Source organism: Streptomyces sp. NPDC058751 (genome assembly GCF_042746485.1).
GTDB lineage: Bacteria > Actinomycetota > Actinomycetes > Streptomycetales > Streptomycetaceae > Streptomyces.
In genome coordinates, this window is record NZ_JBHYPZ010000046.1 from 11,429 (window position 1) to 67,704 (window position 56,276).

The 56,276-nt window shown below is 71.5% G+C and carries 51 protein-coding genes, 2 tRNA genes and 1 riboswitch (1 of these 54 cut by a window edge); of the genes, 28 read left to right on the plus strand and 25 right to left on the minus strand.

Going from position 1 to position 56,276, the window contains the following annotated elements; genetic code table 11:
* Positions 1-115: 115 nt before the first annotated feature.
* Positions 116-637, minus strand: a complete 522-nt coding sequence (locus ACFW6B_RS33025; RefSeq protein WP_386601950.1) for an NUDIX hydrolase — start codon at positions 635-637, stop codon at positions 116-118.
* Positions 634-2,064: a zinc-dependent metalloprotease gene (locus tag ACFW6B_RS33030; protein ID WP_386601952.1), complete on the minus strand. Its 1,431-nt coding sequence runs from the start codon at positions 2,062-2,064 to the stop codon at positions 634-636. The genes ACFW6B_RS33025 and ACFW6B_RS33030 overlap by 4 nt, the downstream gene beginning before the upstream one ends.
* A gap of 189 nt (positions 2,065-2,253) precedes the next feature.
* Here ACFW6B_RS33030 and ACFW6B_RS33035 point away from each other — a divergent pair, with 189 nt between their 5' ends.
* The 4 genes from ACFW6B_RS33035 (at position 2,254) to ACFW6B_RS33050 (ending at position 5,940) form a co-directional block, all read left to right on the plus strand.
* The gene (locus ACFW6B_RS33035) at positions 2,254-3,369 is read left to right on the plus strand and encodes an SDR family oxidoreductase (protein WP_386601954.1); all 1,116 of its coding nucleotides are present in this window, start codon (positions 2,254-2,256) and stop codon (positions 3,367-3,369) included.
* A gap of 452 nt (positions 3,370-3,821) precedes the next feature.
* A complete protein-coding gene (locus tag ACFW6B_RS33040) occupies positions 3,822-4,283 on the plus strand; it encodes a molybdenum cofactor biosynthesis protein MoaE (RefSeq protein ID WP_386601956.1) in 462 nt (153 codons plus the stop codon).
* Positions 4,284-4,444: 161 nt separating this feature from the next.
* Positions 4,445-4,630: a hypothetical protein gene (locus ACFW6B_RS33045; protein ID WP_386601958.1), complete on the plus strand. Its 186-nt coding sequence runs from the start codon at positions 4,445-4,447 to the stop codon at positions 4,628-4,630.
* A 212-nt stretch (positions 4,631-4,842) separates the two neighbouring features.
* Positions 4,843-5,940 carry a PDZ domain-containing protein gene (locus ACFW6B_RS33050; RefSeq protein WP_386601960.1) on the plus strand — a complete coding sequence of 366 codons (1,098 nt, stop codon included), beginning with the start codon at positions 4,843-4,845 and terminating at the stop codon, positions 5,938-5,940.
* Between the two features lie 72 nt (positions 5,941-6,012).
* On the opposite strand, the gene ACFW6B_RS33055 is transcribed toward ACFW6B_RS33050, so the two are convergent.
* Positions 6,013-6,555, minus strand: coding sequence for a PPA1309 family protein (locus ACFW6B_RS33055; RefSeq protein WP_386601962.1), 543 nt, complete (start codon positions 6,553-6,555; stop codon positions 6,013-6,015).
* A 163-nt stretch (positions 6,556-6,718) separates the two neighbouring features.
* Between ACFW6B_RS33055 and ACFW6B_RS33060 the strand changes: the two genes are divergently transcribed.
* The 4 genes from ACFW6B_RS33060 to ACFW6B_RS33075 all read left to right on the plus strand — a co-directional run bounded on the left by ACFW6B_RS33060 (position 6,719) and on the right by ACFW6B_RS33075 (position 12,160).
* Positions 6,719-9,724, plus strand: a complete 3,006-nt coding sequence (locus tag ACFW6B_RS33060) for a UPF0182 family protein (RefSeq protein WP_386602077.1) — start codon at positions 6,719-6,721, stop codon at positions 9,722-9,724.
* Positions 9,725-9,767: 43 nt separating this feature from the next.
* Positions 9,768-9,841: transfer RNA gene (locus ACFW6B_RS33065), tRNA-Met, on the plus strand.
* Positions 9,842-10,068: 227 nt separating this feature from the next.
* A complete protein-coding gene (locus tag ACFW6B_RS33070) occupies positions 10,069-11,919 on the plus strand; it encodes a sel1 repeat family protein (protein WP_386601964.1) in 1,851 nt (616 codons plus the stop codon).
* A gap of 167 nt (positions 11,920-12,086) precedes the next feature.
* A tRNA-Met gene (locus tag ACFW6B_RS33075) sits at positions 12,087-12,160 on the plus strand.
* A gap of 210 nt (positions 12,161-12,370) precedes the next feature.
* On the opposite strand, the gene ACFW6B_RS33080 is transcribed toward ACFW6B_RS33075, so the two are convergent.
* From ACFW6B_RS33080 to hisN, 3 genes are all read right to left on the minus strand, one after another.
* Positions 12,371-12,793: a Fur family transcriptional regulator gene (locus tag ACFW6B_RS33080; protein WP_386601966.1), complete on the minus strand. Its 423-nt coding sequence runs from the start codon at positions 12,791-12,793 to the stop codon at positions 12,371-12,373.
* Positions 12,794-12,978: 185 nt separating this feature from the next.
* Positions 12,979-13,374 carry a cyclic nucleotide-binding/CBS domain-containing protein gene (locus ACFW6B_RS33085; RefSeq protein ID WP_386601968.1) on the minus strand — a complete coding sequence of 132 codons (396 nt, stop codon included), beginning with the start codon at positions 13,372-13,374 and terminating at the stop codon, positions 12,979-12,981.
* Positions 13,375-13,655: 281 nt separating this feature from the next.
* Complete coding sequence (gene hisN / locus ACFW6B_RS33090) at positions 13,656-14,456, minus strand: histidinol-phosphatase (RefSeq protein WP_386601970.1); 801 nt, start codon at positions 14,454-14,456, stop codon at positions 13,656-13,658.
* Between the two features lie 227 nt (positions 14,457-14,683).
* Between hisN and ACFW6B_RS33095 the strand changes: the two genes are divergently transcribed.
* The gene (locus ACFW6B_RS33095) at positions 14,684-15,289 is read left to right on the plus strand and encodes a TetR/AcrR family transcriptional regulator (protein WP_386602079.1); all 606 of its coding nucleotides are present in this window, start codon (positions 14,684-14,686) and stop codon (positions 15,287-15,289) included.
* Positions 15,290-15,372: 83 nt separating this feature from the next.
* Here the strand turns inward: ACFW6B_RS33095 and ACFW6B_RS33100 are convergent, their stop codons facing one another.
* The 4 genes from ACFW6B_RS33100 to ACFW6B_RS33115 all read right to left on the minus strand — a co-directional run bounded on the left by ACFW6B_RS33100 (position 15,373) and on the right by ACFW6B_RS33115 (position 19,157).
* On the minus strand, positions 15,373-15,696 hold the full coding sequence (locus tag ACFW6B_RS33100) for a DMT family transporter (RefSeq protein WP_386601972.1): 324 nt from the start codon (positions 15,694-15,696) through the stop codon (positions 15,373-15,375).
* A gap of 117 nt (positions 15,697-15,813) precedes the next feature.
* Positions 15,814-16,827, minus strand: a complete 1,014-nt coding sequence (gene rsgA, locus ACFW6B_RS33105; protein WP_386601974.1) for a ribosome small subunit-dependent GTPase A — start codon at positions 16,825-16,827, stop codon at positions 15,814-15,816.
* Between the two features lie 16 nt (positions 16,828-16,843).
* Entirely contained in the window at positions 16,844-18,184 is a 1,341-nt protein-coding gene (aroA, locus tag ACFW6B_RS33110) for a 3-phosphoshikimate 1-carboxyvinyltransferase (RefSeq protein WP_386601976.1), read from the minus strand.
* A gap of 241 nt (positions 18,185-18,425) precedes the next feature.
* Positions 18,426-19,157, minus strand: a complete 732-nt coding sequence (locus ACFW6B_RS33115; protein WP_386601978.1) for a M50 family metallopeptidase — start codon at positions 19,155-19,157, stop codon at positions 18,426-18,428.
* Between the two features lie 50 nt (positions 19,158-19,207).
* Here ACFW6B_RS33115 and ACFW6B_RS33120 point away from each other — a divergent pair, with 50 nt between their 5' ends.
* From ACFW6B_RS33120 to ACFW6B_RS33165, 10 genes are all read left to right on the plus strand, one after another.
* On the plus strand, positions 19,208-20,023 hold the full coding sequence (locus tag ACFW6B_RS33120; RefSeq protein WP_386601980.1) for an SOS response-associated peptidase: 816 nt from the start codon (positions 19,208-19,210) through the stop codon (positions 20,021-20,023).
* 10 nt (positions 20,024-20,033) lie between these two features.
* A complete protein-coding gene (locus ACFW6B_RS33125; protein ID WP_386602081.1) occupies positions 20,034-20,714 on the plus strand; it encodes an alpha/beta family hydrolase in 681 nt (226 codons plus the stop codon).
* A gap of 255 nt (positions 20,715-20,969) precedes the next feature.
* On the plus strand, positions 20,970-21,662 hold the full coding sequence (sigR, locus tag ACFW6B_RS33130; RefSeq protein WP_386601982.1) for an RNA polymerase sigma factor SigR: 693 nt from the start codon (positions 20,970-20,972) through the stop codon (positions 21,660-21,662).
* Positions 21,659-21,961, plus strand: a complete 303-nt coding sequence (gene rsrA / locus ACFW6B_RS33135) for a mycothiol system anti-sigma-R factor (RefSeq protein ID WP_386601984.1) — start codon at positions 21,659-21,661, stop codon at positions 21,959-21,961. Before sigR ends, rsrA begins: the two co-directional genes overlap by 4 nt.
* A gap of 186 nt (positions 21,962-22,147) precedes the next feature.
* Complete coding sequence (locus tag ACFW6B_RS33140) at positions 22,148-23,503, plus strand: HD-GYP domain-containing protein (RefSeq protein ID WP_386601986.1); 1,356 nt, start codon at positions 22,148-22,150, stop codon at positions 23,501-23,503.
* Positions 23,500-24,798 (plus strand): HD-GYP domain-containing protein, encoded by a 1,299-nt coding sequence (locus tag ACFW6B_RS33145; protein ID WP_386601988.1) that lies wholly within the window; start codon positions 23,500-23,502, stop codon positions 24,796-24,798. The genes ACFW6B_RS33140 and ACFW6B_RS33145 overlap by 4 nt, the downstream gene beginning before the upstream one ends.
* 153 nt (positions 24,799-24,951) lie before the next feature.
* Positions 24,952-25,932 carry a tetratricopeptide repeat protein gene (locus tag ACFW6B_RS33150; protein WP_386601990.1) on the plus strand — a complete coding sequence of 327 codons (981 nt, stop codon included), beginning with the start codon at positions 24,952-24,954 and terminating at the stop codon, positions 25,930-25,932.
* 59 nt (positions 25,933-25,991) lie between these two features.
* Complete coding sequence (def, locus tag ACFW6B_RS33155; protein ID WP_386601992.1) at positions 25,992-26,642, plus strand: peptide deformylase; 651 nt, start codon at positions 25,992-25,994, stop codon at positions 26,640-26,642.
* Positions 26,643-26,981: 339 nt separating this feature from the next.
* Entirely contained in the window at positions 26,982-28,061 is a 1,080-nt protein-coding gene (cyc1, locus tag ACFW6B_RS33160; RefSeq protein ID WP_386601994.1) for an epi-isozizaene synthase, read from the plus strand.
* Positions 28,058-29,464 (plus strand): cytochrome P450, encoded by a 1,407-nt coding sequence (locus ACFW6B_RS33165; RefSeq protein ID WP_386601996.1) that lies wholly within the window; start codon positions 28,058-28,060, stop codon positions 29,462-29,464. Before cyc1 ends, ACFW6B_RS33165 begins: the two co-directional genes overlap by 4 nt.
* A 67-nt stretch (positions 29,465-29,531) precedes the next feature.
* On the opposite strand, the gene ACFW6B_RS33170 is transcribed toward ACFW6B_RS33165, so the two are convergent.
* The 7 genes from ACFW6B_RS33170 to ACFW6B_RS33200 all read right to left on the minus strand — a co-directional run bounded on the left by ACFW6B_RS33170 (position 29,532) and on the right by ACFW6B_RS33200 (position 37,379).
* Positions 29,532-30,041, minus strand: a complete 510-nt coding sequence (locus tag ACFW6B_RS33170) for a hypothetical protein (protein ID WP_386601998.1) — start codon at positions 30,039-30,041, stop codon at positions 29,532-29,534.
* 180 nt (positions 30,042-30,221) lie between these two features.
* Complete coding sequence (locus ACFW6B_RS33175; RefSeq protein ID WP_386602000.1) at positions 30,222-31,241, minus strand: ribonucleotide-diphosphate reductase subunit beta; 1,020 nt, start codon at positions 31,239-31,241, stop codon at positions 30,222-30,224.
* Positions 31,241-33,622 carry a ribonucleoside-diphosphate reductase subunit alpha gene (locus tag ACFW6B_RS33180; RefSeq protein WP_386602002.1) on the minus strand — a complete coding sequence of 794 codons (2,382 nt, stop codon included), beginning with the start codon at positions 33,620-33,622 and terminating at the stop codon, positions 31,241-31,243. The genes ACFW6B_RS33175 and ACFW6B_RS33180 overlap by 1 nt, the downstream gene beginning before the upstream one ends.
* Positions 33,623-33,753: 131 nt before the next feature.
* Positions 33,754-33,903, minus strand: a riboswitch (cobalamin riboswitch).
* A gap of 52 nt (positions 33,904-33,955) precedes the next feature.
* Positions 33,956-34,474, minus strand: a complete 519-nt coding sequence (locus ACFW6B_RS33185) for a GNAT family N-acetyltransferase (RefSeq protein WP_386602004.1) — start codon at positions 34,472-34,474, stop codon at positions 33,956-33,958.
* Between the two features lie 108 nt (positions 34,475-34,582).
* Entirely contained in the window at positions 34,583-36,193 is a 1,611-nt protein-coding gene (gene mctP, locus ACFW6B_RS33190; RefSeq protein ID WP_386602006.1) for a monocarboxylate uptake permease MctP, read from the minus strand.
* Positions 36,190-36,453, minus strand: coding sequence for a DUF3311 domain-containing protein (locus tag ACFW6B_RS33195; protein WP_386602008.1), 264 nt, complete (start codon positions 36,451-36,453; stop codon positions 36,190-36,192). Before ACFW6B_RS33195 ends, mctP begins: the two co-directional genes overlap by 4 nt.
* Before the next feature lie 161 nt (positions 36,454-36,614).
* On the minus strand, positions 36,615-37,379 hold the full coding sequence (locus ACFW6B_RS33200; protein WP_351552819.1) for a GntR family transcriptional regulator: 765 nt from the start codon (positions 37,377-37,379) through the stop codon (positions 36,615-36,617).
* A gap of 437 nt (positions 37,380-37,816) precedes the next feature.
* Here ACFW6B_RS33200 and ACFW6B_RS33205 point away from each other — a divergent pair, with 437 nt between their 5' ends.
* The 4 genes from ACFW6B_RS33205 to ACFW6B_RS33220 all read left to right on the plus strand — a co-directional run bounded on the left by ACFW6B_RS33205 (position 37,817) and on the right by ACFW6B_RS33220 (position 42,902).
* The gene (locus tag ACFW6B_RS33205) at positions 37,817-39,100 is read left to right on the plus strand and encodes an extracellular solute-binding protein (RefSeq protein ID WP_386602010.1); all 1,284 of its coding nucleotides are present in this window, start codon (positions 37,817-37,819) and stop codon (positions 39,098-39,100) included.
* Positions 39,101-39,244: 144 nt separating this feature from the next.
* Positions 39,245-40,231, plus strand: coding sequence for a carbohydrate ABC transporter permease (locus ACFW6B_RS33210; RefSeq protein ID WP_386602012.1), 987 nt, complete (start codon positions 39,245-39,247; stop codon positions 40,229-40,231).
* Positions 40,228-41,103: a carbohydrate ABC transporter permease gene (locus tag ACFW6B_RS33215; RefSeq protein WP_386602014.1), complete on the plus strand. Its 876-nt coding sequence runs from the start codon at positions 40,228-40,230 to the stop codon at positions 41,101-41,103. The genes ACFW6B_RS33210 and ACFW6B_RS33215 overlap by 4 nt, the downstream gene beginning before the upstream one ends.
* An 8-nt stretch (positions 41,104-41,111) precedes the next feature.
* The gene (locus ACFW6B_RS33220; protein WP_386602016.1) at positions 41,112-42,902 is read left to right on the plus strand and encodes a glycoside hydrolase family 3 protein; all 1,791 of its coding nucleotides are present in this window, start codon (positions 41,112-41,114) and stop codon (positions 42,900-42,902) included.
* A gap of 501 nt (positions 42,903-43,403) precedes the next feature.
* Here ACFW6B_RS33220 and nagB read toward each other — a convergent pair.
* Entirely contained in the window at positions 43,404-44,189 is a 786-nt protein-coding gene (gene nagB / locus ACFW6B_RS33225) for a glucosamine-6-phosphate deaminase (RefSeq protein WP_386602018.1), read from the minus strand.
* Between the two features lie 543 nt (positions 44,190-44,732).
* Here nagB and ACFW6B_RS33230 point away from each other — a divergent pair.
* Positions 44,733-46,208, plus strand: a complete 1,476-nt coding sequence (locus tag ACFW6B_RS33230; RefSeq protein ID WP_151472840.1) for a PAS domain-containing sensor histidine kinase — start codon at positions 44,733-44,735, stop codon at positions 46,206-46,208.
* Between the two features lie 247 nt (positions 46,209-46,455).
* On the opposite strand, the gene ACFW6B_RS33235 is transcribed toward ACFW6B_RS33230, so the two are convergent.
* Together ACFW6B_RS33235 and ACFW6B_RS33240 are read right to left on the minus strand one after the other, a co-directional pair.
* Positions 46,456-46,713, minus strand: coding sequence for a WhiB family transcriptional regulator (locus tag ACFW6B_RS33235; protein WP_006380970.1), 258 nt, complete (start codon positions 46,711-46,713; stop codon positions 46,456-46,458).
* A 318-nt stretch (positions 46,714-47,031) separates the two neighbouring features.
* Positions 47,032-48,000 carry a diacylglycerol/lipid kinase family protein gene (locus tag ACFW6B_RS33240; RefSeq protein ID WP_386602021.1) on the minus strand — a complete coding sequence of 323 codons (969 nt, stop codon included), beginning with the start codon at positions 47,998-48,000 and terminating at the stop codon, positions 47,032-47,034.
* A 171-nt stretch (positions 48,001-48,171) separates the two neighbouring features.
* Here ACFW6B_RS33240 and ACFW6B_RS33245 point away from each other — a divergent pair, with 171 nt between their 5' ends.
* Positions 48,172-48,615 carry a hypothetical protein gene (locus ACFW6B_RS33245; RefSeq protein ID WP_386602023.1) on the plus strand — a complete coding sequence of 148 codons (444 nt, stop codon included), beginning with the start codon at positions 48,172-48,174 and terminating at the stop codon, positions 48,613-48,615.
* Between the two features lie 6 nt (positions 48,616-48,621).
* On the opposite strand, the gene ACFW6B_RS33250 is transcribed toward ACFW6B_RS33245, so the two are convergent.
* The 3 genes from ACFW6B_RS33250 to ACFW6B_RS33260 form a co-directional block, all read right to left on the minus strand.
* Positions 48,622-49,770, minus strand: a complete 1,149-nt coding sequence (locus tag ACFW6B_RS33250; protein WP_386602025.1) for an RNA polymerase sigma factor SigF — start codon at positions 49,768-49,770, stop codon at positions 48,622-48,624.
* A complete protein-coding gene (locus tag ACFW6B_RS33255) occupies positions 49,767-50,180 on the minus strand; it encodes an anti-sigma regulatory factor (protein WP_386602027.1) in 414 nt (137 codons plus the stop codon). The genes ACFW6B_RS33250 and ACFW6B_RS33255 overlap by 4 nt, the downstream gene beginning before the upstream one ends.
* Positions 50,181-50,464: 284 nt before the next feature.
* Positions 50,465-50,725, minus strand: a complete 261-nt coding sequence (locus tag ACFW6B_RS33260; RefSeq protein ID WP_386602029.1) for a UBP-type zinc finger domain-containing protein — start codon at positions 50,723-50,725, stop codon at positions 50,465-50,467.
* 93 nt (positions 50,726-50,818) lie between these two features.
* Between ACFW6B_RS33260 and ACFW6B_RS33265 the strand changes: the two genes are divergently transcribed.
* Positions 50,819-52,414: a Na+/H+ antiporter gene (locus ACFW6B_RS33265; protein WP_386602031.1), complete on the plus strand. Its 1,596-nt coding sequence runs from the start codon at positions 50,819-50,821 to the stop codon at positions 52,412-52,414.
* Here the strand turns inward: ACFW6B_RS33265 and ACFW6B_RS33270 are convergent.
* Complete coding sequence (locus ACFW6B_RS33270) at positions 52,396-53,286, minus strand: 1-aminocyclopropane-1-carboxylate deaminase/D-cysteine desulfhydrase (protein ID WP_386602083.1); 891 nt, start codon at positions 53,284-53,286, stop codon at positions 52,396-52,398. The genes ACFW6B_RS33265 and ACFW6B_RS33270 overlap by 19 nt on opposite strands.
* 499 nt (positions 53,287-53,785) lie before the next feature.
* Entirely contained in the window at positions 53,786-54,376 is a 591-nt protein-coding gene (locus ACFW6B_RS33275; protein WP_386602033.1) for an N-acetylmuramoyl-L-alanine amidase, read from the minus strand.
* Between the two features lie 260 nt (positions 54,377-54,636).
* Between ACFW6B_RS33275 and ACFW6B_RS33280 the strand changes: the two genes are divergently transcribed.
* Together ACFW6B_RS33280 and ACFW6B_RS33285 are read left to right on the plus strand one after the other, a co-directional pair.
* On the plus strand, positions 54,637-56,043 hold the full coding sequence (locus ACFW6B_RS33280; protein WP_386602036.1) for a family 2B encapsulin nanocompartment shell protein: 1,407 nt from the start codon (positions 54,637-54,639) through the stop codon (positions 56,041-56,043).
* Positions 56,044-56,072: 29 nt separating this feature from the next.
* On the plus strand, positions 56,073-56,276 hold the beginning of the coding sequence (locus ACFW6B_RS33285; RefSeq protein WP_386602085.1) for a family 2 encapsulin nanocompartment cargo protein polyprenyl transferase. It continues 912 nt past the right edge of the window; 204 of the gene's 1,116 nt are visible here — the first part of the coding sequence; it begins with the start codon at positions 56,073-56,075; the stop codon falls past the right edge of the window.

The following is a 56,276-nucleotide window of genomic DNA, read 5'->3' on the forward strand; positions in this document are numbered from 1 at the left end:
AGCCACGGGAGCGACCCGGAAGGGGGGGGGGCCCGGGGGGCCCGGGGGGGGGGGGGGGGTGGGGGGCGCCCGCGGGGGGGGCCCCCCCCTCACCCGTCGGGTGCCCCCGCGCCGGTCACAGCCGGGCGCGGGCCCCCTCCAGGAGCCGTACGACCGAGTCGTCGGCCGCCGCCGCGACCTCGTCGTACGCGAACCACCGCAGGTCCAGGGACTCCTCGCTGATGGTCTCGACGGCGTCGGCCGGGGCGAGGGCGGCGTACTGGACGTCCAGGTGCCAGTGGCACGGCGCCGGGATGGGGTGCCGGTCCAGCGTCACCGGTCCGCCCGGCAGCAGGGTCAGGCCCGTGATGCCCGACTCCTCCTCCGCCTCGCGCAGGGCGGCCGCGGCCAGGGTCGCGTCACCCGGCTCGCAGTGCCCGCCCATCTGCAGCCACATCCGGAGCTTGCGGTGCAGCGTCAGCAGCACACGGCCGCGTGACGGATCGATCACCAGGGCGCTCGCCGTGAGGTGCCCGGCGTGGCAGGACTTCCACATCCCGTCCGGATGCCCGGACAGGTGGTCCAGATAGACCTGGCGCAGCTCTTCGTGGCCCTCGTGGCCCTTCAGCACGAGGACCGCGTCGTCGTGCAGACTCACTCGGCGCCGTCGCCCTCGCCGGCGTCCCCGGAGTCGTCCTTCTTCTTCAGGTCGGGCTTCTCGGCGCTGCCGCTCGCGGCCTCGCCGAGCATCTTGTCGAGCTCGGAGAAGTCCATGTGCTCGCGGTGCACGAAGCCGTCCGGGTCGTCCAGGTCGGACGCGTTCGGCAGCATGTCCGGGTGGGCCCACAGGCCGTCCCTGCCGTCCACACCGCGCGCGTCGGTGAGCGAGGCCCACAGCCGCGAGGCGTCGCGAAGCCGGCGCGGGCGCAGCTCCAGACCGATCAGCGTGGCGAACGTCTGCTCGGCGGGACCGCCCGTGGCGCGGCGGCGGCGCAGCGTCTCGCGCAGCGCGTCGGCCGACGCGAGCCGCGGCTTGGCCGCCGAGTGCACGACCGCGTCCACCCATCCCTCGACCAGCGCGAGCGCCGTCTCCAGACGGGCCAGCGCGGCCTTCTGCTCCGGCGTGTCCTCCGGCTGGAACATGCCCTGCTGGAGCGCCTGCTGCAGCTCCTCGGGGTTCTGCGGGTCGAACTGGCCGACCACGTCCTCCAGCTTCGCGGTGTCGACCTTGATCCCGCGCGCGTATCCCTCGACAGCGCCGAACAGGTGCGAGCGCAGCCACGGCACGTGGGCGAAGAGACGCTGGTGGGCGGCCTCGCGCAGGGCGAGGTAGAGCCGCACCTCCTCCTGGGGGACGCTCAGGTCCTTGCCGAACGACTGGATGTTCAGCGGCAGCAGCGCGGCCTTGCCGACCGGGCCGAGCGGCAGACCGATGTCGGTCGAGCCGACGACCTCGCCCGCGAGCACGCCCACGGCCTGGCCGATCTGCGTGCCGAACATGGCGCCGCCCATGGAGCGCATCATGCCGATCAGCGGGCCCGCCATGGCCTGCATCTCCTCCGGCAGCACATCGCCCATGGCCGCGCCGACGCGCTCGGCGACCGGGTCGACGAGTTCCTTCCACACCGGCAGGGTCGCCTCGACCCACTCCGCCCGGCTCCAGGCCAGCGCGGAGGCCGCGCCGGAGGGCAGGGACGTCGCGTCGTCCAGCCACAGGTCGGCCAGCCGGACGGCCTCCTCGACCGCCAGCCGCTCGGAGTGTCCGACGCTCGCGTCCTTCTTGCCGTCGGAGGTGCCCTGCGCGACCGTCTGCCGGGCGATCTGCTTGGCCATGTCCCAGTTCACCGGGCCGCCCTCGTACGAGAGCATCTGCCCCAGCTGCTGGAACGCGGCGCCCAGGTCGTTGGGGTTCATCGAACCGAACATGGCTGCGAGCGGATTGTCGGCTCCGGGGCCACCGGCTCCGGGCAGCCCGAAACCGAACGGTCCCTGACCACCACCGCCCTGCTGGTCCTTCTTCTTGCCCTCGTCGCCGCTCTCCGGCTCCTCCGGCGGAAGGCCGAATCCGAATGGGGTGTCACTCACGGGATTCCTCGGCTGGTAAGGCCGCCGGTTCGTCCGACGGCGGCTGCCCACAACACCACCCAGCGTAGACACCAGAACCCGATCGGGCCTCGGTGCTTCGCCGACTCGTCGCCTGCGGCAGGATGGATGCCACCTGGTAGGGGCGCGTCACACGCGCCCATTACTGAAGACAACCGCTGGAGACGCCCGGTGAGTTCCCCAGATCCGCAGGTTCGCGCAGCGCGAAACCACTCAACCAGCCCAGCCTCGCGCGGCCCCGTCGTCGCGGTCACCGGCGCGGCGGCCGGTGTGGGAGCGCTGCTCACCGAGCGGCTGGCCGCCAGCGAGGAGATCAAGCGGGTCGTCGCCATCGACGAGCGGCGCGGCGAGTGCGCCGACGCCCAGTGGCACATCCTGGACGTCCGGGACCCCGCGATCGCCGAGAAGCTGCGCGGCGCCGACGTCGTGGTCCATTTGGCGCTCGACCTCGACCTGGAGACGGACGCAGCGGCCAGGACCGCCTACAACGTCCGGGGGACGCAGACCGTGCTGACCGCCGCCGCGGCGGCCGGGGTCCGCCGGGTCGTGCTGTGCACGTCGGCGATGGTCTACGGAGCCCTGCCCGACAACGAGCTGCCCCTGTCCGAGGACGCCGAGCTGCGGGCGACCGCCGAGGCGACGGGCGTCGGCGACCTGCTGGAGATCGAGCGGCTCGCGCGCCGCGCGCCGCGGGCCCACCCCGGGCTGAACGTGACCGTCGTACGACCCGCGGTACTCGTCGGCGGCGGTACGGACACCGCGCTGACCAGGTACTTCGAGTCCCCCCGGCTGCTCGTGGTGGCGGGGTCGAGGCCCGCCTGGCAGTTCTGTCACGTCGAGGACCTGTGCGCCGCGCTGGAGTACGCGGTCGTCGAGAAGGTCGAGGGCGAGCTGGCCGTCGGGTGCGACGGATGGCTGGAGCAGGAGGAGGTGGAGGAGCTGAGCGGGATCCGGCGGATGGAGCTGCCGTCCGCGGTCGCGCTGGGCGCCGCCGCCCGGCTCCACCGGATCGGGCTCACTCCCTCGCCCGCCGGTGACCTCGCCTACACGATGTACCCCTGGGTGGTGAGCGGGAGCCGTCTGCACGATGCCGGGTGGCGGCCGCGCTGGACCAACGAGGAGGTCCTGGCGGAGCTGCTGGAGGAGGTCGCGGGGCGGCACACGGTGGCCGGCCGGCGGCTGGGGCGCAAGGACGCGACCGCGGCGGGCGCCGCGGGCGCCACGGTGGCCCTGCTGGGCGCGGCGGCGGTCGTCCGCCGGGCGCGGAAGGCCCGGCGCAGGTTCTGACACCGGGGGCGCGCCGTTGCGGCAACGGGGTGAACGGCGGCGGTGCGCCGGCCCTCGGCGGGTCGCCCGGGCCGTGCCGGGCCGGGTCGAGCAGGCCCGGCCGGGCTCCGCGGGACCACGCCGGGCCGTGCCGGGGCAGGCCGGACCGCGCCGTGTCCGACCGGGACCGTGCCGGACCCACCACGCCGAACCGCGCGGCACGGGACCGCGCGGCGCAGGGCTGTCCGGCACCGGGGCATGCGGTACCGGACCGCGCCGCGCCAGGTCGTGTCGTACCTGCCCGTGCCGGGCCGGGTCCCTTCATGCCGGACCGGGCTTCGCCGAGCCGGGTCGTCGTGCGGGCCGGGACCGTGGGGCCGGAGGGCTTCCGGCGGAGGGTTTCGGGCGGTACGCGCGCGTGCCGGGTGAGAGCCGCGTTCCACGGTGTCGGCGGGGTGCGGCACGATGGGGGCATGGCACCTACCTATGACCACCCCGGCGAGCGGGCCGCCCAGGACCCGATCCGGCTGCTCGCGATCCGCGACGAGCCGCTCTCCCTGGACGAGGTCTTCAAGGCCGTGGGGGACGACGCCGCCGGCGGGACCGCGTTGTTCGTGGGGACCGTGCGGAACCATGACGGGGGCGCCGACGTCGACGAGCTCGCCTACTCGTCCCATCCCAGCGCCGAGGCGGAGATGCGCCGCGTCGCGGAGAAGGTGGCCGCCGCCTATCCGGTGCGGGCGCTGGCCGCCGTTCACCGGGTGGGCGACCTGCGCGTCGGCGACCTGGCCGTGGTCGTCGCCGTGTCGTGCCCGCACCGGGGCGAGGCCTTCGAGGCCTGCCGCATGCTCATCGACGACCTCAAGCACGAGGTGCCGATCTGGAAGCACCAGAGGTTCTCCGACGGCTCGCAGGAATGGGTCGGCGCCTGCTGAGACCGGCCGGATTCCCCGGCGCCCGGGCACTCGTCGGCGCACGGCCGACACGCCGGCGTCGTCCGGTTGCGTAACCAGGGCCCTGCCGTGAGCGTTGATGCTGCGGATGGTTAATCTGCTGATCACTCAGTTGCGGTCGTTCGTGGGGTTGGGAGGTCGACATGGCGGCGCTTGCCTGGTTGCTGATTCCGCTGATGGCCGCGATCGGTGCCGGTCTGTGGGGCAGTTGGGCCGGCCGGAATCGCAAGGCGGCGGGGGACGGGGTCGAGCTCGCCGGCTACATGCGTTTCCGTGAGGCCATGGAGCGGACCGGCGTCCCGGAGAAGACCCACTCCGACGCGGCCTGAGGTCCGCGAGGCCCGCGCCCGCGCGGCGAGGCCGGGGCCCGGCGGACAGCGTCCCGCTCCGGGCGTCCTCGGAGCGGGGACCCGGAACCGTACGGAACGCTCCGGAGCACCGTCCGGAACGCGGCGTTCGTGCCTTTCGGGCGCGTTCCGGACCGGCCACGTACGGACGGCCCCGACGGTGCGCTTACACCACCGTCCCGTACTGTCGTTCCATGCCACGCCGCACCGCGACGATGCTCGCCTCCACTCTGATCCTGATCGCGCTCCTGTGCGCGGGAGTGTTCATCAAAGTGCCGTACTCGGAGATGTCACCGGGTCCCACGGTGAACACGCTGGGTGACCACGACGGTGAGCCGGTGCTGCAGATCTCGGGCCGCAAGACGTACCCGACGACCGGCCATCTGAACATGACCACGGTCCGTGTCACGAGCGCCGACTACAACATGAACCTCGTCGAGGCCGTGTACGGATGGCTGGCGCACGACAGCAAGATCGTGCCGCACGACACGCTCTACCCGAACGGCAAGACCGAGCAGGAGTCGACGCAGGAGAACGCCGAGGAGTTCAGCCAGTCCCAGGAGAGCGCCAAGGTGTCCGCCCTGAAGGAACTGGGCATCCCCGTGAAGTCCTGGGTGATCGTCTCCACCGTGGTCAAGGCCTCTCCGTCCGAGGGGCGGCTGCACGCCGGTGACGTCATCAAGGCCGTCGACGGTACGGCCGTGAAGGCGCCCGACGACGTCGCGAAACTCGTCACCAAGCACAAGCCGGGCGAGAAGGCCGTGTTCACGATCGTGCCCGCCAAGGAGCAGGCCGCCGCCGAGAAGGAGCACACGACGGCGACCACGACCAAGGACGTGACGATCACCACGGCCAAGTCCGACGACGAGGGCACCGACCGTGCCATCGTCGGGATATCGGCCGGGACCGACCACACGTTCCCGTTCACCATCGACATCAAGCTCGCCGACGTCGGCGGCCCGAGCGCGGGTCTGATGTTCTCGCTCGGCATCGTGGACAAGCTCACTCCGGGCAACCTCACCGGAGGCAAGTTCGTGGCCGGCACCGGCACCATCGACGACAACGGCAAGGTCGGCCCGATCGGCGGCATCGACATGAAGACGGTCGGCGCGCGCAACAAGGGCGCCCAGTACTTCCTGACGCCCAAGGACAACTGCGCCGAGGCCGCCAAGGACACCCCCGAGGGGCTCAGGCTCGTCAAGGTCGACACCCTCGGCGACGCGACGAAGGCACTCGAGGACATCAGCGCGGGCCGGACCTCCGACCTGCCCAAGTGCACCGTCAAGGGCTGACGGACACCGCTCGTCCGTGGCCGGGGGCGCCCCGCGGTGTGCGGGGCGCCCCCGGCCACGTCCGTGCGCGGATCAGTCCGCGAACGTCGCCGACAGCGCGTCCGCGAGGCCCGGAACGAGGCCCGCGCCCGTGAGCACCTCCGTCGCAGCGTCCTTCTCGCGCAGCCGCAGCGCCGAGTCCCGGGTGCCGTCGCGCAGGACACCGACCGTCATCCGCACCTCCTGGCGGTCCGGGTGCGCGGCGACCCACTGGGTGAGCTTCTTGCCGCTCAGCCCCTCCGGGACCGAGTTCTCCGCGGACGGCGGCAGCATCAGCCGCTCCACGGTGAGCGCGCAGCCGACGACGGCGTCGGGCCAGGCGATGGTGCCGAGGAACTCGTCCAGGGGCTTGCCCGAAGGGATCTCCTCCTGCTCGACGGGGGTGAGACCGGAGGTCTCCTGTTCGTGCTCCAGGCCGAGCTGAGCTGCGAGGCCGGGTTCCTTGGCCCGCAGCCGTGCGGTGTCTACGAGGGCGAAGAGGCGGGCGGGCTGGTCCCAGCCGAGGCCGGAGGCGTACTCGTCGATCTCGAGTACGGCCCGGGTCAGGGGGCTCGCTGCCATGGGAGTGTTGGACATGGTCACAATCCTGCCTCGTTCGTGACCTGAATCGGGAACCGAGTAAAGCGTGAGTAAGTTGCATAGATGAGGCTCCTCGTTCAGGAGCCTCGCCGACGGCCCACCGACATGGGGGCCGGACGGAATCGACAGCGACTTCGAGGTGCGCACCTTGGCTTTCCAGATGCCGGACCGCGGCGGAGGCCCGACGGGGCCACGGATCAGAGTGGGCCAGCCGTCCCGGCGTGTCCGGACCCTGCTCATGACACTGGGCGTGCTGGCCGTGCTGGCCATGGCCTTCGTCATGTTCGCGGGGTTCTGGACGGACTGGCTCTGGTACCGCTCGGTCCACTATTCGTCGGTCTTCACCACCACCCTGTGGACCAAGATAGGGCTCTTCTTCGTCTTCGGTCTGCTGATGGCGGCCGCGGTGGGCTTCAACATCTGGCTGGCGCACCGGCTGCGCCCGCCGCTGAGCGCCATGTCGATGGAGCAGCAGAGCCTCGACCGGTACCGCATGGGCATCGCGCCCTACAAGCGCTGGCTGCTGCTCGCGATCACGTCCCTGGTGGGGCTGATCGCCGGCGCCTCCGCCTCGGGCCAGTGGCGCACGTGGCTGATGTGGGTGAACGGAGTTTCCTTCGGACAGAAGGACCCCCAGTTCCACCTCGACGTCTCGTTCTACGCCTTCGACCTGCCCTGGTACCGCTTCCTGCTCGGCTTCGGCTTCGCCGCGGCCGTGCTCTCGCTGATCGCCGCCGCGCTCACGCACTACCTGTACGGCGGTCTGCGGGTCACCAGCCCCGGAGCGCGTGCCACGGCCGCGGCCACCGGACATCTCTCGGTGCTCCTCGGCGTCTTCGTCGCCCTGAAGGCGGTCGCCTACTGGCTCGACCGGTACGGACTCGCGGTGAAGTCCAGCGACTTCAAGGCGACCGGCAACTGGACGGGCCTGCGGTACGTCGACGCGAACGCGTACCTGCCCGCCAAGACGATCCTGTTCTGCATCGCCGTCATCTGCGCGCTGCTCTTCTTCGCGACGCTGTGGCGGCGTACCTGGCAGCTCCCCGTGATCGGCTTCGGCCTCATGGTGCTCTCGGCCGTCCTCATCGGGGGCCTGTACCCCGCGATAGTCCAGAAGTTCCAGGTCGAGCCCAACGAGCAGGCCAAGGAAGCGCCGTACGTCGAGAAGAACCTCAAGGCGACCCGAGAGGCGTACGGGATCGCCGGCACCGCCGTGCAGGACTACCCGGGGGCGAGCGACACCGAGGACAAGGCCGAACTCCGTGACGACGCCGACACCGTCGCGAGCATCCGGCTCATGGACCCGAACATCGTGTCGCCGACCTTCCAGCAGCTCCAGCAGGTGCGGAACTACTACGCCTTCCCCTCGAACCTGGACGTCGACCGGTACAGCAAGGACGGCAAGGAGCAGGACACCGTCCTCGGTCTGCGCGAACTGAACCTCGCGGGCATCCCGAAGAACAACTGGATCAACGACCACTTCCGGTACACCCACGGATACGGCGTCGTCGCGGCCAAGGGCACCGAGGCCGACAGCGAGGGCCGCCCGGTCTTCACCGAGTACAACCTGCCGTCCAAGGGCGACCTCGGCTCGTACAAGCAGCAGGTCTACTACGGCGAGAAGACCACCCAGTACTCGATCGTCGGCGGTCCCCAGAAGGAGATCGACTACTCCGACGACAGCGGTGAGAAGACCACCAGCTACCAGGGCAAGAGCGGGGTCAGTCTCGCGGGTCCGGTCAACCGGGCCGCGTACGCGGTGGCGTTCGGCGAACCGCAGATCCTGTACTCGGGCGCGATCGGCGAGGGTTCGCGGATCCTCTACAACCGCACCCCCAAGGAGCGGGTCGAGGCCGTCGCGCCCTGGCTGACCATCGACGGCGACGCCTACCCGGCGGTCGTCGACGGGAAGATCCAGTGGATCGTCGACGCGTACACCACCACCAACGGCTATCCGTACGCCTCGCGCACCACGCTCGGCGACACCACGGCGGACTCGCTGACGGCGGCCAACGACCAGCGCGCGGTGGTGGCCCAGCAGAACCAGGTCAACTACATCCGCAACTCGGTGAAGGCGACCGTCGACGCGTACACCGGCGCGGTCAAGCTCTACCAGTGGGACACCGAGGACCCGGTTCTGAAGACCTGGATGAAGGCGTTCCCGGACACGGTGGAGTCGAAGAAGTCGATCTCGCCGGACCTGCTGGCCCATCTCCGGTACCCGCAGGACCTGTTCAAGGTCCAGCGCGAACTGCTCACCCGCTACCACGTCAGGGACGCCCAGACGTTCCTGAGCGGCAGCGAGGTGTGGCAGGTCCCGGACGACCCGACCAACAAGTCGGGCAGCGCGGTGCCTCCGTACTACCTGAGCATGAAGCTGCCGGGAGAGTCGTCGCAGGCGTTCTCGCTGACGACGACGATGACACCGAACGGCCGTGACAACCTGAGTGCCTTCGTGTCGGTCAACGCCGAGGCGGGGACCCCCGATTACGGCAAGATCAGCATTCTGAAGCTGCCGACGGGCAGAACGGTCGACGGACCCAAGCGGGTGCAGAGCCAGTTCAACTCCGAGCCGTCCATCGCCGAGTCCATCAGGCTCCTCAGAGGCGGCGACTCGGAGGTCGAGTACGGCAACCTGCTGACCGTGCCGCTGGACGGCGGACTGCTCTACGTGGAACCGGTCTACGTCCGCGGTGGCGACCTCAAGTACCCGTTGCTGCGCAAGGTGCTGGTGACCTACGGCGGCAACACCGCCTTCGAGGACACCCTGGGCGAGGCGCTCAACAAGGTCTTCGGGGCGGAGAGTTCGACCGCGCCGCCGGAGGAGGACACCCCGAAGCCGCCCGCGACGGGCAACCCGACGGTCCAGGCCGCGCTCGCCGACGCGCAGAAAGCCTTCGACGAGGGGCAGGAAGCCCTCAAGAAGGGCGACTGGAAGGCGTACGGCGAGGCGCAGAAGAACCTCGAGGAAGCGCTGAAGAAGGCCGAGGCCGCGCAGGCCGAGGCGGACAAGGCCGCCGGCGGTTCCGGTGCGGACAAGAACACCGACAAGAACGCCGACAAGAACGCCGACAAGGACACCGGTGGCGACGCCGGCAAGAACGGCGATTCCGGCAGCAGCCCCAGTCCCGGCCCGAGCGCTGAGGAGGGCTCCGGAAGCGGCTGATCAGAGGCCCACCCCGCGCCGTGATACGGTTGAGGAACAACAGCGCGGGGTGGAGCAGCTCGGTAGCTCGCTGGGCTCATAACCCAGAGGTCGCAGGTTCAAATCCTGTCCCCGCTACTGAAGTCGAGGGCCCGGATCCAGTTCATGGATCCGGGCCCTCGGCGTGTGACGCCACGCCGGGGAGCGCCGGTGACCTGGCCACTCGCATGAAGTGCCGCGACATGCGAGGGGAGTTGAGCGTTCTGTGTTTGACTTGTCTCCCTGTGGGCATGTCGACAAAACGCTGAAGTGACCTTCACTGGCTGCGGTATACCAGGTGTACCCAGGTTGCGGGTGGTGCGACGATGGACGTTATGGGGGACAAGGCAACTCTGTTGGATACAGGGCGGTTTGCGCAGTCTGTCGACTTCGAGCAGCCTGTGGATCTCACACAGCCTTCCGACCGGGACGAGACCGGCGAGGCCGCCGAGGAGGCGCGCCAGTGGTCGGCCGCGGAGGCCGGCGACGTCGAGGCGATGAGCGTCCTCGGGGCCATGCTGCTGCGCCGCGGCGATCTCGACGCGGCCGAACCGCAGTTGCGCGCCGCCACCGCCGCGGGTGACCGTGCCGCCGCCAACAACCTGGGTGTCCTCCTCTACCAGCGCGGATACGCCGACGAGGCCGCCGGATGGTGGCGGATCGCCGCCGTGGCCGGCAGTGCCGCCGCCGCGCACGCCCTCGGCCGGCACCACCGGGAGCGCGGTGACGAGCCCGCCGCCGAGTACTGGCTGCGCCAGTCCGCCGAACAGGGGCACGCCCTGGGCGCGTACGCCCTCGCCGATCTGCTGGAGCATCGTAGCGACGTGGGTGCCGAGCAGTGGATGCGGGCCGCCGCGGAACGAGGGCACCGCGAGGCCGCGTACCGGCTGGCGCGCTCGCTCGACCGCAAAGCCCTGGATTCGGGCGAGGCCGTGGGCGACAACGGTGTCATCGGTGCCGCCGGGCAGGCCGCCGAGCAGTGGTACCGGCAGGCCGCCGCGCGCGGGCACCGCAGGGCCGCGCTGCACCTCGGGGCGATCCTGGAGAAGCGAGGTGATCTCAAGGAGGCCGGGCGCTGGTACCTGACGTCCGCCAAGGACGGGGAAGCGCGGGCCGCGTGCGCCCTCGGGTTCCTGCTGCGCGACGCCGGGGACCCCGACAGCGCCGCCGTCTGGTGGCTGCGGGCCGCGCAGGACGGGGACGGGAACGCCGCCAACGCGCTGGGCGCGCTGCACGCCGAGCGGGGCGAGACGCAGACCGCCGAGCGGTGGTACCGGGCCGCGATGGACGCGGGCGACGTGAACGGCGCGTACAACCTCGCACTGCTCTGCGTCGAGCAGGGGCGGACCGCGCAGGCCGAGCAGTGGTACCGCAGGGCCGCGTACGCCGGTCACCGCGAGGCCGCCAACGCCCTGGCGATCCTGCTGCTCCAGGTCGGCGACGCGGCCGGGGCCGAACCGTGGTTCTCCAAGGCCGCCGAGGCCGGAAGCGTGGACGCCGCGTTCAACCTCGGCATCCTGCACGCCGGACGAGCTACCGAGAGCGACGACGCCGCGGCGCTGCGGTGGTACGAGCGCGCGGCCGCCGCCGGGCACACGGAGGCGGCGCTCCAGGTGGGCATCGCGCGGCTGCGGGAGGGCGACGAGCCGGCCGCCGAGCGGCATCTGCGGTGCGCCGCTGGAGGGGGCAGCGCCGAGGCCGCCTACCGGCTCGCCGCCGTGCTCGACGCCCGGCGGCCTCCGGCGCCCGCGCACGAACTCGGGGAGCCCGCGCAGGAGAAGAGCGAGTGCGAGGAGTGGTACGAGCGGGCCGCGTCCCAGGGGCACCGGCGCGCGCAGGTGCGGGTGGGGATGCTGGCCGCGGCGCGGGGCGACGTGGTGGAGGCCGCTCGCTGGTACCGCGAGGCCGCGGAGGCGGGGTCGCGCAACGGCGCCTTCAACCTCGGGCTGCTGCTGGCCCGTGAGGGGAGCGAGCCGGAGGCGGCGCTGTGGTGGACCCGCGCGGCCGACGCGGGGCACGGGCGGGCGGCGCTCAGACTGGCGCTCGTGTACGCGCGGCGCGGGGAACTCGCCGAGGGTCAGCGCTGGGCCGACCGCGCGGTGTCGCTGGGGCCGGCGGAGGTCGCCGAACGGGCGGCACGGCTGCGGGACGCCCTGCGGGAGGAACTGTCCGCGTGAGGGGCGGCCGGGCGGGATGCCGGCCGGACGCGGGCGGGGCTGTTCGTGTGAGGGCGGGGCTGTCTGTGTGAGGGCGGGGCGGCCGACCTGGTCCGAGGCCGGCCGGGGTTCGCTCCGCCAATGGATTTGCGTCGGCCATGGTCTTGACGTACTGTTCAGTTCATCGACGCGGGGTGGAGCAGCTCGGTAGCTCGCTGGGCTCATAACCCAGAGGTCGCAGGTTCAAATCCTGTCCCCGCTACTGAAGGCCGAGGGCCGGAATCCGAAGGGATTCCGGCCCTCGGTGCGTTTGCGGGCCCGGCGCCGAAACGCGGCAGCGAACAGCGAACGGCACGTGTGAACGGCGCGGGGTGAACGGCGCGCGGCCCGGGGTCGGCCCGCCGGTCGCAGAAAGCCCCGGCGCGCGTGGCGTGCCGGGGCTTTCGGGTGCTCACGAGGGCGTCGCGTGCTGCTACGCCGCCATGGCCGCGCAGTCGGGGCAGACGCCCCGGTAGGTCACCTCGACGTTCGAGACGGTGAAGCCGAAGCGCTCCGAGTCGGGGAGGTCGCCGAGCGGGTTGCCGATCGGGTGGACGTCGCGGATCGCCCCGCAGCGGGCGCAGACCAGGTGGTGGTGCGGATGGTGCGCGTTCGGGTCGTACCGCTTGGCGCGCTTGTCCGTGGCGACTTCCAGCACCTCGCCGAGCGAGACCAGCTCGCCCAGGGTGTTGTAGACGGTCGCCCGGGAGATCTCGGGCAGCTTGGCGACGGCGCGGGCGTGCACCTCGTCGGCCGTCAGATGGACGTGGTCGCCGTCGAGGACCTCGGCCACGACACGTCGCTGCGCGGTCATGCGCCATCCACGTCCGCGCAGTCGTTCCAACAGGTCACTCATACAGGTCAGCGTAACAGCAGGTGAACCAGATCCCGAACGGGTGTGATTTTAGATCATGCTCTGACTTGGACAGTGTCTATGTCGGAGCGGAGTCCGGCGCGCCCGTCGTGGGCGGCGGGCCCGGCCCCCGTGATCTGTCCGGGGGCCGGGCCCGCCGAGGTGCTCGGGTCGGATCCGGGGTCCGCTCAGGCCGCCGGTATGCGCTGCCGGACGGGTGCCCAGCAGCGGATGATGTCGCGGACCGAGACGATGCCCACCGGGCCGCCGCCGTCGAGTACGACCAGGTGCCGGAAGCCGCCGTGCGACATCGCGGCCGCGGCCTCGTCCAGGGTCCAGGTGGGCGCTGCGAAGACGACGTCGGTGGTGGTGTGGCTGCCGGCGGTCTCCGAGTCCGGGTTCTGGCCGTGGGCGAGGGAGTTGAGGATGTCGCGCTCGGTGAGGATGCCGAGGCCGGAGGAGTCCTCGTCGAGGACCACCGCCGCGCCGACGTGGCGTGCGGACATCAGGCGGGCCGCCTGTCGGAGGGTGTGTGCCGGGCCGATGGTGAGGACCACCGTGCTCATGGCGTCGCGGACGAGCATGGGCTGGAGCCACCTCCTCGGTGAGCCGCGGACTCCCCGGCTCCGGACGGAGCGCAAAGAGAAGCGGTTCACAAGTTCACAAGTGGGGGAGCTCTCAGAGTCGCAGTTAAAGAGAGGGTCAACAAGGGGGCGCGTGCCGTGAGTTCGGGGGCGCCCGGGGTTGCTCGGCACTCCCGGGGCCGGCCGGGGCCGCTCACCGGCGCTTCCCCGGGCGCGCCCGCGGCAGGGCACCGGGCGGCGGCCGCGCGGCCGGTCACCGCATCACGCCGGCCGCCCGCCGGTCAGTAGCGCTGGTTCAGATACCCCAGCATCTCGTCGTGGAGGAGGCCGTTCGACGCGGTCCCGTTGCCGCTGTGCGGGCCGGGGCGTCCGTCGAGGCCGGTGAACATGCCGCCCGCCTCGGTCACGATGATCGCGTTCGCCGCCATGTCCCAGAGCGACAGCTCGGGTTCGGCGCAGATGTCGACCGAGCCCTCGGCGACCATCATGTACGGCCAGAAGTCGCCGTAACCGCGGGTGCGCCAGACCGCCTTCGTCAGATCGAGGAAACCGTCCAGACGGCCCTGGTCCTCCCAGCCGGACAGCGAGGAGTACGCGAAGGACGCGTCGGACATCCGGGAGACGCTGGACACCCGCAGCCGGGTCGCGGAGGACAGGCTGCGCCCGGTGAACGCGCCGTGCCCCTTCGCCGCCCACCAGCGACGGCCCAGCGCGGGGGCGGAGACGACGCCGACGACCGGCTGGTAGCCGCCCTCGCCCGCCTCCATCAGGGAGATCAGCGTGGCCCACACGGGCACGCCGCGGACGTAGTTCTTGGTGCCGTCGATCGGGTCGACGACCCAGCGGCGCGGGCCCGTGCCCTCGATCCCGTACTCCTCGCCGAGGACCGCGTCGCGCGGCCTGGCCCGCTGGAGATGGCCGCGGATGAGTTCCTCGGCGGCCTTGTCCGCCTCGCTCACCGGCGTCATGTCCGGCTTGGTCTCGACCTTCAGGTCGAGCGCCTTGAAACGGTCCATCGTCGCGGCGTCGGCGGCGTCCGCCAGGACATGGGCGAGGCGCAGGTCATCGCGGTAGTCGGGCATGGGTGAACCGTATCCGCCCGTGTCGGGACGGGGCTACACGGGACCGACAGGTGATCACCGGGCGGGACCGCGCCTGCGCGCCGACGGGGGACCCGTCCCGGCGCTCGCGCCAGGTCCGGGCGCGCACGGCCCGGGGCGCGCGCCCAGCGGGGCCGCCTCACCCCCTTGACAGTGCTCCTGTACGCGTCAAACCTGGCTCCAGAGCCGCTCGCCCCGAGGAGGCGATGATGCCCGCAGCGCGCGAATCGCTCTTGGACGCCGCCTATACGGCACTCGCGCGCAGGCCGTGGTCCGCGGTGCGGATGGTCGACGTGGCCGCGGTGGCCGGAGTGTCACGCCAGACGCTCTACAACGAGTTCGGGAGCAAGGAGGGCCTCGCGCGTGCCCTCGTGCGGCGGGAGGCCGACGCCTATCTCGCCGGTGTCGACCGGGCCCTGGCCGCTCACACGGACGCGCGGGAGCGGCTGGCCGCGACCGCCGAGTGGACCGCCTCGACGGCCCGCAGCAACGCGCTGGTGCGGGCGATGCTCACCGGATGCTGGAGCGAGCGGCTGCCCTCGCCCGCGCTGTCCGCCGTGCCCTCGTCGTCCCCGGTGCCGGCGCAGCGGCGGGCCGACGGACCGCTGCCCACGCCCGCCGACTTCGTGGCGCTGGTCCGCGACCGCGCGGTCGCCGCGCTGGCCCTGTCCCGGGCGGACACCCCCGAGGTCACGCGGGCCTGCGAACTGGCGGCCCGGCTCGCGCTGTCCTGCGTGGTCGCGCCGCCCGCGCGGGGCGGGGCCACGGAGTTGGTCAGGACCGCGCTGGCACCGTCCCCCCGGCTCGGGGTCTGAGGGGCGGGGCACTCCGTGTTCCGGCGGCGTCCCCGTGTTCCGACGGCGTCCCCGTGTTCCGGCGGCGTCCCGAGGAGGTGTGCTCAGTGCGCCGACCCCGACAGCTGGAGCCCGATGACACCGATGATGACCAGGCTGATCGAGACGATCTTGAGGACCGAGACCAGGTCGTCGAGGAAGATCATGCCGTAGACGGCGGTCCCGGCCGCGCCGATGCCGGTCCACACCGCGTAGGCGGGACCGACGTCGAGCTTCTTCAGGGAAAGGGTCAGCAGACCGAAGCTGCCCAGCGCGAAGATGCAGAACGCGACGGTGGGCCAGAGCCTCGTGAAGCCGTGGGAGAGCTTCAGACAGACCGCGAAGCCGGTTTCGAGCAGTCCCGCCACAACGACCAGCAGCCACGCCATGTCTTGTCCTCCCGCATCACACGTCGACTGCTTCGGCTGGTCCGGCTCGGTGCGATGATGCATTCACCGCCCCGGAGAAGCCCTTACCGACCGCGGGCGCACGCAAACACGGAGACGTCAGTCGCCCTCGCGGCGCTCGCGCGTGGCCAGCAGACGGCGCAGCGAGAACAGCCGCTGCGGGTCCGCGTGGCCGTCGGCCACCCACTCGTCGAGCGCGCAGTCCGGTTCGTCGTGGCTGCACGCCCGGGGGCAGCCCTCCGTGCCCGGTTCGAGATCGGGGAAGGCGTGGATGACCCGGGACGGATCGACGTGGTTGAGGCCGAAGGAACGGACGCCGGGGGTGTCGATCACCCAGCTTCCGCCGCCGCCCGCCAGGGGCAGCGCCAGCGCCGAGGTGGTCGTGTGCCGGCCGCGGCCCGTGACCGCGTTGACGTGGCCCGTCGTCCGCCGCCGCTCGGGCGGCACCAGCGCGTTCACCAGGGTCGTCTTGCCCACGCCCGAGTGCCCGACGAACGCCGTGATCCTGCCGTCCAGGTGTTCGCGCACCCGGTCGGCGGCGGCCTCGCTGCGCAGCTCCTCGCGGCTGGTCACCACGTAGGGGATGTCCAGCGCGCCGTACAGCTCCAGGAACTTGTCCGGCGGCGCCAGGTCCGACTTCGTGAGCACCAGCAGCGGGCTCAGCCCGCCGTCGAAGGCCGCCACCAGACAGCGGTCGATCAGCCGGGGGCGCGGCTCGGGGTCCGCGAGGGCGGTGACGATGGCGAGCTGGTCGGCGTTGGCGACGACCACCCGCTCGTACGGGTCGTCGTCGTCGGCCGTGCGGCGCAGCACCGAGTCGCGCGGCTCGATGCGGACGATGCGGGCGAGGGTGTCCTTCTCGCCGGACAGGTCGCCGACGATGGCCACCTTGTCGCCCACGACGGCGGCCTTGCGGCCCAGTTCCCGTGCCTTCATCGCCACCACGGCACGGTCCTCGACCAGACAGGTCAGCCGGCCGCGGTCGACCGTGAGGACCATGCCCTCGACGGCCTCCTCGTGCTTGGGGCGGATGTTCGTACGCGGACGGTTGCCCTTGCGGTTCGGCCGCTGGCGGATGTCGTCCTCGTCGGTGTGCTTGCCGTAACGGCGCATGATCCAGGTCCGCCCGTCAGTTCCCGAGCATCCCGGTCCACAGGTCGGGGAAGTCGGGCAGCGTCTTCGCCGTCGTCGCCACGTTCTCGATCTGGACGCCCTCCACCGCCAGCCCGATGATCGCGCCGGCCGTCGCCATGCGGTGGTCGTCGTACGTGTGGAAGACGCCGCCGTGCAGCGGGCGCGGCCGGATGTGCAGGCCGTCGGCGGTCTCGGTGACGTCGCCGCCGAGTTCGTTGATCTCCTTGGTGAGCGCGGCCAGCCGGTCCGTCTCGTGCAGCCGCAGATGGGCCACGCCCCGCAGTGTGGAGGGGGAGTCGGCGAGCGCCGCGACCGCCGCGACGCCCGGGGTCAGCTCACCGACCTCGCCCAGGTCCACGTCGATGCCGTGAACGGCACCCGAACCGGTGAACTCCAGTCCGCGTTCGGTCAGTTCGCAGGAACCACCCATCTCGGTGAAGATCTCCCGCAGCCGGTCGCCGGGCTGGGTGGTGCGGGCCGGCCAGTCCGGGATCACGACTGTGCCGCCGGTCACCAGCGCCGCCGCCAGGAACGGCTGGGCGTTCGACAGGTCCGGCTCGATGATCAGGTCGCGGCCGAGCAGCGCGCCCGACGTCACCCGCCACACGTTCGGCTCGCCGCCCGACTCCGGGGTGTCCACCTGGGCGCCGACCGCGCGCAGCATGTCCACGGTCATCCGGATGTGCGGCATGGACGGGAGGGTCGAACCGGTGTGCCGGACCTCGACGCCCTGGTTGAAACGCGGGGCGGAGAGCAGCAGGGCGGACACGAACTGGGAGGACGACGACGCGTCGATCTCCACCGTGCCGCCGTCCAGGGCGCCGCTGCCGTGGACCGTGAGCGGCAGCGAGCCGCGGGCGTCGTCGTCGATCCGGGCGCCGAGCACGCGCAGCGCGTCGATCACGCCGTTCAGCGGACGCTCGTACGACCGCGGGTCGCCGTCGAAGCGGACGGGGCCGTCCGCCAGCGCGGCGACCGGGGGGAGGAAGCGCATCACGGTGCCGGCGTTGCCGACGTCGACCGTGGCCGGTCCGCGCAGGCCCGAGGGGATGATCCGCCAGGCCTCGCCGGAGGCGTCCGGGCCCGCGGCGACCGTCGAGCTGGAGGCGACCGTCTCCTCGATGCCGACACCCATCGCGCGGAGCGCGCCGGCCATCAGCAGGGTGTCGCGGGAACGCAGCGGGCGGCGCAGCCAGCCCGGCTCGGAGGCCAGCGCGGCCAGGACGAGGGCGCGGTTGGTGACCGACTTGGACCCCGGCACGTGAACCGTCGCGTCGACGGCTCCGCTTGCGTGCGGGGCTGGCCAGAGGGCGGTGTGGGCGGGGTTCACGGTCATGCGCCCCACTTTAGTGGCAGGGCGCCGGGCAGCCGCGGCTCCGTCACCGCCGGTGACGCCCGCCGGGGGAGCCGGCCGGGGCACGCCCGGAGGCCCCGCCGGACGGGTCGCGGCGCAGTTCAGGGCCCTTCGGCGGGTGCCGGGCCCCTTCGGGCAGCAGCCCGCGGCTCACAGTTCCGGCCCCGGGTTCACAGTTCCGGCCCGGGCTCACGGTCCCGGCCCCCGGACGGCGCCCCCGGGTTCACAGCCCCAGCAGCCAGCGTCCGCCGCCCATCAGCGAACACAGCGACACGGCGTGGAAGAGGAACAGCCACAGCCCGGCCGGTACGTGCGTCAGCCGGGAGAGCTGGTCCGCGTCGGAGTCGCCCGCCCCGCCCCGCCTCCGCTTCGCCTGGAGTTCGAAGGCCGGGCGGACGCCGCCGAGGAGCAGGAACCACACCACGGCGTACGCGAACGCGGCCTGCACCTGGGGTCCGGCGAGCCAGGACACCAGGAGGAAGGTGCCGCCGGTGAGGATCACGGTGAGCGCGCCGTACGCGTTGCGGATCATCACCAGCATGGCTATCAGCATGGCCGTGGCCACCCACAGCAGCAGGGTGATGTGGCCGACGCCGAGCAGCGCGGCGCCGCCGAGGCCGAGCAGCGGGGGAGCGGTGTAGCCCGCCGCCGCCGTGAGGATCATGCCGAGACCGGTCGGCTTGCCGCGGCTGACCGTGAGACCGCTGGTGTCGGAGTGCAGCCGGATGCCGCTGAGGCTGCGGCCGGTGAGCAGGGCGACCAGGCCGTGGCCGCCCTCGTGCGCGATGGTGACGGCGTTGCGGGAGACCCGCCAGACGCCGTGCGGGACGGTCGCCGCGAGGGCCGCGACCATGGTGGCGATCACCACCCACAGGTCGGGGTCCGGCTGGGTGCCGAACACCTCGTCCCACAGGGAGCTGAGCGAGGCCAGCGAGGTGGATGCGGTGCTGTCCATTGTCGGCGGTGGCTCCCTTTCGCGGCGCGGAATCTGGCAGTGTTGCACGTATGTGCGGACGCTATGCAGCCAGTCGTGGACCCGAGGATCTCGCAGCAACCTTTGAGATCGAGAAATGGGACGCGGAAGAAACCCTGGCTCCCGACTACAACGTGGCCCCGACCAAGGAGGTCTACGTCGTCCTCGACCGTCCTGTGAAGGACGCGGACAGTCCGAGGCCGGTTCGCCAGCTCCGCAGGCTCAAGTGGGGGCTCGTCCCGTCCTGGGCCAAGACGCCCGAGGGCGCCGCCCGGATGATCAACGCGCGCGCCGAGACGGTGCACGAGAAGCCCTCGTACCGCCGCGCCTTCAGCACCCGGCGCTGCATCGTCCCCGCCGACGGCTACTACGAGTGGGTCACCTCCAGTGCCGAACGCGACCTGGAGGTCGAGGGCAGGAAGAAGCGGCCCCGCAAGCAGCCCTACTTCGTGACCCCGGCGGACGGCTCCGTCTTCGCGATGGCGGGCCTGTACGAGTTCTGGCGTGACCGGACGCTGCCGGACGAGCACCCGCTGGCCTGGTGGGCGACCTGCTCGGTCATCACCACCGAGGCGGAGACGGCGCCGCTCGCGGTGGCCCCCGCCGAGGGCCCGCGGGCGCTGGCCGACATCCACCCCCGGATGCCCCTGATGCTCACCCCCGACCGCTGGGACAGCTGGCTCGACCCCTCCCGCACGGACCCGGACGAGCTCCGCGACCTGCTCGCGCCGCCGCCCACCGGCCTGATGCGCGCGTACCCCGTCTCCACCGCGGTCAGCAACGTCCGCAACAACGGGGCGGAGCTGCTGGAGGAACTGGAGGGGCCCGAGGAGGGCACACTGTTCTGACGTGACGAGCATCAGCGACGTGAACGAGACCGGCGAGACCGGTGAGACCACCGAGACCAGTGAGACCCGCGAGACCGTCGAGACGGACGCCGGTACGGCCCGGATCACCTGGCACCGGGCGGCGGGCGCGCGGCTCGTCCTCGCCGCGAGCCACGGCGCGGGCGGCGGCATCGAGGCCCGGGACCTGCGGGCGCTCGCCGAGGCGCTCCCCGCCCACGGGGTGAGCGTGGCACTCGTCGAACAGCCCTGGCGGGTGGCCGGGAAGAAGGTGGCGCCCGCGCCGGGGACGCTGGACGTGGGATGGCGGGGCGTGTGGCCTGCGCTGGCGAAGCCGGGGCTGCCCGTGGTCTCCGGGGGCCGCAGCGCGGGCGCCCGGGTCGCGTGCCGGACCGCGGTGGAGCTGGGCGCCGCCGCGGTGCTCGCCCTGAGCTTCCCGCTGCACCCCCCGGGCAGGCCGGAGAAGTCCCGCGCGGCCGAGCTGCTCGGCGCCGGGGTGCCCACGCTCGTCGTCCAGGGCGGCAACGACCCGTTCGGGAAGCCGGAGGAGTTCCCGCCGGGCCCCTACGAGCTGATCGAGGTGCCCCACGGCGACCACGGCCTCGCGGTCCCGAAGCGGGCCCCGCTCGGCCAGGACGAGGCGCTGAAGATCATCACGGACGGTGTCACGGGGTGGGCCACGTCACTCGGGTGACGGCCGGGAATGCAGAGTGACGGACTTCTGTTGTGCCGAGCAGACAGCACGCAGCGTGCTGCACCGTTCGTACGAGAGGAAGTCCGCCGCATGGGTTCGACCTTCTGCCCGAGCCGCAGCAGCCGCGCTGACCTGGACTGGACGGTGCTGCACGCGGGCAAGAACGCCCCGATTCGGGCGGCGGGCGGGCATGATGTTCGTCTATCCTCCGATTCCAGTGGGACCGGTCTCGGTCTCGCTACGTCGCTGGAGGAGGTGGGTCCGGTCACTGGGACCGACGCAGGGACCGAAAACGGCCAGGCGGAGCAGCCCGAGGGCCGGGGCACGAGCGACGCGACGGCGGAGACCCCCGCCGAGCGCACCGCGCGCTTCGAGCGGGACGCGCTCGAATTCCTCGACCAGATGTACTCGGCAGCCCTGCGCATGACGCGCAACCCGGCCGACGCCGAGGACCTGGTGCAGGAGACGTACGCCAAGGCGTACGCGTCGTTCCACCAGTTCCGCGAGGGCACGAACCTCAAGGCGTGGCTGTACCGCATTCTCACCAACACCTTCATCAACTCGTACCGCAAGAAGCAGCGCGAACCCCAGCGCAGCGCGGCCGAGGAGATCGAGGACTGGCAGCTGGCGCGCGCCGAGTCGCACATGTCGACCGGCCTCCGTTCCGCCGAGTCGCAGGCGCTGGACCACCTGCCCGACTCCGACGTGAAGGAAGCGCTGCAGGCGATCCCCGAGGAATTCCGCATCGCCGTCTATCTCGCGGACGTAGAGGGCTTTGCGTACAAGGAGATCGCGGACATCATGGGGACACCCATCGGTACGGTGATGTCCCGGCTGCACCGGGGCCGTCGCCAACTGCGCGGCATGCTGGAGGACTACGCCCGTGACCGCGGGCTGGTCCCCGCCGGCGCCGGAGAGTCGAACGAAGCGAAAGGCTCGGGCTCATGAGCTGCGGAGAGCCGCACGAGACGGATTGCAGTGAGGTACTCGATCATCTCTACGAGTTCCTCGATCATGAGATGCCGGACGCGGACTGCACCAAGTTCGAGGTCCACTTCGAGGAGTGCTCCCCGTGTCTCGAGAAGTACGGCCTCGAACAGGCCGTGAAGAAGCTGGTCAAGCGGTGCTGCGGCCATGACGAGGTGCCCACCGACCTGCGGGCCAAGGTCATGGGCCGCATCGACCTGATCCGCTCGGGACAGACCGTGCCCGAGCACGACGTGACCGCGACGGCCCAGGAGTCCTGACCCCGGGCGGTCTTCCGCCGCGGGGCCACGCTCCGGCGGCCCCGGTCCTCCGGCTCGGCCCGGTCCTCCGTTTATCACCCGAACGTGCGAATCCGTGGGCCTGGAGCCCGCGGATTCGCACATACCCGTCCCCGCCCGCTTCCTCCCGGCCTAGGCTCCGAGCCTGAGACCGGGGGAGGTTCGGGGATGGGTTCGGTTCCGGCGTGGGCCCGGGCTTACGTGGCCGGTGTCGCCCTCCTGGCCCTCGCCTGCCTGGCTCCCCTGCCGCACCTCGGCGTCCCCTGGGAGATCGTCGCGCTGCTCGCCGTGCTGTACGCGGGCTGCGAGCGCGTCACCCTGCCCCTTCGGCCGCACGGAGCGGGCACGCCCGGCGACACCCCCCAGGGGATGGGCACCTTCCTCCCCGTCCTGCTGGCCGGCGCCTTCCTGCTGCCCCCGCCCGCCGCCGCCCTCGTCGCGCTGCCCGGAGCGCTGCTCGCCCGGGTCGAACAGCGCCCGCGCGGCCCGCGCCGGATCTGGCGCGCCGCCCAGCTCGCCCTCTCCGCCTGGGCGGCCTCCCGGGTGTACGGGGCGCTCGGCGGCCGGGACGCGCTCGTCACCCCCGACTTCCCCTACGCGCTCGTGCCCGCCGGAGCCGCGGTGCTCGCCTTCTGCGCCGCGCTCACCCTCCTCGACGGCGGGATCCTCGCACTGGCCGAGCGCGCTCCGGTGCGCGGCGCCTGGCACGGGCTCTTCGCGCGCTCGCTGGCGCCGGTCGCCGTGCACGGCCTCGCCGGACTGATGATGGCGGTGCTCTGGCGCAGCCCGTACGGTCCCGTCGCCGCGCTGCTCGTCCTGCTGCCGATGTACGTGTCCTGCTGGGTCTTCGCCCAGTACCACCGCGAACGCGCCGCCCACCAGGCCACCATCCGCGCCCTCGTCCAGGCCGTCGACATCAAGGACGGCTACACCCGCGGACACAGCGAGCGGGTCGGCCGGGCGTCCGTGATGATCGCCCGCGAGCTGGGCATGCACGACGAGCGCGTAGAGGTGCTCCGCTTCGCCGGCATCCTGCACGACGTCGGCAAACTCGGCGTCCCCACACGGCTGTTGCGCAAGGACGGACCGCTGACCCCCGAGGAGCGGCAGATCATCGAACTGCACCCCGAGTACGGGCACGAGATGGTCCGCGGGATCGGGTTCCTGGGCGAGGCCCGCTCGGCGATCCTGCACCACCACGAGCGGCTGGACGGAAGCGGATACCCGTACGGTCTCGCGGGGCCGCAGATCCCGGAGTTCGCCCGGGTGGTGGCCGTGGCCGACGCGTTCGACGCGATGACGTCGACCCGGTCCTACAGCAGGGCCCGCCCGGTACCGGTGGCCCTGGAGGAACTGGGGCGGTGCGCGGGGACGCAGTTCGACCCCCGGATGGTGGCGGCGCTGGCGCGGGCGCTCGACCGGCACGGCTGGCATCCCGCGGTGACCGCGGACACCGCCCCCTCCGCCGTGTCCGGCGCACCGCCGACGCGTCCGTCCGGCACCGTCGGGCGGAGCGCCCCATGAGCACCGCCGCCTCCCGGCACGAGGCCCCCGCCCGCACCGCCCGTCCCGCACCCGCCGGGAGGACCCCCGCCCTGCTCACCGCGGTGCGCGCCCTCGCCCTCCTCCTCGCGCTCCTCGCCCTCGGCACCACCTTCTGGCACGGAATGGAGGAACGCGGCACGGCGCTGGCCTTCGGCCTGCTCATAGCCGTCGGCGAGCTCGCCCGGTGGAACGGTGCCGAGGAACGCGAGTCCGCGCCCCTCGGAGCGGCCGGAGCCCTCGCGTACGCGCTGCTCGGCGAGAACGCCGGGCACAGCACCGGCCACGGCGTCCTCCAGGTCGTCGCCGTCGTCGTGGCGGCGGCGCTGATCGGCTGCGTACCGCACGTGGCGCGGGGACACGCGCCGACGCCCGACCACCTCGCCCGCCGCGTCCTGACCGTCGCCTTCGCCGCCGTCTGCTTCCAACCCCTCCACGGCCGGGGCAGGTTGCTGGAGTGGGGCGGCTCGGCCCAGGCCCTGCTGCTGGTCGCGCTGCTGGTCCTCACCACCCTGTGGGACGCCGTGCTCGCGGCGGCGACGGCCCACGCGCGGACCCGGTGGCCGTTCGGGCCGCTGCTGCGCGACGAGCTGCGGGCGACCCTCGGGATCGGTTCGGCCGTGTGCGCGACCGGGGCCGTGATGGCGCTCGCGGTCGCGGTGACCGGACTGTGGGCGCTGCCCGTCCTCTCGCTGCCGCTGCTGCTCACCCAGCTCTCCTTCCGGCGCTACGCGGCCGTGCGGGTCACCTACCGGCAGACGATCGCGTCGCTCGCCCGCGCGACCGAGATCGCCGGGTACACACCGGCCGGACACGCCCGGAGGGTGGCCGCCCTCAGCGGGGCCGTGGGCCGCGAGCTGGGCCTGTCCGAGCCGGACCTGACCGTCCTGGAGTACGCGGCGCTGATGCACGACATCGGGCAGCTCAGCCTGGTCGACCCCGTGCCGGCCGGCGCCACCTCCGTGCTCCCGGCCGCCGAGCAGCGGCGGATCGCGCTGCTCGGCGGCGCCGTCGTACGGCAGACCGGCGTGGAGGCCGAGGTCGCCGTCGTGGTGGAACGGCAGGCGGACCCGTACCGGGACCAGCCGGTCACCGCGCGCATCGTGCGGACCGTGAACGCATACGAGGAGATGGCCCGGGCAGCAGGACCCAAAGGGCCGCTGACCGCGCTGGAGAAGCTGCGGCTGGCCACCGCCCGCGACTACCAGCCGGAGGTCGTGGAGTCGCTCGCGCGGGTCCTGTCCAGGGCCGGTCTGACCCTGCCCGGGGCTGGGTAACCCATGGGTAATGAGCGGCCGTCCGAAGGTACGTGGTTGGATGCGAGGGAGAGGGTGTCAGGGGGCGCGGGCCGGCCCGGGGCTGCACTGCCTCCCAGGGACTCTTCGAAGGACCGGCAGGCGGGTAACGCGAGGAACTGGCAGGCGGGAATCGTGAGGATCTTCGGCAAGGGACGACACCGGCCCTCCGCCTCATGGCGGCAGGCCACCGACCGCGCGTTCACGCTGATCGGCGACGGCCGGTACGAGGACGCGGGGGCGCTGCTGACGCGCGCCGCGGACCTGGAGCCCTGGCTGTCCGAGTCCTGGTTCAACCTGGCCCTGCTGCACAAGTTCCGGCACGACTGGGAGCAGGCGCGGGCGGCGGGCCTGCGGGCCGTCGCCCTGCTCGACCGGGAGACCGGCGCGCCCGACTGGTGGAACGTGGGGATCGCGGCCACCGCCCTGCAGGACTGGCCGCTGGCACGGCGTGCCTGGCAGGCGTACGGGCTGAGGGTGCCCGGCGGCGCCGCCGTCTCCGGCGAGCCCGTGGGCATGGCCCTCGGCAGCGCGGCCGTCCGGCTGTCGCCGGAGGGCGAGGCCGAGGTGGTGTGGGGGCACCGGCTGGACCCGGCCCGCATCGAGGTGCTGTCGATCCCGCTGCCGTCCTCCGGACGCCGCTGGGGCGAGGTCGTCCTGCACGACGGCGTTCCGCACGGCGAGCGGACCACGGCCGCCGGGCACGCCTACCCGGTCTTCGACGAGATCGAGCTGTGGGCGCCCTCGCCGGTGCCCACCTGGGTCGTCCTCCTCGAGGCGGCCACCGAGGAGGACCGGGACGCGCTGGAACGGCTCGCCGCCGACGCGGGCTTCGCCGCGGAGGACTGGTCGTCGTCCGTACGGCTGCTGTGCCGGATGTGCTCCGAGTCGCGGATGCCGTCCGACGAGGGCGACGAGGAACACCTCGACCCGCACGACCACAGCGAGCCGGGGCACCCGGGTCCGCTCGGCCACCGCACCGACGGGCAGCTGTGGGTGCCCGAGCGGGAGTGCGGGCTCGCGGCACCGGCCTCGCTGGTGCGCGGCCTGCTGGACGGCTGGGTCGCCGACAGCCCGGACTCCCGTGACTGGCGGGATCTGGAAGAGGTGTGCTGAGCACACCTTTAGGCTGTAGTCGCAGGAAACTCCAAGGTCTGAGGAAGGCGTACGTCGTCATGGCGCAGCAGGACACCGATCAGCAGCACGTGGGCGTGCTCCCCGTGGACGACGACGGCTTCGTCATCGACACCGAGGACGCCGAGGAGCGCGAGAGCGCCTACCGCGAGCGCGGCACCTCGCGCCCGATCACGGTGGTCGGGAACCCGGTGCTGCACAAGGAGTGCGAGGACGTCACCGAGTTCGGGGACGAGCTGGACCAGCTGGTCGCCGACATGTTCGCGAGCCAGCGCACCGCCGAGGGCGTGGGCCTGGCGGCCAATCAGATCGGTGTCGACCTCAAGGTCTTCGTCTACGACTGCCAGGACGACCAGGGTGTCCGGCACGTCGGTGTGGTCTGCAACCCGAAGCTGGTCGACCTGCCCGCCGAGCGGCGCCAGCTCGACGAGAGCAACGAGGGCTGCCTGTCCGTGCCCACCGCCTACGCGCCGCTCGCCCGCCCCGACTACGCCGAGGTCACCGGGCAGGACGAGAAGGGCAACCCGGTCCGGGTGCGCGGTACGGGGTACTTCGCGCGCTGCCTCCAGCACGAGACGGACCACCTGTACGGCTACCTGTACATCGACCGCCTCTCCAAGCGCGACCGCAAGGACGCGCTGAAGCAGATGGCCGAGAACGAGCCGCGCTACCCCGTCGTGGCGAACGGCTGAGCCCCGCCCCGCGGGGCGCCCCGTGCCGCTGTGACATGAATTGACCGGCGTGACGCGCGGCCTCCAGTGAGCCCACTCGAACGGTGCCTGGACAGGTGATCCTCCTGACCAGGCACCGTTCGCATGTACGTCATATGTTCGATCTCTTGTGCTCCTTGAGCGATCCATATTCAGTCACACAAGGGGAGATTCTCGGCGCGGCCGAGTGGTTGCTGGACCAAATCCGTTCCCAGAGCGGTCAGTTGTGGTGCTGAATGGGAAGGCGGGGATACGCAACGGCGCGCGCCCGGCACAGGTGGAGGGGTGTGACGTCAACACGCGGCTGAGAGGGGTTTGTTCGTGCGCGCTTTCTCATACGGTTCTTCCCCGACAGCGCTCGCGGTACCGCCGGCGCTCTCCCTCCCGGTGGTCGAGTCCGAGTTTCCCCGTCGACTGCACCCGTATTGGCCGAGGCTCCAGGAGAACACCAGGAGCTGGCTGCTCGAAAAACGGCTGATGCCCGCGGACAAGGTCGAGGAGCACGCCGACGGCTTGTGCTACACGGACCTCATGGCGGGCTACTACACCGGCGCCCCCGACGAGGTCCTGCAGGCGATAGCGGACTACAGCGCGTGGTTCTTCGTCTGGGACGACCGGCACGACCGCGACGCCGTCCACGGCCGGGCGAACGCCTGGCGGAAGCTCAGGATCCGGCTGCACGCGGCCCTCGACGCCCCCAGGGACCATCTGCACCACCAGGATCCGCTGGTGGCGGGGCTCGCGGACAGCATGGTGCGGCTGTACTCGTTCCTCGGGGAGAACTGGAACAAACGGTTCGCGTTCCACTTCCACGCGGTGATCGACGCGTACGACCGGGAGTTCAGGAACAGGGTCTCCGGAACCGTTCCCACGGTCGCGGAATACCTGGAACTCCGCCGGCTCACCTTCGCGCACCGGATATGGACCGACCTTCTGGAGCAGAGCGCGGGCCGCGAATTACCTGCCGAAGTGCGACTGCATCCCGCATTCCGGCGGGCGGCATTGCTCAGCCAGGAATTCGCCGCCTGGTACAACGACCTCTGTTCGCTCCCCAAAGAAATAGCCGGAGACGAGGTCCACAATCTCGGAATCAGTCTCATTCACCATCAGGGGCTGACGCTCGAAGAAGCCGTCACCGAAATGAGACGGCGGATCGAGGAATGCGTGGAACAATTCCTCGCCGTCGAGAAGGGCGTCGCACGGCTCGCCGAATCACTCGCCGACGGCACGGTCCGGGGAAAAGAGACGAGCATCGCCGTCCGGGCCTGCCTCGAAAACATGCGGAACTGGTTCAGCTCCGTGTACTGGTTCCACCACGAGTCGGGCCGGTACATGGTCGACAGCTGGGACGACCGCTCCACACCCCCGTACGTCAACAATGAAGCGGCAGGTGAGAAATGACCGTCGATTCGGTACGACCCGAGGTGCCCGAGGTACGGGAGCCGTCCGTCCCGCCCCTCGCCGGCGGCGCCGTGCCCGTCCTCGGACACGGCTGGAAACTGGTCCGCGACCCCCTGGGCTTCCTCGCCCGGCTGCGCGACCACGGCGACGTCGTCCGGCTCAGGATGGGACCCAAGACGGTGTACGCCGTCACCACCCCCGCGCTCACCGGCGCGCTGGCGCTCAGCCCCGACTACGAGATCGGCGGCCCCCTGTGGGAGTCGCTCGAAGGGCTGCTGGGCAAGCGGGGTGTCGCCACGGCCAACGGGCCGATGCACCGGCGCCAGCGCCGGACCGTCCAGCCCGCGTTCCGGGCGGACATCGTCCCCGAGTACGGCCCGATCATGGAGGAGGAGTCGGACGCGTTCGCGGCGCGCTGGGAGCGCGGCGCGACGGTCGACTGCACCTCCGAGTCGTTCCGCGTCGCGGTCCGGGTCGCCGCCCGCTGTCTGCTGCGCGGACGGTTCATGGACGAGCGCGCCGAACGGCTGAGCCTCGCGCTCACCACCGTGTTCCGCGGCATGTACCGCCGCATGGTCATACCCGCGGGACCGCTCTACCGGCTTCCGCTTCCCTCGATACGCGCATTCGACCGCGCATTGGCCGATCTGCACGCGCTCGTCGACGAGATCATCGACGAGCGGCGGGCATCTGGTCAAAAGCCGAACGATTTGCTGACGGCATTGCTGGAAGCGAAGAACGACGACGGCGACCCCATAGACGAACAGGAGATCCACGACCAAGTCGTCGCGATACTGACCCCCGGCAGTGAAACCGTCGCATCCACGATCATGTGGTTGCTCCAGGTGCTGACGGAACATCCGGAACAGGCGGACAAAGTGGCCGCGGAGGTCCGGTCCGTCACAGGAGACCGGCCCGTCGGATTCGCCGACGTCCGGAAGCTGTCGCACACGAACAATGTCGTTGTCGAGGCGATGCGTTTACGCCCCGCCGTCTGGATATTGACGCGGCGAGCGGTGGCCGAAACCGAGCTCGGCGGCTATCGGATTCCGGCCGGTGCCGACATCGTCTACAGCCCGTACGCGATCCAGCGCGATCCCCGGTCGTACCGCGGGCATCTGGATTTCGATCCCGACCGCTGGCTTCCGGAACGCTCCGCGGACATCCCGAAGTACGCGATGCGCCCCTTCAGCCTCGGCAACCGCAAGTGCCCCAGCGACCACTTCTCGATGGCGCTGCTCTCCCTGGTCACCGCGACCCTGGCGTCCCGGTGGCACTTCGAGGCGGTGTCCGGGTCCAGCGACGCGACCCGTGTCGGCATCACCCTGCGCCCCCACGACCTGCGGCTGAGGGCCCGGCCCCGCAGGAGCTCCGCGGACCCCGGCCCCCCGGCCGGCGGATGACCGGACCCGGGCGCCCGTCGGCGCACGTCCGGGCCGCCTCGGGGCTCCCGGACGTGCGCCGCGGCCGTCACGCCTCCGGCACGACCACGGTGACCGACCACTTCTGGGGGCCGTCGCAGGAGAGCCGGGCCGGATCGCTCGGGCACGACGGGCGGGACGAGGTCAGGCGGACGGTTCCCGGCGAGACCGCCCGGTAGGCGGCGGACGCGTCACCCGGCCGGAGGACGACCCCGCTGTTGGTGGCCTCCAGCCCGCTTCCGTCGGTCTCCACGGGTTTCCAGGGCCTGGCGGTGGTGCCGTCCAGCAGGACCCGGATCGTCTCGCCGGGCGCCAGACAGTACGTACGGCCCGTGTCGGCGGCGCCGAGGTCCGCGTCCGGCGCCGCGCAGTCCGGGCGGGAGGGGGACGACGGGGACGGGGACACGGTGCCGCCGGGCGGGGACGTGGTGCTGCCGGGCGGGGACGGGGACACGGTGCCGCCGGTGCCCGCGTCGCCTCCGCCCTGGGTGCCGCAGCCCGCCAGCAGCAGGGCCAGGGCGGCGAGGGCGATGGTCCGGGTGTGAGTCGTTCGACGCATGGGGTGACCTCCTCGGCGGTTGGACGTCCCACCGGCGGATCGGGATCCGTCCCGGACGGGGACCGGCACGACGAGCCGGAGGCACTAGCCGGAGGCACGGCGGCGATGAGCGAAGGGAGCCGGGCCGCGCAAGGCGGCCCGGCTCCCTTCAGCCGCGGGCGGTCAGGACGACCGGACCGCTCAGAAGTCCTCGTCGAAGTCGACGGTGCCCTCCACCGCGACCTGGTAAGCGGACGGCCGGCGCTCGAAGAAGTTGGTCAGCTCCTGGACACCCTGGAGCTCCATGAAGGAGAAAGGGTTCTCCGAGCCGTACACCGGCGCGAAGCCCAGCCGCTGGAGGCGCTGGTCGGCCACGCACTCCAGGTACTGCCGCATCGAGTCCGTGTTCATGCCCGGCAGACCCTCGCCGCACAGGTCACGGCCGAACTGCAGCTCCGCCTCCACGGCCTCGCGCAGCATGGCGGTCACCTGCTCCTGGAGCAGGTCGTCGAAGAGCTCCGGCTCCTCCTTGCGGACGGTGTCGACGACCTCGAAGGCGAAGCTCATGTGCATCGTCTCGTCGCGGAACACCCAGTTGGTGCCCGTCGCCAGGCCGTGCAGCAGGCCCCGGCTGCGGAACCAGTAGACGTACGCGAAGGCTCCGTAGAAGAAGAGCCCCTCGATGCACGCGGCGAAGCAGATCAGGTTCAGCAGGAAACGGCGGCGGTCCGCCTTGCTCTCCAGCCGGTCCAGCTTCTCCACCGAGTCCATCCACTTGAAGCAGAACTGCGCCTTCTCGCGGATGGAGGGGATGTTCTCGACGGCCGCGAAGGCCGCCGCCCGGTCGTCCGGGTCGGGCAGGTAGGTGTCGAGCAGCGTCAGATAGAACTGGACGTGCACGGCCTCCTCGAAGAGCTGACGGCTCAGGTACAGCCGCGCCTCGGGGGAGTTGATGTGCTTGTACAGCGTCAGCACCAGGTTGTTCGCCACGATCGAGTCGCCCGTCGCGAAGAACGCGACCAGCCGGCCGATCATGTGCTGCTCACCGGGCGTCAGCTTCGCGAGGTCGGCGACGTCCGAGTGGAGGTCGACCTCCTCGACGGTCCAGGTGTTCTTGATGGCGTCCCGGTAGCGCTCGTAGAAGTCCGGGTAGCGCATGGGACGCAGGGTGAGTTCGAAGCCCGGGTCCAGGAGGTTTTTCTCGGTGTTCGTGTCGCTCATTACTGGCATGCCTCGCAGGACTCGGGGTTTTCCAGGGAGCAGGCGACGGCGTCGGGGTCGGCCGCCTGCTGGACGGGGATGGTGGTCTCGGGCCGCGCCTGCGCCTGGGCCGCGCGGGCGATGCGGGTCGCCGGGCGCGAACGCAGGTAGTACGTCGTCTTCAGGCCCGCCTTCCAGGCGTACGCGTACATCGAGGAGAGCTTGCCGATGGTCGGCGTCTCCAGGAACAGGTTCAGCGACTGGGCCTGGTCCAGGAACGGGGTGCGGGCGGCGGCCATGTCGATCAGACCGCGCTGCGGGATCTCCCACGCCGTGCGGTACAGGTCGCGGACGTCCTGCGGGACCCAGGTGAAGCCCTGGACCGAGCCGTTGGAGTCGCGCAGCGCCTCACGGGTCTGCGCGTCCCACACGCCGAGCTCCTTCAGCTCCGCCACCAGGTACGAGTTGACCTGGAGGAACTCGCCGGAGAGCGTCTCGCGCTTGAACAGGTTCGACACCTGCGGCTCGATGCACTCGTACACGCCCGCGATGGAGGCGATGGTGGCGGTCGGCGCGATGGCCAGCAGCAGCGAGTTGCGCATGCCGATCTCGGCGATCCGCTCCCGCAGGGCCGCCCAGCGCTCCGGCCAGTTCAGCTCGACGTCGAAGTGGTCCGGGTGCAGCACGCCACGGGCGGTACGGGTCTTCTCCCAGGCCGGGAGCGGTCCGTTGCGCTCGGCGAGGTCCGCGGAGGCCTCGTAGGAGGCGAGCATGATCCGCTCGGCGATCCGGGTGGACAGGGCGCGGGCCTCGGGCGAGTCGAAGGGGATCCGCAGCTTGAAGAAGACGTCCTGAAGACCCATCGCGCCGAGGCCGACCGGACGCCACTTGGCGTTGGAGCGGCCCGCCTGCTCGGTCGGGTAGAAGTTGATGTCCACCACGCGGTCGAGGAAGGTCACCGCGGTGCGCACGGTCTCGTCCAGCCGCTCCCAGTCGATGTCCCCGCCGGTCACGAACGCGCCGAGGTTGACCGAGCCCAGGTTGCAGACCGCCGTCTCCCCGTCGTCCGTGACCTCCAGGATCTCGGTGCACAGGTTCGAGGAGTGGACGGTGTGGCCCGGCTCCGCCGTCTGGTTGGCGGTGCGGTTGGCGGCGTCCTTGAAGGTCATCCAGCCGTTGCCGGTCTGCGCGAGGGTGCGCATCATGCGGCCGTAGAGGTCGCGGGCCGGGATGGTCTTCCTGGCGAGGCCCGCCTCCTCGGCCTTGCGGTAGGCCGCGTCGAACTCCTCGCCCCACAGGTCGACCAGTTCCGGCACGTCGGCGGGGGAGAACAGCGACCAGACGGCGTCCGCGTTCACCCGGCGCATGAACTCGTCCGGGATCCAGTGCGCGAGGTTCAGGTTGTGCGTACGCCGGGCGTCCTCACCGGTGTTGTCCCGCAGCTCCAGGAACTCCTCGATGTCGGAGTGCCAGGTCTCCAGGTAGACCGCCGCCGCGCCCTTGCGCCGGCCGCCCTGGTTCACCGCGGCGACCGAGGCGTCGAGCGTCTTCAGGAACGGGACGATGCCGTTGGAGTGCCCGTTGGTGCCCCGGATCAGCGAACCGCGCGAGCGGATGCGGGAGTACGACAGCCCGATGCCGCCCGCGTGCTTCGACAGCCGCGCCACCTGGTGGTAGCGGTCGTAGATGGAGTCCAGCTCGTCCAGCGGGGAGTCGAGGAGGTAGCAGGACGACATCTGGGGGTGCCGCGTACCGGAGTTGAAGAGCGTGGGGGAGGAGGGGAGGTAGTCGAGGCGGCTCATGAGCCGGTAGAGCGCGGCGACCTCGTCCACCGAGCGGACCGTGTCGTCCTCTGCGAGCCCGGACGCCACCCGGAGCATGAAGTGCTGGGGCGTCTCGACGACCTTGCGGGTGATCGGGTGCCGCAGCAGATAGCGGCTGTGCAGCGTGCGCAGCCCGAAGTAGCCGAAGCGGTCGTCGCCCTCGGCGTCGACCAGCGCGTCGAGGCGGGCCGTGTGCAGCCGCACGAACGCGGCCGTACGGTCGGCGATCAGGCCCTCGCGGTGGCCGACGGCGACCGACTCGGAGAAGGTGGTGACGCCCTGGGAGGCCGCCTCCGCGGCGATCGTGATCGCGAGCAGGCGCGCGGCCAGCCGCGAGTAGGCGGGGTCCTCGGAGATGAGACCCGCGGCCGCCTCGGTGGCCAGTTCGCGCAGCTCGGCCTCGTCGGCGCGGGCGGACCGGCCGCGCAGCGCCGCGGCGGCGACCCGGCCGGGGTCGGCGTCGGGGAGGTCGGCGGTGAGGTCCGTCAGGGTCCGCAGCAGCGCGGTCCCGGGACCGTCGGTCTCCACCGGGGCCTGCTGCGCGGTCACTGAAGCCGGATCGGCTGGCGCGATGGTCACGTGGGCTCTCCTCGCTCGGCACGGGGCCTCGCGGGCGGGCTCGGGGCACACGGGAGCGCTTTCGGGCAGCAGCGCGCCGCGTCCACCGGCCCATTCCGCGAGGCCCGGACGTCGTCGGCACCCGGGCCGGACGGCCGGGGCGCGCTGCCGGCAGGTCCTCGGACTGACGCGGGTGCGGGCACACGCGAACGCGAACACACACAAGTACACCGTTGCGGGACAGTTCCGGATTCGCACCGGATTCCCCTGCGGCGACAGCGACCATGAGCATACATCTTGTGCCGGGCCTCGGGACTGCCCCCACATCTTGTGTCCGCTCGGTGTCCGAGAGCGCTACGGAGTGTGCCGGAGCGTCAACTCGTAGGTGAGCAGCAGGATGTCGTCGAGCTCCGGAAGGGGGTTCCAGTCGCGGCCCGGGGTGCGGGTGAAGCCCACGCGCTCGTAGAGGCGGTGGGCGCTGTGCATGGTGCGCTGGGTGGACAGCACGAGGCGCGCGCAGCCCTCGACGGCCCGCGCCCGGCCGACGCAGGCGCGCACCAGGGCCTCGCCCGCACCCCGGCCGCGCGCCTCCCGCGCGACGGCCAGCATCCGGATCTCCGCCTCCCCGGCGCGCGCGAAGTCGGCCATCGGCCCGGCGTCCGCCACGAAGGTCACGCTGCCGAGCACCCGGTCCCCCTCGACGGCGACCAGCACCTCGGCGACGGCCGCGCGCCCCGCGACGTCCCGCAGCCTCGCGAGGTACGCGTCGCTCTCCCCGAAGTCCAGCAGCCCGTCCCCGAGGTAGGCGCGGGCCGCGATCTCGCCGACGACGGGGTACTCCTCGGGCCGGGCGGGCCGGATGACGATGTCCATGGGGGCGAGTGTGCCCGACCGGCACGGCGACGGGCCGCCGGTTTTCCTCCGACGGCCCGTCACCCCGCCTCCGGGGCAGGTCCCCGCGTCCGGGACGGGTCCCGCGTTCTAGTGGGTCGCGCCCGCCGTGGCCGGCGGGAGCTCGGTGTCGACCCCCGGATCGCCCGCGTCGGCCGTGTAGTCGCCGGGCGAGGTCTCGTCCACGCCCTCCGGGGCCTTGAACGCCCTGAGGACGAAGGTGAGGACGACGGTCACGGCCACGTTCAGGACGAACGCGGTCAGACCGAGGTAGCCGATCTCCCCGATACCGGGAATCTCCTTCGAGTTGCCGCCGAAGTGCTTCTGGGTCGGGGAGGCCACCCCGTAGGCGGCGATCGTGCCGTAGAGCATGCCGACCGCCCAGCCGCCCAGCAGCGCCCAGCGGTGGAACCAGCGGGTGAAGAGACCGCCGACCAGTGAGGGGAACGTCTGCAGGATCCAGATGCCGCCCAGGAGCTGGAAGTTGATCGCGACGGTCTTGTCCATGGTCAGGACGAAGACCAGCGCGCCCACCTTCACCAGCAGCGAGACCAGCTTGGAGACCTGGGTCTCCTGGCGCGGGGTCGCGGCCGGGTTGATGAAGTCCTTGTAGATGTTGCGGGTGAAGAGATTCGCGGCCGCGATCGACATGATGGCCGCCGGTACGAGCGCGCCGATGCCGATGGCGGCGAAGGCGACGCCCGCGAACCAGTCGGGGAACATGTTCTCGAAGAGCTGGGGGATGGCGAGCTGGCCGTTGGTGACCTTCACGCCCGCCGCGATCGCCATGAACCCGAGCAGGGCGAGCAGGCCCAGCATCAGCGAGTACAGCGGCAGGATCGTGGTGTTGCGGCGGATCACCTCCCGGCTGCGGCCGGACAGCGTCGCGGTGACCGAGTGCGGGTACATGAACAGCGCCAGCGCCGAACCGAGCGCGAGCGTGGCGTACGTCCACTGGCCCGCCTCGGCCGGGACGAGCCCGCCGGCGCCCGCCGCCGTGTACTTGGCGCTCGCCGCCTCGAAGATCTCGTCGAAGCCGCCCAGCTTGATCGGGATGTAGATGATCGCCACCGCGATCACGATGTAGATCAGGGTGTCCTTCACGAACGCGATCAGCGCGGGCGCGCGCAGCCCCGAGGAGTAGGTGTACGCCGCCAGCACGCCGAAGGCGATGAGGAGCGGCAGGTCCTTGACGAACCAGTTGGTGCTGTCGCCGCCGCCCACGCCCATCACGTCCAGGACGGCCTGGATGCCGACGAGCTGGAGCGCGATGTACGGCATGGTGGCCAGGATGCCGGTGACGGCCACGGCCAGGGACAGGCCCTTGGAGCCGAAGCGGCCGCGCACGAAGTCGGAGGTCGTCACATAGCCGTGCTTGTGGGAGACCGACCACAGGCGGGGCAGGAAGGTGAAGATCAGCGGATAGACCAGGATCGTGTACGGCACGGCGAAGAAGCCGGCCGCGCCCGCCGCGTAGATCGCCGCGGGCACGGCGACGAAGGTGTACGCCGTGTAGAGGTCGCCGCCGAGCAGGAACCAGGTCACCCAGGTCCCGAAGGACCGTCCGCCCAGGCCCCATTCGTCGAGGGTGTGCTCGTCGGCGGCCCTGCGCCAGCGGGCGGCCAGGAAGCCCATGACCGTGACGGCCACGAAGAAGAAGACGAAGACGCCGAGCGCGACGCCGTTCACACCGTCCTTCACGCTTCCGCACCCCCCTTCACCGAGGCGCGGGCGCGCTGGTCACGCCGCCAGAGCTGGTACGCGACCACCGTCAGCAGCGTGGAGAGGGGTACCCACAGCAGTTGGTACCAGTAGAAGAACGGGATGCCGATGAACGCCGGGTCGGTCTTCGTGTAGGAGCCGACCCACAACATCGCCACGAAGGGCGCGATCAGGCATAAGGCGATCACCGCACGAACCGGTGTCACCACCGGTGGTTTCACTTCGGGCAGGTCTGACATCGGGCGACTCCGTCCCCTCGTAGATCACCTGGGTAACGCGCGCAGGCAATCTAGGGGACGGTCCGGCTTTAGGGAACCACCCCTGCGGGGACGGCGGACGGGGAGCGTTCGTGCCCGGGCGCACGCGCCCCCGGGCAGGAGTGCGACCCTCGGGGTACGGCTCAGTCCTGCGGGCGCTTGAGGCGGGCGACGAACTTGTACCGGTCGCCCCGGTACACCGAGCGCACCCACTCCACCGGTTCGCCCTGCCGGTCGATCGAGTGGCGGGAGAGCATCAGCATGGGCAGGCCCACGTCGGTGCCGAGCAGTCCGGCCTCGCGCGGGGTCGCCAGCGAGGTCTCGATGGTCTCCTCCGCCTCGGCGAGGTGGACGTCGTACACCTCGGCCAGCGCGGTGTAGAGAGAGGTGTACTTGACCAGCGACCTGCGCAGGGCGGGGAAACGCTTGGCGGACAGGTGCGTCGTCTCGATGGCCATGGGCTCGCCGCTCGCGAGGCGCAGCCGCTCGATCCGCAGCACCCGCCCGCCCGCGGAGATGTCGAGCAGGCCGGCGAGGGCGTCGTCCGCCGTGATGTAGCCGATGTCCAGGAGCTGCGAGGTCGGTTCGAGGCCCTGGGCGCGCATGTCCTCGGTGTACGAGGTCAGTTGGAGCGCCTGGGAGACCTTCGGCTTGGCGACGAAGGTGCCCTTGCCCTGGATGCGTTCGAGCCGCCCCTCGACGACCAGCTCCTGGAGGGCCTGCCGCACCGTGGTGCGCGAGGTGTCGAACTCGGCGGCGAGGGTCCGCTCCGGCGGTACCGGGGTGCCCGGCGGGAGCGTCTCCGTCATGTCGAGCAGGTGCTTCTTGAGACGGTAGTACTTGGGCACGCGCGCGGTACGGATGGGCGCCCCACCCTCGTTCTCCGCACTGCTGACGTCGGTGCTCATGCTCTGCCTTCCCGGCTCCGGATGCCGAAGCGACCGCCATGTCGTCGGCCGCGGCTCACATCGTGGCACGGCTCGTTGTGCGGGTGTCCCCCGCACGCTCAGTGATCCCCTCTATATACCGTTGGTGTACCCGTTGGTCTAGTCCATAGTGCGCAGACGGTGTCCCGGATCCGGCCCGGAGAGGGCCGTGGCGGTTCCTCCGCAGGCCGCGAACAGGTCCGTGATTTGTGCCGCTTGGCTACTTAAAGGTCCTTGCATATGTAGGTCCCATAACGGCCGTCTGGACGGGCTTACACACCCTTGACACCCCCTTAGGTCTAGGCCAAGCTCCGGGTACTGGTCTACACCATTGGTCCAGTCCCGGCCCCACGGGCGGTACACGGCGTATGTCACCGCGGGGGAGCAGGGGGGTTTGTGGCATCCCTGAGGAGGGTGGCGTGAAGCGCAAGCTGATAGCCGCGATCGGTATCGCGGGCATGATCTTCTCCGTCGCGGCGTGCGGCAACGAGGACAAGGCCGGGGGGTCGGACAAGGGCGCGGACGCCAAGGAGCTGACGGTCTGGCTCACGGTCGACGCCCAGAACAACTGGCCCGAGCTGGTCAAGCAGGCCGACGCGGCGATCGTGGCGAAGCACCCCGGCATCAAGATCAAGCACGAGTACTACGGCTGGCCGGACAAGAACACCAAGCTCGACGCCGTCCTCGCCACCGACAAGGCGCCGGACGTGGTCGAGATGGGCAACACCGAGATGCTCGGCTACATGGTCAAGGGCGCCTTCGCTCCCCTCGACGCCTCGAAGTTCGAGAACTCGGCCGCCTGGCTCGACGGCCTCAAGGAGTCCGTGACCTACGACGGCAAGACCTACGGCGTGCCGTACTACGCCGGTGGCCGCGTCGGCAACTGGCGCAAGGACCTCGCCGCCTCGGCCGGGGTGAAGGCCACGCCGAAGACGTACAAGGAGCTCACCGCCGCTCTGGACAAGATCCAGAAGAAGCAGGGCGCCAAGTTCAGCGCCTGGTACCAGCCCACCCGCGACTGGTACGCGGCCATGTCCTTCGTCTACGACGCCGGCGGCTCCATCGCGAAGCAGGAGGGCGGCACCTGGAAGGCCACCCTCTCCTCGCCCGAGTCGGTCAAGGGCCTCACCGAGTTCAAGAACGTCGTCGACAAGTACATGCACGGCGACAAGACCAAGGACGAGTCCGACCGCTACATCGTCTACGGCCAGGGCAAGTCCGGCATGATCTTCGGTGCCGCCTGGGAGGGCGCGACCGCCGAGGACCCGAAGAGCGACAAGACCGGCAAGCTCAAGGGCAACCTCGAGAACTTCGTGATGCCCGGCCCGTCCGGCAAGAACCTCCCGGTCTTCCTGGGCGGCTCCGACCTCGCCGTCCCGGTGAAGTCGAAGGCGCAGGCCGTCGCCGCCGAGTGGATCAACGCGTTCACCGGCGCCAAGGGCCAGCAGGGCCTGATGGGCAAGGGCAACCTGCCCAACAACAAGACCGACCTGGTCAAGCTGCAGAGCGACCCGAAGACGGCCGTCCCGGCCACCGCGGCCGAGTCGAGCTGGTTCGTCCCGATGGCGCCGGGCTGGGGCCAGGTCGAGAAGGCCCAGGTCCTGCAGACCATGCTGCAGAACATCGGCACCGGCAAGAAGTCCGTCGCGGACGCCGCGAAGGAAGCGGACGCCGCGATCGACAAGGTCATCAACACCAAGTGACCTGAGCGCGGGGCCCCGTCGGTCCTCCGTCACGGAGGCGCGGGGCCCTGCCTCCCGTACGGCCCGGCCCGGGGCCCGCCCCGGCGCCCCGCCGTACGGGACCTTCGCTTCCGTACGACCTGAGGGACCGCTGAGGAGCGCGCGATGAGTGCCGCAGACACGACCACCCCCGTCAAGGTGCCGCCCCCGCGGCAGGCACCACCACCGGCCGTCGCGAAGACACCACGCCCCCGGCGGACCTCGGGCGCGGCGGCGGTCCCCTGGGCCCTGCTCGCCCCCTGCCTGCTGGTCCTCGCGCTGGTCCTCGGCTACCCGCTGGTGCGCCTGGTCACGCTCTCCTTCCAGAAGTTCGGGCAGTCCCAGCTCTGGGGCTTCCAGCCGGCCGAGTCGGTCGGCTTCGACAACTTCGCGAAGGTGCTCTCGGACGACGAGTTCTGGGCCGTGGTCGTCCGGACCGTCCTCTTCGCCGGCGGGGCCGTCGTCTTCACGATGGTCACCGGCATGCTGATCGCGCTGCTCCTCCAGCGGGTGTCCGGCTGGGTGAAGACGCTGATCAACATCGTGCTGGTGGCCAGCTGGGGCATGCCCATCATCGTGGCCACCACCGTCTTCAAGTGGCTCTTCGACTCCGACTACGGCGTCTTCAACGCGCTGCTCAGCAAGCTCCCCGGCGTCGACATGATCGGCCACAACTGGTTCGCCAGCGGGACGCAGGGCCTGTGCGTGATCATGCTCCTGGTCGTCTGGGGCGCGGTGCCCTTCGTGGTCATCACGCTCAGCGCGGGACTCACCCAGGTCCCCGCCGAGCTGGAGGAGGCCGCACGGCTCGACGGCGCGGGTTCCTGGGGCGTCTTCCGGCACGTCACCCTGCCGATCCTCAAGCCCATCATCGTCATGCTGACGACCCTCTCCGTCATCTGGGACATGGGCGTCTTCCCGCAGGTCTTCGTCATGCGGGGCGGCCACCCCGAGGCGGAGTTCCAGCTCCTCACCACGTACTCCTACGACCGCGCCTTCGTCGTCAACGACTACGCGCAGGGGTCGGCGATCGCCGTGCTGACCGTGCTGCTGCTCCTCGGCGTGGTCGCCGTGTACATGCGTCAGATGCTGCAGATCGGAGAGGTCGAATGAGTTCCGTCGCCACGTCCGGGCGCACGTCCGCCACGGGGCGGAAGTCCTCCGGCCCCCGCAAGTCCAAGCTCGGCTGGAACCTGCTCGGCCTGTTCGTCTTCCTCACCGCGGGCTTCCCCGTCTACTGGATGCTCAACACGGCGGTCAAGCCGGCCAAGGACGCCATCGACCCCGATCCGAGCCTGTTCCCCACCGGGTTCACGCTCGACAACTTCCGCCGCGCGCTGGACATCGCCGACTTCTGGGGCCCGGTGGGCCGCAGTCTGGTCGTGTCCGTCGCGGTGGTCGTGATCGGCATCGTCGTCGGCATGCTGGCCGCGCTGGCCATCTCCCGCTTCGCCTTCCGCGGCCGCAAGGTCGTGATCGTCGGCATCCTCGCGGTCCAGATGGTCCCGCTGGTCGCCATGATCATCCCGGTCTTCCTGCTGCTGAACGACCTGCACCAGTACGACAAGCTTTCCGGTCTGATCCTCACGTACCTGACGTTCATCCTCCCCTTCACGGTGTGGACCCTGCGCGGCTTCATCGTCAACATCCCGAAGGAACTGGAGGAGGCGGCGATGGTCGACGGGTGCAGCCGCACCGGTGCCTTCGTCCGCGTGGTCTTCCCGCTGCTGGCCCCCGGCATGGTCGCGACCTCCGTCTACGCGTTCATCCAGGCCTGGAACGAATACCTCTACGCCCTGATGCTGCTGAGCCAGCAGAACCAGACCGCCACCGTCTGGCTGGGCAACTTCACCACCAAGCACGGCACCGAGTACGCCCCGATGATGGCCGGAGCCACGATGATGGCCGTGCCGATCGTCGTCCTGTTCCTCCTCGTCCAGCGCAAGATGGCCGCGGGTCTGACCGCGGGCGCCGTGAAGGGATAACGCCACCGATGACGACATTCGCCAGCGGTACCACCGCGTCCAACGCGCGGGACGGCCTGACGCGCGACGCCCTCACCGTGCTCCAGCCCGGTTTCACCGGCACCACGGCTCCGGACTGGCTGCTCCGCCGGCTCGGCGAGGGTCTCGCCTCCGTCGGCCTGTTCGGCCGCAACATCGCCTCGCCCGAGCAGCTGGCCGCCCTGACGGCCCAGCTGCGCGCCGAACGGGACGACGTCCTGGTCGCCATCGACGAGGAGGGCGGTGACGTCACCCGCCTGGAGGTGCGCACCGGGTCGTCCTTCCCGGGCAACCACGCGCTCGGCGCCGTCGACGACGTGGCGCTCACCGAGGAGGTCGCCCTCGAACTGGGCCGCCGACTGGCCGCGTGCGGGGTGAACCTCAACTGGGCGCCCTCCGCCGACGTGAACTCGAACCCGGCCAACCCGGTCATCGGCGTACGGTCCTTCGGCGCCGACACCGACCTGGTGGCACGGCACACGGCCGCCTACGTCACCGGTCTCCAGGCCGCCGGCGTCGCCGCCTGCACCAAGCACTTCCCGGGCCACGGGGACACCGCGGTGGACTCCCACCACGCCCTGCCGCGCATCGACGCGGACCTCTCGGTCCTCCACTCCCGCGAGCTCGTCCCCTTCCGGGCCGCCATCGCCGCGGGCAGCCGTGCCGTGATGAGCGCGCACATCCTCGTCCCGGCCCTGGACCCGGACCGCCCGGCCACCCTCTCCCGCCGCGTCCTCACGGGCCTGCTGCGCGAGGAACTCGGCTACGACGGCCTCATCGTCACCGACGGCATGGAGATGCAGGCCATCGCGGCGACGTACGGCATCGAACGGGGCAGCGTGCTGGCCATCGCGGCCGGCGCGGACGCCATCTGCGTCGGCGGCGGACTGGCGGACGACGACACCGTGCGCCGGCTGCGCGACGCACTGGTCGCCGCCGTCCGGTCCGGTGAGCTTCCCGAGGAACGCCTCGCGGACGCGGCGAACCGGGTGCGGGCGCTGGCCGAGTGGACCGCGGCCGCCTCCTCGGCCCGGAAGGCGTCCCCGGCCGTCCCCGGACCGGCGGTCGTCTCTTCCGCGAATGGCTTGAACGGCTCGAACGGCTCGAACGCTGCGGGCGGTACGGGTGGTGCGGGCGATGCGGATGACGTGAACGGTGCGGGTGGTACGGGTGTCACCGGCAGTGTGAACGGTACAGCCGGGACGGAGGATGCGGGCACCGCGGACGGCCCGGACGGTGCGAGTGGCGCGGACACCGCGGGCGGTTCGGGCGGTGCGAGTGGCGCGGACACGGCGGGCGGTTCGGGCGGTGGGGGTCGCGGTACGGCGGCCGGGTCCGCCCCCGTGGGCCTGGTCGCCGCCCGGCGCGCGCTGACCGTGACCCGCTCCGCGTCCTGCGCCCCGCTCACCGAGGCCCCCTACGTCGCCGCGCTCACCCCGGTCGCGAACATCGCCGTCGGCGACGAGACCCCCTGGGGCGTGGCGGCCGAGCTGGCCCGGTTGCTCCCCGGCACCGAGACCGGCAGCTTCACCGGCGATGACGCGGGCTCCTCCGCGCTCGCGGCCGCGGCCGGGCGGCCCCTCGTCGCGGTGGTCCGCGACGAACACCGCCACCCCTGGATGGCGGCGGCGCTCGACACCATGCTCGCCTCCCGTCCCGACACCGTCGTGGTCGAGATGGGCGTCCCCCAGTCGGCGCCCCGGGGCGCGCTGCACATCGCCACCCACGGCGCGGCGCGGGTGTGCGGCCTGGCGGCGGCGGAGGTCATCGCGGGCGCGTAGTACACCGGCCCCCGGGCCTCCGGGCCTGACCCCCGGAGCCCCGGGGCACCGGTCCCCGGCCCCGGTCCCCGGCCCCGGTCCCGGTCCCGGTCCCCGGCCCCCGGACCCGGCCCCCGGACCCGGTCCCCGGCCCCCGGACCACGGTCCCTGGGCCAAGGTCCCTGCCCCTGCCTTCCGAGCCCCGAGCCCCGGCCTCCGCTTTCCGGCCCCGGGCCCGGGCTCCGGCTTCCGGGCCTTGGCCTTCGGCCTCCGGGTCCTGGCCCCCCGGCCCCTGGCTTCAGGGCCCTGGTCTCCTGGCGGTCTCCGGTCCTCGGTCCAAGTGCCGGTCCCGGCTTCCGGACCTCGGCCCCGGGCCCGGTCCCGGCCCCCGGGCCCGGTCCCGGTCCCGGTCCCGGGCTTCTGGGGTCTGGCCCGGGGCATCACGTGCCGGTGCCGGGCACCCCCTCGGGGGTGCCCGGCACCGGTCTGTCTCCGTGGCGCGGCGCGCCGGGGCCGCCGTTCCTAGATGCCCTGCCAGTCCGGCTTGGCGGCGAAGGTCTGCCGGAAGTAGTCCCCGAGCTTCAGCTTGGACGCGGCGGCGTCGTCGACGACCACCGTCGCGTGCGGGTGCAGCTGCAGCGCCGACGCCGGGCAGATCGCCGAGACCGGCCCCTCGACCGTCGCCGCCACGGCGTCCGCCTTGCCCTCGCCGGTCGCGAGCAGCACCAGGTGCCGTGCCTCCAGGATCGTGCCGATGCCCTGGGTGATGACGTGGTGCGGCACCTGCTCGATGTCGCCGTCGAAGAACCGGGCGTTGTCCACCCGGGTCTGCTCGGTCAGCGTCTTGATGCGGGTCCGCGAGGCGAGGGAGGAGCAGGGCTCGTTGAACCCGATGTGCCCGTCCGTGCCGATGCCCAGCAGCTGGAGGTCGACCCCGCCGGCCGCCGCCAGCGCCCTGTCGTACTCCTCGCACGCGGCCTGGACGTCCGCCGCCGTGCCGTCGGGCCCCATGAAGGCGTCCATGCCGATGCCCAGCGGCTCCAGCACCTCGCGCCGCAGGACGGAGCGGTAGGACTCGGGGTGCTCGGCCGGCAGCCCCACGTACTCGTCGAGCTGGGCGATGCGCGCGCCCGAGGCGTCCACGGCGCCGGAACCCACCCGGGCCGCCAGTGCCGCGTAGATGGGCAGCGGCGTCGAGCCGGTGGCCACGCCGAGGAGCGCGTCGGGCTTGCGCCTGAGCAGTTCAGCCATGGCCTCGGCGATCAGCTCGCCGCCCGCCTCGGCGTCCGGGACGATGACAACTTCCACGCTGGGCCTGCCGATCTGGAGAGGGGACTCAGGAACGTGCCCGAATCCGAAGGGGGACGCATGTGGTATAGACCAATCTAGCAGAGTTGCCCTTCCGTCGCCCCGGTGGCCGTCCCGTACCGGGGGCCGGAGCGGGATAGCCTGAGGGCGGCTCCTGGTGTTGGATGGCGGACGGTGGACGACAACCGTAGGGTCCCCGCGGTGCGGACGCGGCTCCGACGCGGCCGCCGACTCATGGACGCGGCACTATGGTCTAGTCCACAATGCTCTGAGAAACTGCTACATGCCTCCGTCTTCCCCGCACAGGAAGACGGATCGAGGAACCGGCGCTCTCTGCCCTGACGGCACCGGCTCCTCCCTTCGGCCGACCGGGACCGCACACCCCACGGCCGTTGTTGCTCCGGGCTGCGGTGCCGGGAGGGCTGAGGGTCCCTCCCAGGCGCCGCGGCCCGCGGGTGTTTCCGGGGCCGTGCGGCGCTCCCGGAGCCCCGGACGCGCGGCCCATTTCGGGACCTGTCGGATCCTCCGGGTACGCTCGCACACGTGCCCTCCATGAACGACCTCGTACGCCAGCACACAGCCCTCGACGACTCCGATCTCGAGTGGCTGCATCTGCTGGTCTCGGAGTGGCAGCTGCTCTCCGACCTCTCCTTCGCCGACCTCGTCCTGTGGGTCCCCACGCGCGACGGCACCCGTTACGTCTCGGTCGCCCAGATGCGCCCCAACACCGGCCCCACCTCGTACCAGGACGACATGGTCGGACACCTGGTCCCGCGCGGCCGCCGCCCTCTGCTGGACGCGGCGCTCGACGAGGGCCGGATCGTGCGCGAGGGCGATCCCGAGTGGCGCGAGGAGGTGCCGGTCCGGGTCGAGTCCATCCCCGTACGACGTGAGGGCCGTGTCCTCGGTGTCATCGCGCGCAACACCAACCTGCTCACCGTGCGCACCCCGAGCCGCCTCGAACTGACGTATCTGCAGAGCGCGTCGGACCTCGCGCAGATGATCGCGGCGGGGACCTTCCCGTTCCCCGACCAGCAGGTCGACATGGACGCCTCGCCCCGGGTCGGCGACGGACTGATCCGCCTCGACGCGGACGGCATCGTCCAGTACGCCTCGCCGAACGCGCTCTCGGCGTACCACCGCATCGGTCTGGCCTCCGACCTGGTGGGCCACAACCTCGGCACCACGACCGCCGAACTCGCCCCCTCCCGGGGCCCGGTGGACGAGGCCCTGTCGAAGGTCGCCAGCGGCTGGGCGCCCCGCGAGTTCGAGATCGAGAGCGCCGACGGGGTGATCCAGCTCCGGGCGATCCCGCTCAAGCCCAAGGGCACGCGCGTCGGTTCCCTGGTCCTGCTCCGCGACGTCACCGAACTGCGCCGCCGCGAGCGCGAACTGATCACCAAGGACGCCACCATCCGGGAGATCCACCACCGGGTGAAGAACAACCTCCAGACGGTGGCGGCCCTGCTGCGGCTGCAGGCCCGCCGCATCGAGTCGGACCGGGGCCGCGAGGCCCTGGAGGAGGCCGTCCGCCGGGTCGGTTCGATCGCGATCGTGCACGAGACGCTCTCCCAGAACCTGGACGAGCGGGTGGAGTTCGACGAGATCGCCGACCGGGTGCTCGCCATGGTCGCCGAGATCTCGCCCGGCAAGGTCACCGGCCGGCGCACCGGACGCTTCGGCATCCTGGACGCCGAGGTCGCGACCCCGCTGTCCATGGTGCTCACCGAGGTCCTGCAGAACGCGCTGGAGCACGGCTTCCGCGAGGGCGACCGGGGAACCGTCGAGGTCTCCGCGGTGCGCGGCGGCACCTCCAGGGACGCCCGGCTGCTGGTCACCGTGCAGGACGACGGGGTCGGACTGCCCGAGGGCTTCGACCCGCACCGCTCGGGCAACCTCGGCCTGCAGATCGTACGGACGCTGGTGGAGGGCGAGTTGGGCGGCAGCTTCGACATGGTGGCCGCTCCGGAGCGCGGCACCCAGGTGCTCCTGGACATCCCGGTGGTCGTGTCCAAGTGACCGGCCCGCACCCGGTGCGCGGGGCCGCGCGAGCGGCCCGCGCGGGGGCGGCAGGCACCCCCGGGACCCCGTCACTCACAGTGACAGGTTCCGGACGCGAACAGCAATGAGCCCCGGACCACAGGTGGTCCGGGGCTGAAAGCTCGTTGCATCAAGCGCATCGGGGTACTGCGCGCTGCGGCTCGGGGGCGGGAGTTGCGTACTCGCTGTACGCGCCGCCAAGCTCAGGCTCGTGCGGGGCGGAACGTCAGGCGGTGGCCTGACGAGCTCGGTTGCGGGCGGCACGGCGCTTCATTGCGCGGCGCTCGTCCTCGCTGAGGCCACCCCAGACGCCGGAGTCCTGGCCGGACTCGAGCGCCCACTGCAGGCACTGCTCCATGACGGGGCAGCGGCGGCAGACGGCCTTGGCTTCCTCGATCTGCAGCAGCGCAGGACCGGTGTTGCCGATGGGGAAGAAGAGCTCGGGGTCTTCCTCGCGGCAAACGGCGTTGTGACGCCAGTCCATGGCTGCTACCTCTCCTTGGTATTACATGCACGTTGCTTGTGAATGTGAACGCTTTCACGAATCCCTCGACAAGTGAAGGGCCGACAACCAGACGGGCTGGTGTGGTCCTTGGAATTGAGGAGGGGTTCCGGTGCTCTGTGGGGCCGATGTTGCGGGCCGTCCCGAGCGCCACGTAGAGACTCGCAAACCTCGGCGGCGGATACAACCCCTTCCGGAAAGTTTTTTTTGATTCCTCGGTATGCACTGAGTCACAGCCGTACTTCCATGGGGTGGACCGTGGCCTAAACGTTCGAGTGAAAGGAGTTTGGGCCCTTCCGCTCACACAATCACACGCAGTGCACGGCGTACGCCTGTGAACGTCACGCTCGTACGCAGTCCCAGATGGTCGCCGTCCATCTGAAGGGGGAGCGGCACCTTCGAATGCAAGGTGAAGTCCGCCAGGTCATGCAGAGTGACGGCATGCTTGCCCTGGGGTCCACGCTCGGGGGACGAAGTGAGCAACTGGGTGGCATACCGGGCGACCGCCGGCGTCGACATGCGGCTGAGTCCGAGTACGTCGAGTCCGGTATCGAACGAGGCCTTAGGTGCCGCGTACACCGGACGATTGCCGAGAAACGTCCACGGCGAGGTGTTGCAGATGATCGACAGGACGAGATCGGTGACCGGGTCGGCGCCGGGGCGCTCCAGCGTGATCATTCCGTGCCGGCGGTGGGGATCGTCCAGAAACTGCCGCAGCACCTGGCGGAGATACAGCGCGTGCGTGGAGCGCCGACCCCGTTCGCGCTGCTGTTCGACCCGGCCCACGACCCCCGCGTCGAAGCCGAGGCCCGCGCAGAAGGTGAACCAACGGGAGGGGACGGACTCGTCCTCGGTGCCGGGCGTGCCCGCGGCCAGCCCGAGGCCGACCGTGCGCTCGCGCTCCTCGCGCAGCGCGTCCAGCAGGGCGCCGGTCGCCTCCACGGCGTCGTTCGGCAGGCCCAGGGCGCGGGCGAAGACGTTGGTGGAGCCGCCGGGCACCACGGCGAAGCCCGGAAGGCGATCGGGGTCGGGGCCCCGGTGCAGCAGACCGTTCACGACCTCGTTGACCGTGCCGTCCCCGCCGAGGGCCACGACCAGGTCTATGTCGTCGCTGTCCGCGGCCTGCCGGCCGAGGTCCCTGGCGTGCCCGCGGTACTCGGTCATGACCGCTTCGAGTTTCATCTCGCTGGCCAGTGCATGGATCAGCACGTCACGCGTACGCGCACTGGTGGTGGTTGCCGCCGGATTGACCACGAGAAGTGCACGCATGCGATGCAGCTTACTTACTGGGTGGTACTCGTCCCAGACCGAGGTGGGGATCCGGTAAGAGTCCGCAGGTGGCGCCGGTGTGCGGAATCGGCCCGGCGCGACGCCCGTGACCGGTGGGGTTCCTGGCCCCGGGGCAGCCGGGCGCCCGGGAGCGACGGCTACTCTTCGGGGGTGAGCCGTGAGCAGAATCCCACACCCGACGCCCTCCACTCCGACCCCCGCCCCGGACGGCTGACCGCCGCGGCGGCGCTGGCCGCGCTGGAGGGGACCGCCCTCGTGGCGGGCGGCGTCTGCGTCCTCGTCCTCGGTCTCACCGGCGATCCCGACAGCCGGCGGCAGGCCGTCACCGGCGGCATCACGCTGATCGCGCTCGCGCTGCTGCCGTTGCTCGCCGCCCGCGGACTGCTGCTGCGCCGCTCCTGGAGCCGGGGCCCGGCCCTCGTCACCCAGGTCCTGGCACTGCCCGTCGCCTACACCCTCCTCCAGGCCGACAGCGTCGCCATCCCCGCCGGCATCGCCCTCGCGGTGGTCGCGCTGACGGCCCTGGTGCTGCTCGCGAACCCGGAAACGACGCGGGCCCTCGGAATCCGAGGGCCCGGCGGCGACGAGAAGTAGCGGGGCTCACTCCTCGACGAGGAGCTTCTCCCGGAGCTGGGCCAGCGTGCGGGCCAGCAGCCGCGAGACGTGCATCTGCGAGATGCCGACCTCCTGCGCGATCTGCGACTGCGTCATGTTGCCGAAGAAGCGAAGGAGCAGGATCCGCTTCTCCCGCGGGGGCAGGTCCTCCAGCAGCGGCTTCAGCGACTCGCGGTACTCGACGCCCTCCAGCGCCTCGTCCTCGGCGCCCAGGGTGTCCGCGACCGCCGGGGACTCGTCGTCCGTGTCGGGGACGTCCAGGGACAGCGTGGAGTACGCGTTGGCGGACTCCAGGCCCTCCAGGACCTCCTCCTCCGAGATGGCCAGCTTCTCGGCCAGCTCGTGGACCGTCGGGGAGCGGCCGTGCAGCTGGGAGAGCTCCGCGGTCGCCGTGGTCAGCGCGAGGCGCAGCTCCTGCAGACGGCGTGGGACGCGCACCGCCCATCCCTTGTCGCGGAAGTGCCGCTTGATCTCGCCGACCACCGTCGGGGTCGCGTACGTCGAGAACTCGACACCCCGCTCCGGGTCGAACCGGTCGACCGACTTGATCAGCCCGATCGTCGCGACCTGGGTCAGGTCGTCCAGCGGCTCGCCTCGGTTGCGGAAGCGGCGGGCCAGGTGCTCGACGAGCGGCAGGTGCATGCGGACGAGCTGGTTGCGCAGCTCCGCGTACTCGGTGCTGCCGTCCTGCAGCTTGCGCAGCTCGACGAACATCGCCCGCGCCCCGCTGCGGTCCTGCGGGTCGTGCTGGACGTGCCGGTCGTTCGGCTCGTGCTGCGCGCCCTGCTCGGTGTTCCGCTCGTGCTGCGCACCCTGCGCGCCCTGCGCGTCCTGTTCCGCGTTTCGCTCGTGCTCGCTCATAGTCCCGCCCGTCACCATTTCCCGAGCTCGAGGCTCTTCCCCCGTGTCCTCGGCCGCGCTCGAACCGGGGGGACCTCCCCGGACGGGGAGGGTTCCCGGCTGCGCCGCTACTGCCGAGGAGACGCCGATCTCCGGATGCGGCCGGGCCTGTTCGGGGATGCCGTCGACGCCCTCCGCCGTGTGCCGCGGTCCGTCCGGACCGTCGGCGCGCTCCGCGGGAGGCTCCCGTGTGCCGCGCTCATCGTCCCGCACCGGCCCGTCCCCGTTCCTCACGCCGGCCCGGGTCCCGCGCCGCGTTGTTTGCAGAGGCTGATCGACACGGTCCTGTCCTCGGCGACGGAGGAGTCGACCTTGCCCGCGAGTGCCGACAGGACCGTCCACGCGAAGGTGTCACGTGACGGAGCGTGACCGTCGGTGGTCGGCGCCGAGACGGTGACCTCCAGTGAGTCGTCGATCAGCCGGAAGACACAGCTGAGCACCGAACCGGGGACGGCCTGCTGCAGCAGGATCGCGCAGGCCTCGTCCACCGCGATGCGCAGGTCCTCGATCTCGTCGAGGGTGAAGTCCAAACGGGCCGCCAGCCCGGCCGTGGCCGTGCGCAGTACCGACAGGTAGGCACCCGCGGCCGGCAGCCGGACTTCCACGAAGTCCTTCGTCGCGGGCTCGCCTGCGATCTGGGACACCCTCACCTCCATGGTGGTACAAGCTCATTCGAGCTCTTTCGGGGGCCGAGGGTCGCCCCCCGGGGTAACGCGCTACGTCGTTCTGCGGTGACGCTACCGCGCTCCCGACTTTCCTGTCCTGGGGACCCCGCCCCTTGCTGTCACTCATAGTAAGCCCATGAGTACGGACAGTGGCTAGGGGTCTGCGGCCCCAAATAGGAACAGCGCGCGCCGGGTTGACGTACCCAGACGTCAGACCCTCGAACCGTCCGGATCGTGAGTCACGCACGTACGTGATCCACGGCTCAGACGAGTACGTGGTCCACGAAACACCAACGCCAGTTCTCCCCCTGCTCGAACGTGCGCATGATCGGATGTCCCGTGGCGTTGTGGTGCTCCGAGGCGTGCCGCAGCGGCGAGGAGTCGCAACAGGCGAGATGTCCGCACTCCAGGCACAGCCGCAGCTGCACCGGGTGGGTACCGGCGGCCACGCACTCCAGACAGGTCTCGCTCCCGGGGACGGGCTCGGGCCGCGGCAGCGCGTCGGTGTGCGTGCACTGTTTCATGATTGCCAGGTTACGTCGGGCGTGCGGGACACCGCGCGGAATTGTCGGGCGCGCGCGGGAGACCGCGCGGAGAACGAGGGCGGGCGGAAGACGATGGACGTGTTGCCACTGCTGTTGCTGGTCGCGGGGAGCGCGGCGGTCGCCGGGGCCGCCCGCCGCACCCCCGTCCCGGCACCCCTGCTGATCGTCGCCGTGGCCCTGCTGGTCTCGTACGTCCCCGGGGTGCCCGCGTACGAACTGGACCCGGACGTCGTGCTCCCGCTCGTGCTGCCCCCACTGCTGTACACGGCGGCCACCGACAGCTCCTACCTGGACCTGAGGGCCCAGCTGAGACCCGTCGCCCTGCTGTCGGTCGGCTACGTCCTCTTCGCGACCCTCGTGGTCGGCTGGGCCGCCTATCTGCTCGTGCCGGGCCTGCCGCTGCCCGCGGCGCTCGTCCTCGGCGCGGTGGTCGCGCCGCCGGACGCGGTGGCCGCGACGGCCGTGGCGCGCCGGGTGGGCCTGCCCTCGCGGATCACCACCATCCTCCAGGGCGAGTCCCTGGTGAACGACGCGACCGCGATCACCGCCTACAAGGTGGCGCTCGCCGCGGCGGTCGGCGAGGGCGCGACCTGGGCGGACGGCATCGGCGAGTTCCTGGTCGCGTCGGTCGGCGGGGTGGCCGTCGGACTCGTGCTGATGATCCCCATCCACTGGCTGCGCACCCACATGAACGAAGCGCTCCTGCAGAACACCCTCTCCCTGCTGATCCCCTTCGTCGCCTACGGCATCGCCGAGCAGTTCCACGCCTCCGGGGTGCTCGCCGTGGTCGTCGTCGCGCTCTACGTCGGGCACCGCTCCTGGGAGGTGGACTTCGCGACCCGGCTCCAGGAGGAGGCGGTGTGGAAGATGGTCGCGTTCGTCCTGGAGTCCGCGGTCTTCGCGCTGATCGGACTCCAGCTGCCGGTCGTCCTCAAGGGCCTCGGCGCCTACGAGGGGACGACCGCCGCCTGGTACGCGCTCGTCCTCTTCCTCGTCGTCGTCGTGACCCGCTTCGTGTGGGTGTACCCCGCCACCTTCCTGCCGCGCCTGCTGTCGGCGCGCATCCGCGAACGCGAGGACAACCCCACCTGGAAGGGGCCGTTCGTCATCGGCTGGGCCGGCATGCGCGGCGTCGTCTCGCTCGCCATCGCCTTCTCGATCCCGCTCACCGTGCACGGCGGCGAGGCGTTCCCCGGCCGCAACCTGATCCTGTTCCTGACCTTCACCACCGTCATCGGCACCCTGGTCGTCCAGGGCCTGACCCTGCCCCCGATCATCCGGCTGCTGAAACTGCCCGGACGCGACCCGCAGGCCGAGACCCTCGCCGAGGCCAACGCCCAGGCGCAGGCCTCCCGCGCCGCCGAGGAGCACCTCGACGAACTCCTCGCCGACGAGCGCAACGCCCTGCCGCCGCCGCTCGCCGAGCGTCTGCGCACGGTCATGGAGCGGCGCCGCAACGCCGTCTGGGAGCGGCTCGGCGCGGTCAACCCGGTCACCGGCGAGACGGCGGACGACACCTACCGCCGGCTGTCCCGCGAGATGATCAGCACCGAGCGCGACGTCTTCGTCAAGCTGCGCGACCACCGCTACATCGACGACGAGATGCTGCGCACGCTGCTGCGCCGGCTCGACCTGGAGGAGGCGGCGGCCTACCGGGAAGCCGCCTGAGGGCCGTCGGCCGCGGCGGGGAAGGGGGCTCCGGTGATCACCGCCGCCACCGTCGTGCCGCGCGGGAACGCGCCCTCCCCGGCGAGGACGACAAGTCCGTAGAGCATCTTGGCGACATAGAGACGTTCGACGGGCAGGGCGTGCCGCTGCTCGAAGTCCTCGGCGAAGGAGTCGAGTTCGGCGGTGGTGCGGGCGTAGCCGCCGAAGTGGAAGCGGTCGTCGAGGGACCAGTTCCCGCGCCGGGCGCCGAACGCGGCGGTCTGGAGGGCCGCCGTGTCGGCGTCGAGGAAGCCGCCGCGCAGGACGGGGATGCCCAGCGCGCGCTGACGGGGGGCGAGTCCCGCGGCCGTCCCGGCGAGGGTGCCGCCGGTGCCGCAGGCGAGGGCGGCCACGTCGACGCCGTCCGCGTCGCGCAGTTCCTCGCCGAGCGCCCGGCAGCCGCGTACGGCGAGGGCGTTGCTGCCGCCCTCGGGCACCACGTACGCGTCCTCGGTGCCCGTGGCGCGCAGGATCCCGGCCAGCGTCCCGGGGTCCGTCTTGTGCCGGTATGTCGACCTGTCGACGAAGTGCAGGCGCATGCCGTCGGCGGCACAGCGGGCCAGTGAGGGGTTGAGCGGGCGGTCGGCCAGCTCCTGGCCGCGGACCACGCCCAGGGTGGGCAGGCCCAGCAGACGGCCCGCGGCGGCGGTGGCGCGCAGGTGGTTCGAGTACGCCCCGCCGAAGGTGACCAGCGTGCGGCCCGCCGCCGCTTCGAGGTTCGGCGTCAGCTTGCGCCACTTGTTGCCGATCAGCTCCGGGTGGATCAGGTCGTCCCGCTTCAGCACCAGCCGGACCCCGTGCCGCGCGAACCGCTCGTCCGCGGTCTCCGACAGCGGCGACGGAAGCCGTGGCGGGGGGCCGACGGGGCCGGGCCGGCCGCCCGGGGCGCGGGAGTCCCCGGGGGCGGGACCGGGGGTGGCCGCGGTGGAGTGGTCCGGGGCGCCGGGAACGGCACGGTCCGGGACGTCGGGGCTGGTCACGCCTCCATTGTCGGACACCTGTCCGGGAGGGGCGGGGCGCGGGGGTCGGGGGCGGCCCCCGTCCCCGACGCGGGGCCCGCGACGCCTGCCGGCCGCGGAGGCCGGGGGCCGGCCGGACGCAGGTCCCGGAAGCGGCCGGGCGGCCTGTCCCGGAGGCGGCCGGACGCCCGGCCCCGGCGTGGGGCCCGCGACCTGCCGGACACGGAGACCCCGAGGCGGCCGGACACGGAGACCCCGAGGCGGCCGGACACGGAGACCCCGAGGCGGCCGGTGCCTGTGCCGGGCGTGGGGCCGGGTGGCCGGACGCCAGTCCTCGGGGGCGGCCCTCCGCCCTGGTCCCCGGGTTCTCAGCTCACTTCAGCAGCTCGCGGACGCGTGCCCGCAGGGAGCTCATGGTGAAGCCCCGCGGGTCCACCTTCCCCGGCTGCCACTCCAGGTGGCCGATGACCGAGCGCTCCGTCCAGCCGTGGAACCGGCAGATCGCGGCGGAGACCTTGGCGATGGCGTCGAGCTGCACCTCGGGCCACGGGTCCTCGCCGTCGCCGAGGTTCTCGCACTCGAAGCCGTAGAAGTGGCGGTTGCCGTCGGTGTTCGCCTCGTTGTCGTGCGGCAGCGCCCTCTCGGCGATCACCGCGCGCAGCACGTCGTCGTCGCCGAGACCCGCGTGGTTGGCGCGGCCGTAGCCGACCAGGTGCACGACGCCGTCCTTGGTGATGACCCCGTGGCACAGCGGACCGGGCAGGGCGTCGTGGCCCTCGCGGCACAGCCCGACCGTGAACGCGCTGCCCGAGGTCACCGTGTGGTGGATCATCACCCCGTGCACCGGGCCCCACGGGCCCTTGTGGTTGCGGTTGTGGTGCTCCCAGTCGCCGACCTCGACGACGCGGACGCCTTCGTCCCTGATCCGGTCCAGGAACCTGCCCGCGGACATGGGCGATGCCATGGCCGACTCCTTCGCGCTGTACGCCGGCCGCCCTGCCGCGGCCGTCTGGTACCGGAGCTTCTATAACCGGCCGGGTGGCCGGAACCAGCCGTTCGTACAGCGTGCGAGCCGATCCGGTCAGCCCCGCCGGAGGGCGGAACGGCCCTCCCTGCCCAGCCGCGGAGTGATCCATTCCCCCTCGTTTGTGTAATGGCATCAGCACGCTCCGTGATGAAAGGCTTGGCCGCGAAGATCAGTGCACGACCGGGAGGGCAATTTTCATGTCGGTAGGCGAAGAGGTCCGCGCGGAGCAGAGCCGTCCGCAGCAGAGTCTCGGCACATCAGCCGCGCGGAACCTGGCCACCACCACCAAGTCCGCTCCGCAGATGCAGGAGATCAGCTCGCGGTGGCTGCTGCGCATGCTTCCGTGGGTGAACGTGCAGGGTGGCACGTACCGCGTGAACCGGCGGCTCAGCTACTCCGTGGGCGACGGCCGCGTGACGTTCGTCAAGACCGGAGACCGCGTCCAGGTCATCCCCGCGGAGCTCGGGGAGCTGTCCGTGCTGCGGTCGTACGAGGACCAGGACGTGCTGGGGGAGCTCGCCCAGCGGTGCCAGCAGCGGGAGTTCGCCCCGGGGGACGTGCTGGCCTCCTTCGGCAGCCGGGCCGAGGAGGTGTTCCTCCTGGCGCACGGCAAGGTCGAGAAGATCGGCACCGGCCCCTACGGGGACGACGCCGTGCTCGGCGTCCTCGCCGACGGCGCGTACTTCGGCGAGCAGGCCCTCATCGACCCGGAGGCCATCTGGGAGTACACGGCCCGCGCGGTGACGGCGGTGACCGCGCTCGTGCTGCCCCGCCGGGACCTCGAACAGGTGGCGGAGCGCTCCGAGTCCCTGGGCGGACACCTTCAGGAGCTGCGCGCGATTCCCTCGCAGCGCACCAACAAGTACGGCGAGAAGGAGATCGACCTCTCGGCCGGCCACACCGGAGAGCAGGACATCCCGGGCACCTTCGTGGACTACGAGGCGTCCCCGCGCGAGTACGAACTGAGCATCGCCCAGACCGTCCTGCGGCTGCACAGCCGTGTGGCCGACCTCTACAACCAGCCGATGAACCAGACCGAGCAGCAGTTGCGGCTCACCGTGGAGGCGTTGAAGGAACGTCAGGAGCACGAGCTCATCAACAACCGCGAGTTCGGCCTGCTCAACAACTGCGAGTACGACCAGCGGCTCCAGCCGCACGACGGCGTGCCGGGCCCGGACGACATGGACGAGCTGCTCAGCCGCCGCCGCGGCACCAAGCTGTTCCTCGCCCATCCACGCGCGATCGCCGCGTTCGGCCGTGAACTGAACAAGCGCGGGCTCGTCCCCGAGACCATCGAGATGGCCGGCAACCGCATCCCGACCTGGCGCGGGGTGCCGATCTTCCCGTGCAACAAGATCCCGGTCAGCGACGCCCGTACGACCTCGATCATCGCCATGCGTACCGGCGAGGCCGAACAGGGAGTGATCGGGCTCCAGCAGGCGGGCATCCCGGACGAGATCGAGCCGAGCCTTTCGGTGCGCTTCATGGGCATCAACGAACAGGCGATCATCTCCTACCTGGTGACGGCCTACTACTCCGCCGCGGTGCTGGTGCCGGACGCGCTCGGCATCCTGGAGAACGTCGAGATCGGGCGCTGGCGGTGACGACCAGGACACGGCAGGGGCCGGCGGGCATTCCCGGCGGACGGCGCCCGGCGGGGCTCCCGGACCGACGGGGGACCGGCGGCAGGTCCGTGGAAAGACCGGGCCCCCAGCGTTCGCCGGGGCCGCTCGACGCGCAGGAGGCCGAGGCCGTCCTGGAGCGGGCGCGGACGTGCGTCGACCCCGAACTGCGCCGGGCCGTCGACTCGCTGCCGGGCCCGATGCGCCGGATCGCG

Bases quoted from the DNA above. Each gene is read 5' to 3' on its own strand.
- ACFW6B_RS33040 (WP_386601956.1), top strand. From the start codon at position 3,822: ATGGCACCTACCTATGACCACCCCGGCGAGCGGGCCGCCCAGGACCCG.
- ACFW6B_RS33045 (WP_386601958.1), top strand. From the start codon at position 4,445: ATGGCGGCGCTTGCCTGGTTGCTGATTCCGCTGATGGCCGCGATCGGT.
- ACFW6B_RS33050 (WP_386601960.1), top strand. From the start codon at position 4,843: ATGCCACGCCGCACCGCGACGATGCTCGCCTCCACTCTGATCCTGATC.
- ACFW6B_RS33055 (WP_386601962.1), bottom strand. From the start codon at position 6,555: ATGTCCAACACTCCCATGGCAGCGAGCCCCCTGACCCGGGCCGTACTC.
- ACFW6B_RS33060 (WP_386602077.1), top strand. From the start codon at position 6,719: ATGCCGGACCGCGGCGGAGGCCCGACGGGGCCACGGATCAGAGTGGGC.
- ACFW6B_RS33070 (WP_386601964.1), top strand. From the start codon at position 10,069: ATGGACGTTATGGGGGACAAGGCAACTCTGTTGGATACAGGGCGGTTT.
- ACFW6B_RS33080 (WP_386601966.1), bottom strand. From the start codon at position 12,793: ATGAGTGACCTGTTGGAACGACTGCGCGGACGTGGATGGCGCATGACC.
- ACFW6B_RS33085 (WP_386601968.1), bottom strand. From the start codon at position 13,374: ATGCTCGTCCGCGACGCCATGAGCACGGTGGTCCTCACCATCGGCCCG.
- hisN (WP_386601970.1), bottom strand. From the start codon at position 14,456: ATGCCCGACTACCGCGATGACCTGCGCCTCGCCCATGTCCTGGCGGAC.
- ACFW6B_RS33095 (WP_386602079.1), top strand. From the start codon at position 14,684: ATGCCCGCAGCGCGCGAATCGCTCTTGGACGCCGCCTATACGGCACTC.
- ACFW6B_RS33100 (WP_386601972.1), bottom strand. From the start codon at position 15,696: ATGGCGTGGCTGCTGGTCGTTGTGGCGGGACTGCTCGAAACCGGCTTC.
- rsgA (WP_386601974.1), bottom strand. From the start codon at position 16,827: ATGCGCCGTTACGGCAAGCACACCGACGAGGACGACATCCGCCAGCGG.
- aroA (WP_386601976.1), bottom strand. From the start codon at position 18,184: ATGACCGTGAACCCCGCCCACACCGCCCTCTGGCCAGCCCCGCACGCA.
- ACFW6B_RS33115 (WP_386601978.1), bottom strand. From the start codon at position 19,157: ATGGACAGCACCGCATCCACCTCGCTGGCCTCGCTCAGCTCCCTGTGG.
- ACFW6B_RS33120 (WP_386601980.1), top strand. From the start codon at position 19,208: ATGTGCGGACGCTATGCAGCCAGTCGTGGACCCGAGGATCTCGCAGCA.
- rsrA (WP_386601984.1), top strand. From the start codon at position 21,659: ATGAGCTGCGGAGAGCCGCACGAGACGGATTGCAGTGAGGTACTCGAT.
- ACFW6B_RS33140 (WP_386601986.1), top strand. From the start codon at position 22,148: ATGGGTTCGGTTCCGGCGTGGGCCCGGGCTTACGTGGCCGGTGTCGCC.
- ACFW6B_RS33145 (WP_386601988.1), top strand. From the start codon at position 23,500: ATGAGCACCGCCGCCTCCCGGCACGAGGCCCCCGCCCGCACCGCCCGT.
- def (WP_386601992.1), top strand. From the start codon at position 25,992: ATGGCGCAGCAGGACACCGATCAGCAGCACGTGGGCGTGCTCCCCGTG.
- ACFW6B_RS33165 (WP_386601996.1), top strand. From the start codon at position 28,058: ATGACCGTCGATTCGGTACGACCCGAGGTGCCCGAGGTACGGGAGCCG.
- ACFW6B_RS33170 (WP_386601998.1), bottom strand. From the start codon at position 30,041: ATGCGTCGAACGACTCACACCCGGACCATCGCCCTCGCCGCCCTGGCC.
- ACFW6B_RS33175 (WP_386602000.1), bottom strand. From the start codon at position 31,241: ATGAGCGACACGAACACCGAGAAAAACCTCCTGGACCCGGGCTTCGAA.
- ACFW6B_RS33185 (WP_386602004.1), bottom strand. From the start codon at position 34,474: ATGGACATCGTCATCCGGCCCGCCCGGCCCGAGGAGTACCCCGTCGTC.
- ACFW6B_RS33195 (WP_386602008.1), bottom strand. From the start codon at position 36,453: ATGTCAGACCTGCCCGAAGTGAAACCACCGGTGGTGACACCGGTTCGT.
- ACFW6B_RS33200 (WP_351552819.1), bottom strand. From the start codon at position 37,379: ATGAGCACCGACGTCAGCAGTGCGGAGAACGAGGGTGGGGCGCCCATC.
- ACFW6B_RS33210 (WP_386602012.1), top strand. From the start codon at position 39,245: ATGAGTGCCGCAGACACGACCACCCCCGTCAAGGTGCCGCCCCCGCGG.
- ACFW6B_RS33215 (WP_386602014.1), top strand. From the start codon at position 40,228: ATGAGTTCCGTCGCCACGTCCGGGCGCACGTCCGCCACGGGGCGGAAG.
- ACFW6B_RS33220 (WP_386602016.1), top strand. From the start codon at position 41,112: ATGACGACATTCGCCAGCGGTACCACCGCGTCCAACGCGCGGGACGGC.
- ACFW6B_RS33235 (WP_006380970.1), bottom strand. From the start codon at position 46,713: ATGGACTGGCGTCACAACGCCGTTTGCCGCGAGGAAGACCCCGAGCTC.
- ACFW6B_RS33240 (WP_386602021.1), bottom strand. From the start codon at position 48,000: ATGCGTGCACTTCTCGTGGTCAATCCGGCGGCAACCACCACCAGTGCG.
- ACFW6B_RS33260 (WP_386602029.1), bottom strand. From the start codon at position 50,725: ATGAAACAGTGCACGCACACCGACGCGCTGCCGCGGCCCGAGCCCGTC.
- ACFW6B_RS33265 (WP_386602031.1), top strand. From the start codon at position 50,819: ATGGACGTGTTGCCACTGCTGTTGCTGGTCGCGGGGAGCGCGGCGGTC.
- ACFW6B_RS33275 (WP_386602033.1), bottom strand. From the start codon at position 54,376: ATGGCATCGCCCATGTCCGCGGGCAGGTTCCTGGACCGGATCAGGGAC.
- ACFW6B_RS33280 (WP_386602036.1), top strand. From the start codon at position 54,637: ATGTCGGTAGGCGAAGAGGTCCGCGCGGAGCAGAGCCGTCCGCAGCAG.